Here is a 56,272-nt window from a genome sequence, read left to right as displayed (position 1 = left end):
GGCAGCGATCGGCCCTTGGCGCTCACCACGCCGGCCGTCACCGTGTTCTCGAAGCCGAAGGGCGAGCCGATGGCCAGCACCCATTCGCCGACCTTGAGGTCCGACGTCTTGCCCATGGCCACGACAGGCAGGTTCTTCGCGTTCACCTTGAGCACGGCGATGTCCGTGCGGGGGTCCATGCCCAGCACCTTGGCAGAAAGTTCCCGGCGGTCGGTGAGCTTCACCGTCACTTCCTTGGCGCCGCGCACCACGTGCGCGTTGGTCAGGATGAGGCCATCGGCCGACACGATGAAGCCCGAACCGACGCCTCGCGTCGGCAGTTCCTGCTGGGGAATCTGGCGCTGCCGGCCCGGCTGCTGTTGCTGGAAGCGGCGGAAGAATTCGAAGAACGGGTCGTTGCCGAACGGGCTGTCGTCCTGTGCCACGGCCTCGTCTTCATCGGCACGCGCCGTACCGACCACGCTGATGTTCACCACGGCGGGGCCATAGCGGTCCGTGATGACGGAGAAGTCGGGTGGCGCAAGCGGCGCCACAGGCGCTACCTGCGTGGCCGCGCTGGCGGTGATGGCCGGTGCAGCGGCGAAAGCATGGCGGTTTTGCACGAAGGACGCGCCTGCGCCGCCGATGACGCCGGACGCCACCAGCGCCAGCACGAGCCGCGAAGTCTTCAGGGATACGGTTTGCATGGAATCTCCACAGGTTGAGCAATCGATGGCTCAACTATGGGGAGCGCAGCTTAGGTGGGGCTTAGACCGGAGCCTGCAGCGACAGGCAGCGTGAGTGACGGGAAGCGGCACGTCACGCGCAGTCCGCCGAGCCGTTCCGAATGCCCGAGCGCGAGTGTTGCTCCATGCCGCTCTGCGACAGCGCGCGCGATGGCAAGACCCAGGCCGCTTCCGCTGGCCTGCGTGGCCTGTACGCCATGGCCGCGCGCGAAGCGATCGAACACGCGCTCCCGTTCTGCTTCCGGGATGCCCGGACCGCTGTCCTCCACGACGAGATGGATGCTGCCATCGGCCTGCGGCGAAAGCGACACATCGACGCGACCCGGCGCCGGTGTGTATTTCACGGCGTTGTCCAGCAGGTTGCGCAGCAGCGTGCGCAAGGACTCGGTGTCGCCGCGCACGCGCAGCCCTGCGCCTTTCGGCCTGCCGCCGTCTTCGACAAGACCCAGGTCGATGCCACTGGCCTGTGCGCGAGGCAGCACGTCGGAGACGGCAAGGCGCGCCACGTCGTGCAGTTCGGCCACATTGCCCGGTGTCTTCGCGTCCCTGGCGGGCGCGTCGGCCTCGGCGCGGGCGAGCGCCAGCAACTGCTCCACCAGATGGATGGTCCGGTCGATCCCCTGGTTGAGACGCGCGATGGCCTGCTCGCGTCCGGCTGTGTCCAGGTCGTCTTGCCGCAATGCCTGCGCCTGCAGCTTCAGCGCAGTGAGCGGCGAGCGCAGTTCATGCGCCGCGTCGGCCACGAAATTCTTCTGCGTCTCGAAAGCTGTCCGCACGCGCGCGAAGAGCAGGTTGAGCTCGTTGACCAGCGGGCGCACTTCGTCGGGCAAGCCCGTCTCCTGCAGCGGCGAGAAGTCGTTGGCGGCGCGGCTGGCCACTTGGCCCTGTGTGCGGCGCAGCGGCACGAGCGATGAACTCACCACCCACCAGACCACCAGCATCAACAGCGGCGCCATCAGCGCGGCGGGCAAGACCGCATGGGCAGCCAGCGCGCGCGCGCGTGCATTGCGCGCACTGCGGTCCTGCGCGATCTGCACGGTCTGGATGGGGGTCTGCACGGTGTAGACGCGGTAGCTCGTTCCTTCGACGTTCACGTCGGAAAAGCCGAGCACGGCACTTTGCGGCAGTTCGGAGCGCGGTGAGCGGAACAACTGCGCGCCGTCCGGCCCCCAGATCTGCACTTCGAAATCGATGTCGTCGTCGAACTGCGGGCCCGGGGGCCACATCGGCGGGGGCATGCCGGAGCGCAGCGAATGCGCCATCTGCCGGAGGTGGAAGTCGAACATCTCGTCGGCCTGGCGGATCGCGCCGCGGTACGCACCCACGGCCTGGAGCACGGCACACAGTGCGATGGCCAGCAGCAGGAACAGCAGCAGTCGGCCGCGCAACGAGTGCGTGCCTTCGGGGCCGGGGTCGAGCGGTTCCCTGCTGGTCATCCGTGCACCTATCGCGGGACGACGTAGCCGAGGCCACGCACGGTCTGGATGATGGCTGCGCCGAGTTTCTTGCGCACGCCGTGCACGTACACCTCCACCGCGTTGCTGCTGACTTCTTCCTTCCAGCTGAAGAGTTTTTCTTCGAGTTGCGCGCGTGAGAAGACGACGCCAGGCCGCGCGATCATCGGCTCGAGCACGGCCCATTCGCGCGCGGAGAGCTGCACCGGTTCGCCGTTCAGCGTGGCCTGGCGGGTGGCGGGGTCGAGCGTCACGCCGTTGTGCGAGAAGACAGGTGCGCCCTGACCGTCGCCACGGCGCAGCAGCGCGCGGACGCGGGCGAGCAATTCGTCGGTGTCATAGGGCTTGACGACGTAGTCGTCCGCGCCCGCGTCGAGTCCGGCGATGCGGTTCGCCACGGCATCCCGCGCGGTGGCCACCAGCACCGGCATCTTCTGGCCACGCTGGCGCAGGCCGCGCAGCACGGCGATGCCGTCGCGGCCGGGCAGGCCCAGGTCGAGCAGCACGAGGTCGTAGCGGCTGTCGCGCAGGGCAGCGTCGGCCAGCGTGCCGTCACGCACCCAGTCCACCGCATAGTGGGCGCGGCGCAGCACGTCCAGCACGGCTTCGCCGATCATCGGGTCGTCTTCTACGAGGAGGATGCGCATGGTGCGATTCATCATAAGCCGCATGCTGGCCGTCAGCTTAGACGTCGCTTAAGCCCATTGAAGACGACGCTGGCCACCCACATCGCAGCCTGGTGCGCTGCGCAGGGCCTGTCCGTCATGCTGGGTGATGTGGACCGCCAGCAGTCCACGCGCGGTGCCGAAGTACTCGACGCATGGTCGGAAAAGCTCGGCGTCCACCCGTGCTCGGTGAATCGGCGGCGCCCGCGCTGCCGATCCCGCACTTCCTCAAGAAGTCACGGGGCTGAGGTTCTCAGGCCACGCCGGGCGCACCCATCATCCTTGACAGTTCGTGGCCTGCGGCTTGCACCAGGGGCAGCCACTCCCTGATCGCGGCGGGACGAAAGCGCTCCGTGGGCCCCGAAATGCCTGCAGACGCAATTGCCTTTCCGTGCGCATCGAAGATGGGCACGGCGACGCCGCTAATCTCTTCGCGGAACTCCCCGCGATTGACCGCCCAGCCCTGCTGGCGGATTTTCTTCAGTTCCGTTTTCAGGGCCGCAGGATCTTCCAGCGTGTGGGGTGTGTAGCGCTGATGGCTGTCGGCAAGGAACGCGTCTGCGGCCGCCTCGTCGAACGCCAGCAGCAATTTGCCGGCGGCCGTGCCGTGCGCAGGCATGCGCGCACCGACTACCGTGTGCACCCGCAGCAGCCGGGCACTCGACTGGATTTCCACATAGGTCACGTGTTCGTTGTCCAGCAGCGCGAGGAATGCGGTCTCGCCCGTGTCATCGCGCAGGCGGCCGAGCACGGGTGCGGCCACCTGACGGAGATCCGAACCCGTTGCTACCTGCGAACCGAGACTCCACAACTTCAGCGAAGGGCGGTAGCGGCCGCTGCCTTCCACCGGTGTCGCGTAACCCGCGGCAACCAGTGTCTGCAACACCCGGTGCGCGTTGCTTTTCACGAGGCCCATCGCCTCGGCAACCTCCGTGACGCCCATCGGTTGCGGGGCCTGGGCCAGCAGGTCCAGGACCCGAAGTCCTTTCAGCAATGTCTTGTCCATGTCGCAATTGTGTGTTGACTCCGTGAAAAGTCCGGAATACAGTTGATCTGAAATATAGAACAGTATTCCAAATATTGGAACACTGTAGACAAGGTGGAGGTGTTTTTCAATCCCGTTTTTCCGGAGAAACACCATGAAGAAGATCGTTTCGTTGTTTGCTGCGGCCGCGCTGGCCGTCGGCATGTCGTCCGCGTCCGCGCAGGCGGACTACCCCACCAAGCCCATCCGCATCATTTCGCCGTTCTCGGCGGGTGGTACGAATGACTTCCTCGCCCGTCTCTCGGGCACCATCCTCGCGCCGCTGGGCCAGCCGGTGACGGTGGAAAACCGTCTCGGTGCGGGTGGCGTGATCGGCTCCAATGCCGTGGCAACCGCAGCGCCTGACGGGCACACGCTCCTGCTGGGTTCGATCTCCACGCATTCCATCGCGCCGACGGTCTACAGCAAGCTGCCCTACGACATCAAGACCGCGTTCACGCCGATCTCCATCGTGGCCGACGTGCCGCTGGTGCTGGTGGTGCATCCGTCGGTGAAGGCGCAGAACCTGAAGGAACTGCTCGCGCTGCTCAAGGCCGACCCGGGCAAATTCAACTACGCCACCTCCGGCGCGGGCACGATCCCGCACATGACGGCCGAACTGTTCAAGACGATGGCCAAGGTCGAGGCCACGCACGTGCCCTACAAGGGCGACTCGCTCGCGATGAACGACCTCGTTGCCGGCCAGGTGCAGATGATGTTCGCGAACCTGCCCTCTGCCATCGGCTTCATCCGCCAGGGCCAGCTGCGCGCACTTGCGATCGGTGGCAAGACCCGCTCGCCCGCGCTGCCCGATGTGCCCACCGTCGACGAAGCGGGCGTGCCGGGCTTTGACGTGACCGGCTGGTATGCGCTGTTCGGCCCCGGCAACATGCCGGACGCCGTCGTCAACAAGATCAACGCCGAGATTGCCAAGGCCGTGCGCCAGCCCGAGTACCAGACGAAGATCCGCAGCCAGGGCGCCGAACCGGTGGGCAACACGCCCGCCGAGTTCCGCGAGTTCCTCGTGAAGGACCAGGAGAAGTGGCGCAAGACCGCCGCGACCACCGGCATCAAACTCGACTGATTCCCCAACCCGAAAGAGACATTCCCCGTTCATGCTTCCCTCACACAATCGCTTCAAGTACTCCGGCATCCGCCAGCGCCCCGTGTTCAGCTGGCCGGGCGACAAGCGGCTGGCGGTCTACATCGCCGTCAACATCGAACATTTCCCGTATGGCGTGCAGTGCGGCGTCGACCTCGACCGCCAGACGCAACCCTGGAGCCAGCGCAGCTGGCTATGGCGCGAATACGGCAACCGCATCGGCGAATGGCGCCTGATTGAGCTGTTCGACGAACTCGGCCTCAATGTCGGGGTGATCGCCAACACGGCCAACTACGAGCACTGTCCCGAACTGATCGCGGCGCACCGTTCGCGCGGTGACGAACTGATCGCGCACGGCCGCTCCAATGCGGAACGCCAGATCGAGATGGACGAGGCGACCGAGCGGCGCATGATCGAGGAAGTCACGGCGTTCATGGAGAAGGCCGACGGCAAGAAACCCAGGGGATGGCTGAGCCCCTACCTCACGCCCAGCCTCGTGACGACCGACCTGCTCAAGGAGCAGGGCTATGACTACGTGCTCGACTGGGGCATCTGCGACGAGCAACCGTTCTGGGTGAAGAGCCGCAGCGGCCCCATCCTCTCGGTGCCGTACCCGATCGAGCTCAATGACCAGCCGGCCATCGCCTACCGCCACAACTCGGCGGACGAATACTGCAACATGATCGTGGAGAACTTCGACGAGATGCTGCGCCGCTCGGCCCATGCGCCGCTGGTGTGCACGATCTCGCTGCACTCCTTCATCATGGGCCAGCCGTTCCGCCTGGCGCGCCTGCGCAAGGCGCTGCAGCACATCATGGCGCACAAGGACAGCGTGTGGATGACGACCCCGGGCGAAGTGTCGGCGTACTACCAGACGCTGCCGCAAGAACTGCAACTGGCGCCCTGAGCATGTCCATGCAACCGGACCAGCCGTTCCCCGACCTGTGCGAAGCACGGGCTTCCATCCGCGCCGGGCAGGCCAGCGCCTCGGCATGTCTGGCGCGGTCGCGCGAGATGTCGCAATCGCCGGCCTGCGCCAACGCATTCATCAGCACGTCGTTCGAAGCGGCCGCGCAGACTGCTGCCACGCCGCAACTGCGCGGGTCCCCGCTCGCGGGGCTCGCAGTTTCGGTGAAAGACCTGTTCGATGTGGCTGGCGAAACGACGCGGGCCTGCGCCGCCGTGCTCGCAAATGAAGAGCCCGCTGAAGAAGACTGCGTCGCCATCGCCCGGCTGCGCTCGGCAGGTGCGGCGTTCGTCGGGCGCACGCACATGTCGGAGTTCGCGTTCTCGGCGGTGGGGATCAATCCGCATTTCCCGACGCCATGCAACGTGGCCGACCGGGAGGTGGCGCGCATTCCCGGCGGCTCTTCGTCCGGCGCTGCCGTGTCTGTTGCCAGCGGCGCAGCGTTCGTCGGCCTGGGCAGCGACACGGGCGGTTCGATCCGGACGCCGGCTGCGTTGAACGGCATTGTCGGTTTCAAGTCGACTGCGCGGCGCGTGCCGCTGACCGGTGTCTATCCGTTGTCGCCGACGCTCGATACCGTGAGTGCGATGACGCGCTCCGTGCGCGACGCCGTCGTCGTGCACGAGGTACTCGCTGCGCGCACCGTTGCGCGTGACAGTGCCTCGCCGAAGGAGCGCCGGCTCGCGGTGCCGCGCACGCTGATGCTGGATGCGCTCGACCCCACGGTGTCTGCGGCGTTCGAGGCAACGCTGGAGCGTTTGTCCGCGCAGGGCTTCGGGATCGAGGAGCTGGACCTGCCGGTCATCCGTGATCTCGGCTGGCTGCAATCGAAAGGTGGCATCACGGCATTCGAGGCCTACGCCGCGCACCGTGAGCGCATCGACCGCGAAGGCGAGCGGTACGACCCGCGTGTGCTGGCCCGTATCCTCAAGGGCCAGGCCATGAGCGAGCGTGACTACATCGATCTGGTGCAGGCGCGACGCGAATGGATCGAAACCGCAGAGATGCTCACCTCGGGTTTCGATGCGCTGCTGTCGCCCACGGTGCCGGTCGTCGCCCCGCCGATCGCCGATGTCGCGCCGGGCGCCGAGCGCGACGCAAAATTCTTCGAGGTGAATGCGCTCATGGTCCGCAACACCAGCGTGGTCAACCAGCTCGATGGTTGCGCCGTCACGCTGCCGTGCCATGCGCCGGACCAGTTGCCCGTCGGGCTCATGGTCTGGCACGGCTGCATGCGCGACGACGTCGTGCTGTGCACGGCAGCGCAGATCGAAACCGCGCTGCAGCCCGCCTGAGGGCAAAAGAGCAGGTTCAGGGATACAGGCCGCGCAGTTCGCGCGTGTGGAGGATGCGCGTGCACGCCACGATGAACGTGGCCGTGCGCAGTGTGACCTTGTGGTCCTGCGCCACCTGCCAGACGCCGTTGAACGCGGACTTCATGATGCGCACGAGGCGCGCGTTGATCTCGTCTTCGTCCCAGAAGAAGCTGGAGAAGTCCTGGACCCATTCGAAGTAGCTCACCGTCACGCCGCCGGCGTTGGCGATCACGTCGGGCACCACGAGCACGTTGCGCTCCTTGAGGATGTCGTCGGCCTCCGGCGTGGTCGGGCCGTTGGCGCCTTCGATGACGAGCCTGGCCTTGATGCGGCTCGCGTTGCCCTTGTTGATCTGGCCTTCCAGCGCGGCGGGGATGAGGATGTCGCTGTCCACGTCCCAGAACTGGTCGTCGGCGATCTTCTCGCCACCGTCGAAGCCAGCGACGGTACGGTGCTCGGCCACGTGCTTGAGCAGTTCGGGCACGTTCAGACCGCCTTCACGGTAGATGGTGCCACCATGGTCCTGCACGGCGACCACACGGGCGCCGGTTTCGGCGAACAGCTTGGCTGCCACGCCACCCACGTTGCCGAAGCCCTGCACGATCACGCGTGCCTGGCTGACGTCGAGGCCGATGTGTCCTGCGGCTTCCACGCCCACGGTGAACACGCCGCGGCCGGTCGCTTCCACGCGGCCGAGCGAGCCGCCCAGGTCGATCGGCTTGCCGGTGACCACGCCGGTCGCGGTGGAGCCCTGGTTCATGGAGTACGTGTCCATCATCCACGCCATGATCTGGCCGTCGGTGTTGACGTCGGGCGCGGGGATGTCCTTGTTGGGGCCGATGATGATGCCGATCTCGCTGGTGTAGCGGCGGGTGATGCGCTCGAGCTCACCACGCGAGAGCTTGCGCGGGTCGACCCGGATGCCGCCCTTCGCGCCACCATACGGCACGTTGACTGCGGCGTTCTTGATGGACATCCACGCCGAGAGGGCCATCACTTCGGACAGCGTCACGTCCTGGTGGAAGCGCACGCCGCCCTTGCCCGGGCCGCGCGAGGTGTTGTGCTGTACGCGGTAGCCCTCGAAGTGCGCCACGCTGCCGTCGTCCAGGTGGATCGGCACGTCGACGATCAGCGCACGCTTGGGGCGCTTGAGGGTTTCGACCCAGCGCGAGAGCTTGCCGAGATACGGCGTGACGCGGTCCACCTGTTGCAGGTAGATGCCCCAGGGGCCGAGATTCTCGGGGTCGAGATAAGAGGGAAGGGCGTTCGGAAAAGAGGGGGCGGCCGCATGGGCGGGCTTGCTGGCGGTGGACATGGAAAAAAGCTCCTGTGCTTCGTTGCGTATGAACGATGCGAAGCGTAGGCGGGCTGTTTCCACCTGTCCAACGCCAAACAGGTGCAGAAGTATGCAAATAATGCATGATGCGGCCCCTGTCCTTTGGAGGGGGCCTGTGCGGGCCGGCGCTCAGCCCAGGCGTTTGCGGTGGCGTTCGATCTGTGACTGCACCTGCGCCGGGGCCGTGCCGCCCAGCGTGTTGCGAGCGTTCAGCGAGCCGCGCAAGCTCAGGGCGTCATACACGTCCTTCTCGATGGACGGGTTGAACTCCTGCAGCACCGACAGCGGCAGCTCGGACAGGTCGACGTTGTGCGAGATGGCGGCCTTGACGGCATGCGCCACCGTTTCGTGCGCATCGCGGAAGGGCAGGCCCTTCTTCACCAGATAGTCGGCCAGGTCGGTCGCAGTCGCATAGCCCTTGAGTGCGGCCTGCTCCATGGCCTGCGGCTTCACGGTGATGCCCTCGACCATTTCCGCGAAGATGCGCAGCGTGTCTTTCAGGGTGTCCACCGTGTCGAACAGCGGCTCCTTGTCTTCCTGGTTGTCCTTGTTGTAGGCCAGCGGCTGGCCCTTCATCAGGGTGATCAGGCCCATCAGGTGGCCGACCACACGCCCGGTCTTGCCCCGGGCGAGTTCGGGCACATCGGGGTTCTTCTTCTGCGGCATGATCGACGAGCCGGTGGTGAAGCGGTCGGCGATCTGGATGAAGCCGAAGTTCTGGCTCATCCACAAAATCAGTTCTTCGCTGAAGCGGCTCACGTGCACCATGCACAGGCTCGCGGCAGCGGTGAACTCGATGGCGAAGTCGCGGTCGCTCACGGCGTCCAGGCTGTTCTGGCAGACCAGCGGATTGCCCTGTTCGTCCACCATGCCCAGCGTGCGCGCCACGCGTTCGCGGTCCAGCGGGTAGCTGGTGCCGGCCAGCGCGGCCGAACCCAGCGGCAGGCGGTTGGTGCGGCGGCGCACGTCCGACATGCGCTCCGCGTCACGCGAGAACATTTCCACGTAGGCCAGCATGTGGTGACCGAAGCTCACCGGCTGCGCCACCTGCAGATGGGTGAAGCCCGGCAGGATGACCTCGACATTCTTGCCGGCAATGTCCACCAGCGCTTTCTGCAGGTCGGTCAGCAGGCCGGCGATGAGGTCGATCTCGCCGCGCAGCCACAGGCGCACGTCGGTGGCGACCTGGTCGTTGCGGCTGCGGCCGGTGTGCAGGCGCTTGCCGGCGTCGCCCACCAGCTGGGTCAGGCGCGCCTCGATGTTCAGGTGCACGTCTTCGAGGTCGAGCTTCCAGTCGAAGGCGCCGGTCTCGATCTCGCTGCGGATCTGCGCCATGCCCTTCTGGATGGCGGCCAGGTCTCCGGCGGAAATGATGTTGCCGTGCGCCAGCATCTCCGCATGGGCGAGCGAGCCCTCGATGTCGGCCTGCCAGAGGCGCTTGTCGAAGAAGACGCTGGCGGTGTAGCGCTTGACCAACTCGCTCATCGGCTCGGAGAACAGCGCCGACCAGGCTTCGGATTTCTTGTCGAGTTGGTTTTGGGACATGTGAAGGCAATAATCGGGCAGTTACCCGACAGGCAGGAATGAAAGAGTCCCAAATTTTATCGGCCTTCCATGAACCGCTGCCCGCCATCGAGCCGGCCCAGCGGCCATCGGTGTTCGATGCCTGCCATATCGGCGTGGTTTTGCGCGCCGTGCTGTTCGTGGAGGCCGTGGTCGCGGTGGCGATGCTGTTTCATTCCAGCTCGGTCATGCAATGGTTGACGCTGGTGTCCCTCCTCACTGCGGCGGCACTTCCTTCCACGCTGGCCTGGCTGATCGCCGCCTGCGGACTCAAGAAATACCTGGCACACCTCCCGCTCCCTGCCCAGTATGCCGCGGGCATCGGGCTTGGTGCCTTGGCTGGTCTCTATGGCTGCGGCATGCTGTTCCTGGTCGATTTCATTGCGCCGCCACCCTGGCTGGCCAGCGCGAGTACCGGTGCGATGTTCTCAGCGGTGCTGCTGGTCGGGCTCGAGTTGCGCGCGCGGGCCCGCATGCCGGCTGACACCACGGCGCGGCTGGCCGAACTGCAGTCGCGCATCCGGCCGCACTTCCTCTTCAACACGCTCAACAGTGCCATTGCGCTGGTGCGCGCGGAGCCCGCCAAAGCCGAAGCGCTGCTGGAAGATCTCAGCGATCTGTTCCGTCATGCGCTGCAGGAAGCGGGCGGCTCGGTGACGCTGGCCGAAGAAATCGCGCTGGCCGAGCGTTACCTCGCGATCGAACAGGTGCGTTTCGGCGACAGGTTGCGGGTGCAGTGGACGATCGACCCGGACGCCGGCGCGTCGCGGCTGCCGCCGCTGCTGCTGCAGCCTCTGGTGGAAAATGCCGTCAAGCATGGCGTGGAGCCAAGCGCCACGGGTGCTGATGTGCAAGTGAGCACCGAGCGGCGGCGCAGTTCGGTGGTGATCAAGGTCACGAACACCGTACCGGCCGGGCCGGGGGCGCCCGGCAACGGCCTGGCGATGACCAACGTCCGGGACCGCCTGCGGCTGCTGCACGATCTGAAGGCGCAGTTCAGCGCCACCATGAAGGACGGCATGTACCAGGTGCGCATCGAGATTCCCGTGGGAGAAACCGTGTGATGACGAACACAATGTCCGGGTTGGCGCTGAGGGTGATGGTGGTGGACGACGAGCCGCTGGCGCGGATTCGCATGCGCACCTTGCTGGGCGACTGCAGGCAGCCGCTGACACGCGTGACCGGCGAAGCGGGGAATGCCGTGCAGGCGCTCGAGGTGCTGGGGCGCGAGCCGGTGGATGTGGCGCTGCTGGACATCCACATGCCGGGCACCGACGGGCTGCGGCTCGCGCAGGCCATCAAGGGTCTGCCCCAGGTGCCGGCTGTCATCTTCATCACTGCGCACCCAGGGCACGCATTGCAGGCATTCGACGTGGATGCCGTGGATTACCTGACCAAGCCCGTGCGACTGGAACGCCTGCAGCAGGCGTTGCAGAAGGCGGAGCGTTACCTGAGTGACCGTGTCGCTCCGGCGGCCTCCGCGACGCCCGCGCCGGCGCTGATCATCCAGGACCGTGGGCGCACCGAACGCGTGCCGCTGTCCGAAGTGCTGTATTTCAAGGCGGAACTGAAGTACGTCACCGTGCGCACCGCGTCACGAAGCTACATCCTGGACGGTTCGCTCAGCGAACTGGAAGAGCGTTATGCCGAAGGCTTCATGCGCATCCATCGCAATGCACTGGTGGCGCGAAGCGCCGTGCGTGCGCTGGAGCGCCATTACAGCCACGAGCCCGGCGAAGAAGGCGAAGGCTGGGCCGTTCGCATGAACGGCATCGACGAAGTGCTCGCGGTCTCGCGCCGCCAACTGACCGCCGTACGCGAGGCGATCGCGGCAGTCTGATCCGCCGGTTGGTCAGCCGGTGTTGCGCAGCCCGGCTGCAATGCCGTTGATCGAGATGTGAATCCCCGTCTGCACGCGCTCGCCGGTCTGTCCCGCCCGATAACGCCGCACGAGTTCCACCTGCAGGTGATGCAGCGGGTCGATGTAGGGGAAGCGATGGCGGATCGATCGTTGCAGCGCGGCATTGCCGGCCAGCCGTTGCCGTTCACCTGTAATGGTGGCCAGCGCGTCGCTGGTGCGTTGCCATTCGGCCTCGATGGCCTGGAACACTTTCTTGCGCAGTCGTGAATCCGACACGAGTTCGGAATAGCGTGACGCGAGGGCGAGGTCGCTCTTGGCCAGCACCATGTCCATGTTGGACAGCAGCGTGCGGAAGAAAGGCCACTGCCGGTACATCTTCTGCAGCAGCGCGAGGCCTTCCTTGCGGCTGCCCGATTGCGACAGGAACGATTCCACCGCCGAGCCGAAGCCGTACCAGCCCGGCAGCGTCAAACGGCACTGGCCCCAGCTGAACCCCCACGGGATGGCGCGCAGGTCTTCGATGCGCTGGCTCGCCTTGCGCGACGCCGGGCGTGAGCCGATGTTGAGTTCCGCGATCTCGCGGATCGGCGTTGCGCTGAAGAAGTAGTCGGTGAAGCCGGGTGTCTCGTACACCAGCGCGCGGTAGGCCGCCATGCTCGCCTGCGACAGTTGCGCAGCCGCTTCGTGGAACGCACGGGATGCCGGCTTGGTCGGTTGCAGCAACGTGGCTTCGAGCGTGGCCGCCACCAGCGTCTCCAGGTTGCGCCGTCCGATCTCTGGGTTGGCGTACTTCGAGTCGATCACCTCGCCCTGTTCGGTGAGCCGGATCTGCCCGCGCACCGTGCCGGGCGGCTGCGCCAGGATGGCCTGATAGCTCGGGCCGCCGCCACGCCCCACCGTGCCGCCGCGGCCGTGGAACATGCGCAGCGTGATGTTGTGGCTGTTGGCGAGTTCGTCGAACAGCTCGACCAGCGCGATCTCGGCGCGGTACAGCTCCCAGTTGCTGGTGAAGATGCCACCATCCTTGTTGCTGTCGGAATAGCCGAGCATGATGTCCTGCTCGGCGCCGCTGGCCTGCACCAGCCGCGCGATGCCCGGTAGCGCGTAGAACGCGCGCATGATGGGTGCGGCGTTGCGCAGGTCCTCGATGGTCTCGAACAGCGGCACGACGATGAGGCCGGTCGTGGCCTCGTTTGCCGATTTGCCCTGGCCGCGCTTCTTCGATGCCCCGGCTGCCGGATCGACGAGCCGCCCGCGCATCAGGCCCACTTCCTTTTGCAGCAGCAGCACCTCGAGCAGGTCGCTCACCGTTTCGGTGTGGCTGATGATGTAGTGGCGGATGGCCTGCTTGCCGAAGGCGTCGCGCAAGCGGCGGGCTGCTTCGAAGATGGCGATTTCACTCTGCGCAAGCGGCGAATATTCCGCGTCCATTACCCGAAGCGGGCGGGCGTCGGACAGCAGGCGCAGCAGCAACGTGCGACGCTCCTCTTCCGCCAGCGCCGGGTAGTCGGCTTCGATGCCGGCGACGCGCAGCAGTTCGGCGACGACTTCTTCGTGCTTGTCGGAGCTCTGCCGCAGGTCCACCGTGGCCAGATGAAAACCGAAGACCTCCACGGCGCGGATCAGCGGTCGCAGGCGCTGCGACAGGAGCGCCGCGCCGTGGTTGGCATCCAGCGACGCTTCTATGACGCGCAGATCTGCCAGGAACTCTTCCGCGCTGAGGTAAGGGTTCTGTGGCGCGACCGCATGTCGCGCGGCATCGCCGCCGGTGAGCGCCTTGAGTGTTGCGGCCAGACGCGAATACATGCCGGTGAGTGCCCGGCGATACGGTTCGTCCATGCGGTGTTCGCTGGTGTCGGGCGAGCGCGCGGCCAGCGCCTGCATGTCTTCGCTCACATCCACGAGTCGGGCCGACAGCGAGAGCTCGCCGCCCAGGTAGTGCACCTCGGTCAGGTGGTGGCGCAGCGCCATCTCGGCCTGCCGCCGCAGTGCGTATTCGAGCGTCTGCGCACTCACATTCGGATTGCCGTCACGGTCGCCGCCGATCCATTGCCCCATGCGCAGGAAGCTGTGGACCTTGTTCTGGCCGAGTGCGCCCTCGAGTTCGGCGTAGAGCTTGGGAATTTCTCGCAGGAACGTGGCTTCGTAGTAGCTGAGTGCGTTCTCGATCTCGTCGACGACGGTGAGCTTGGAGAAGCGCAGCAGGCGCGTCTGCCACAACTGCATGACGCGCGAACGGATCTGTGCCTCGTTCGCCGCGAGTTCGCGTGGTGTGAGTGCGTCGCGTGGCTGCGCGTGCGCGCGGATTTCATCACGGGCCGTCAGCAACTGGGCGATGCCGCGCTCGGCATCGAGGATGCTCTTGCGCTGCACTTCCGTCGGATGCGCCGTGAGCACGGGCGAGACGTGGCTGTTGGCCAGCGTCGTGGCGATGGCGCGCGGCGAGATGCCGGCCCATCGCAGGCGTGCCAGCGCCACCTCGATGCTTCCTTCCTGCGTATCACCCGCGCGCTCGTGCACGGCGCGGCGGCGGATGTGGTGCCTGTCTTCAGCCAGGTTGGCCAGGTGGCTGAAGTAGGTGAACGCCCGGATCACGCTCACCGTCTGGTCGTCGGTCAGGCCCTTGAGCAGTTTCTTGAGCGCCCCGTTGGCCTCCTGGTCGGCGTCGCGCCGGAATGCGACCGACAGCTTGCGGATGCGCTCGACGAGTTCATAGGCATCGACGCCCTCCTGCTCGCGGATCACGTCGCCGAGGATGCGGCCGAGCAGGCGGATGTCATCCACCAGGGGTTGCTCGTTGGTCTTGCTGCGCCGCGCGGGCGTCAGATTGCTGGTGTCCGGCGTGTTGCCTGTTTTCACGGGTCGCGTCTCCTGCCTCGGCTGTGGAAGTGGATGCCGCGCGGGCGCACACAGGACGTACCCGGGGCGCAGGTTGGTGCGGCGCAACATGCTAGCATCCCCCGCAATGTCAGCCGCTTCCCCAGCTACCTCCATCACCATTGCCACGCGCGAGAGCCGGCTTGCGCTCTGGCAGGCCGGGCACGTCAAGGCCCTGCTCGAAACGCGTGGCCATCGCGTCACCCTCCTGGGCATGACGACGCGAGGTGACCAGATCCTGGATCGCTCGCTGAGCAAGGTCGGTGGCAAAGGCCTCTTCGTCAAGGAACTCGAAGTCGCCATGTCGGAAGGACGTGCCGATCTCGCGGTGCACTCGCTCAAGGACGTGCCGATGGAGTTGCCGGAGGGCTTCGCACTGGCTTGCGTGATGGAGCGCGAAGATCCACGCGATGCTTTCGTGTCGAACAACCACGCCTCGCTGGCCGCGCTGCCCCAGGGCGCGAAAGTCGGTACATCCAGCCTGCGTCGCGTCGTGTTGTTGCGCGCCTTGCGTCCCGACCTCGTCATCGAGCCGCTGCGCGGCAACCTCGACACCCGTCTGCGCAAGCTGGACGAAGGCCAGTACGACGCCATCGTTCTTGCCGCGGCGGGCCTCAAGCGCCTGGGGCTCTCCGGACGCATCCGCGAAATATTCGAACCCGAGGTGATGCTGCCCGCTGCGGGGCAGGGTGCGCTGGCGCTGGAGGTCGGCGAGCATCGGGCCGATCTGCTCGCCGCGCTCGCGCCGCTGGCACACCAGGAATCGTGGCTGTGCGTGCACGCCGAGCGTGCGGTCAGCCGCGCCATGGGCGGCAGTTGCTCCATGCCGCTGGCCGTGCATGCGACGCTGGACGGCCAGTACATGCGGCTGCATTGCGCATGGGGCGATGCCGAAGGCGATGCGCCACTGGTTCGCGAGCAGGGCGCTGCCAACGTGACCACGCTCGACCAGGCTGCGGCGCTGGGCGCGGAAGTTGCCGCGCGCCTGCGTGCGGCGGGTGCGCATTAGCGCGGGAACGACGGTATGCGCATCGTTGTGACCCGGCCCGCACGCGAGGCCCGTGAATGGGCTGCCTTCTTCGCGTCCCACTTGCACCAGCCCGTCGCATTGCCACTGATCGACATAGCGCCTGCGCTCGATCGGCAGGCGCTGGCGAACGTCTGGAAGCTGGCGCTGGATGAAGCCATCCCCGGACAGGTTCCGTACAAAGCCGCGATGTTCGTGAGCGCCAATGCCGTGGACCATTTCTTTGCGGCACGGCCTGCGAAGGCGGCGGGATTGCCGTTTGCCCGTGCCTGGGCACCTGGGCCCGGTACCGGCAACGCGTTGCGTGCCAATGGCATGCCGCCCGCGCAGATCGACGAACCGCAGGCCGATGTCGCGCAGTTCGATTCCGAGGCGCTCTGGCCACTTGTGGCTCAGCAGATCACCAGTGGCAGCCGCGTGTTGGTGGTACGGGGCGGCGACGCCAGCGGCCAGGCACAGGGGCGGGACTGGCTTGCGGCGCAGGTACGGGAGGCGGGTGGAGAGTGCCATGATCTGGTGGCTTACGTCCGCCGGATCGCCGCCTGGACGCCGGAGCAGAAAGCGCTGGCGTCCGAGGCTGCCAGCGACGGTTCGGTCTGGCTTTTCAGCAGTTCGGAAGCGGTCGCCAACCTGGCGGCGCTCCTGCCTGCACAGGACTGGTCATCCGCACGTGCTGTCGCCACCCACGAGAGGATTTCGCAGGCGGCGCGTAACATCGGTTTCGGTCGTGTGCGTACCAGCCGACCGCAGCGGGCCGATGTGCTTGCATCGATAGAATTGCCGCAATGACCCAAGAGTCCGCTAGTCCCACGCCTGCGGGTGTCGCGCCCCCCGTCGCAACGCCTGCTGTTCCGCGCCTGTTCCTCACGGTGACAGCTGTGGTGGCTGTGGTTGCCCTGGTGGCGGGCGTCATGCTCTGGCAGAAGGTTTCCGGCATGCAGGAGCAGCTGGCGCGCCAGAGCGCCGACTCCGGTGCACTGGCTGTCGAGGCGCGCGCGCTGGCCCGTCAGGCGCAGGACGTTGCCCGCGAAGCGGCCGCCCGCGTGACCGTCGCCGAGACCCGGCTGAGTGAAGTTGCGCTGCAGCGCACGCAACTCGAGGAATTGATGCAGAGCCTGTCGCGATCGCGCGACGAGAACCTGGTGGTCGACATGGAGTCGGCCATCCGCCTGGCGCAGCAGCAAGCCCAACTCACAGGCAGTGCCGAGCCCTTGCTGGCGGCGTTGAAGACGGCCGATCAGCGGATTGCGCGTGCTGCGCAACCGCGGCTGGCGCCCTTGCAGCGTGCCATCGCACGCGACGCCGAGCGGGTACGCGCTTCCACCGTGATCGACCTGCCCGCGCTCCTGGTCAAGCTCGACGACCTGACGCGCATGGCCGATGACCTGCCGCTGCTCAATGGCGCACCGGCCTCGCAGCAGACGATGGTGCTGCGCAGCGGTATGCCGCTTGCCGACGCTCCGTGGTGGCGCCGTGCGCTGTACACGACCTGGGACGAAATCCGGGGTCTGGTGCGGGTGAGCCGCATCGAGCAGCCCGAGGCTGCATTGCTGTCGCCCGACCAGGCGTTCTTCGTGCGTGAAAACTTCAAGCTCCGCCTGCTCAACGTGCGACTTGGCCTGCTGGCGCGCCAGGGCGAATCGTCGCGTGCCGAGCTCGCCGCGGCCGTGCAGCTGGTGAACCGTTATTTCGATCCGGCGTCGCGTCGCACGCAGTCTGCTGCAGGGTTGCTGCAGCAGGTGCAGTCGCAAATCAGGACCACCGAGTTGCCCAGGCTGGAAGAAACGCTCACGGCGCTCAGTACGGCGGCTGCAGGGCGCTGAGGGAACAGCATGCGCGCGGCATTGTGGTTTCTTGCACTTTTCGGCGTCGCGGTGGCAGCGGCACTGCTGGCCGGCAACAACCAGGGCGTCGTCACCGTCTTCTGGCCGCCCTGGCGGGTGGACCTGTCGGTCAACATGGTCGTGCTCGCGTTGTTCGCGTTGTTCGCGGTGACGCACATCACGTTGCGCGCGCTCGCGGCCTTGTTCGACCTGCCCGGCAAAGCGCGCGACTGGCGCATGCAGCAGCGCGAACGCGCGATGCATGCGGCCGTGCTCGACGCCATCTCGCATCTGCTGGCGGGCCGCTTCATCCGTTCCCGCAAATCTGCACTCAATTCGCTGACACATGAGCGTGCCTTGCTGGCGATGGGCAGCAGCCTTCCGCACACCGGGCAATTGCGTGCCCTCGCGCACGTGCTGGCCGCAGAAAGCGCGCAGTCCCTGCAAGACACGGCCGCGCGTGACCAGCACCTGCATCTGGCACTGGAGCAGGCCGGCGCGCGTTCAGGTGCGACCCAGGAAACACTGGAAGGCATCCAGCTTCAGGCGGCGCGCTGGGCACTGGACGAGCGCGATCCGCAAGCAGCGCTGGACCGTCTTGCCGAGATGCCGCAGGGCGCACAACGGCGCACGCTCGCCCTGCGCCTGCGCCTCAAGGCAGCCCGGCAGACGCGCCGCACGCTCGAAGCGCTGGAAACAGCCCGGTTGCTGGCCAAGCACAAGGCATTCTCGGCTGGCGCGGCGCAAAGCATCGTGCGTGGACTTGCGACCGATCTGATCAACGGCGCCCATGACACGACCCAGCTGCAGCGCGCCTGGGAATCGCTGGACGTGGCGGAGCGTGCGATGCCCGACGTGGCCATCCACGCCGCGCAACGCCTCATCAATCTTCATGGCGACGCTACCGTGGCGCGAGGCTGGCTGTTGCCGGTCTGGGAGCGCATGGTCGCAAAGCCCGATGCGTTGAACGACCAGCAGCGCGTCCGCCTGGTGCGCGCGCTCGAGTCCGCGCGCGATCCGGACGACGCGGCCTGGCTGGCGCGCATCGAGAACGCACAGATGCGCAACCCGCGCGATGCGAACCTCCAGTACCTCGCCGGCATGGCCTGCATGAAGCGGCAGCTCTGGGGCAAGGCGCAGCAACTTCTGACGCAGGCAGCGCTGGCCCTGCAGGACCCGACATTGCACCGGAACGCCTGCAAGGCGCTTGCAGAACTGGCCGAGCAACGCGGCGACGAGCAGGCTGCGGCGCTGGCCTGGAAGCGCGCTGCGCAGGCTTGATCCGGCTGATGCAGATCGTGCGGTCCTGCTGATGAGCCGTACAAATGAAAACGGGGGCCGAGGCCCCCGTTTTTCATGGCAGTGATGCTCAGTCTGAAGTCTGCTCGAAAGGCAGCTTCATCTCACGCAGATCGCGGCGGGTCTCCACCAGCACCAGCGGACCTTCATCGATGACGACAACCGGCGGGCGCTCGCGCGGTACATGGACCGGCTTGGGCTCTGCAGCAATGGCCGCGCGTACGGCAGCCACCTTGTCGGCATCGGAGTTGACCCACTCGAGGCCCGAGCTCGTCGCCACCTCCACGAGGTCTTGCAGCGGCAGCTCGAAAGAGCCGACCTTCGGCATGACTCCGCCGGCAACCGGTGCAGCGACGGGAGCCGGGGCCGGCGCGGCGACTGGCGCAACAACGGGCGCGCTAACGGGCGCAGGTGCAGCGACAGGCTCAACATAGGCCGTTTGCACGGGATCGGCCAAGGCGACAGGCGCTGCAGGGTTCGCGTCTGCAACGGGCGCCGCAGCAGGCTGCGAGAAGTAAGAAGCGCGAGGCGTGAACTCGGGTTCATCGCCCGAGGTCGCGGCGACAGCCGGGATGCTTTCCTGGTTTTCGGCCACGGCTTCTTCAGCGCCATCGCGCGGGCCACGCTCGCGGCGGTCACGACCATAACGATCGCGCGAGCGACGGTCACGGCGCTCTTCGCCTTCGCGGCGCGGGCGTTGTTCGCCCTGCTCACCGGACTGCACGGCATCTTCAGCCGCTTCTGCGGCCTCGCCGAGGCCGGGCTGCATGTTCTGCTGCTGCAGATCTTCTACGGGAACGTTGGTCGCTTCGTCCTGGCGCGGACCACGGTCCGGACGGCGTTCGCGACGCGGTTGCTGACCGTTGTTGCCTTCTGCGCTGCGTTCGGCATTGCGTTCGCCACGGGGTTCGCGCGGCTCACGCGGTTCGCGCGGTTCGCGGCTGCTGTCGCGCTGCTCGCCACGATTGTTGTTGCGTTCGCCACGTTCACGACGCTCGCCACGTTCGCGCGGCTGGCGTTCGCCACGGGCTTCTGCGCCGGCTTCCACTGGCGTGCCGGCCTGCGTGGTGGTTTCCGTGTTTGCTTTCGTCTCAGCGTCGCGGCGTTCGCCACGTTGCTGGCCCTGGCGGCCATCACGGCGCTCACCGTCGCGTCCGCCACGACCTTCATTGCGTTCGCCACGTTCATTGCGGCGACCGTCGCGGTCGCCACGGCCTTCGCCACCGCGCTCGTTGCGGCGACCACCACGTCCGCCACGGCCTTCACCGTCTCGTCCACCGCGGCCTTCGCGCTTTTCTTCCTTGGCAGCAGGTGCCGGTGCAGCCACTGGCGCAGCGGCTGGTTTGCCGCCACCGAAGAAGCTGCGGATCATCGCGAAGAACCCGGTTTCGGCCGGCGCGGGCGCCGCGGCGGGCGTTGCCACGGGCGCGGCTGCCTTGACCGGCTCGGGGCGCGGTGCGGCAATGGGCGCGGGTGCGTCGGGCAGCACGCCCTTGATCACCGGTGTCTGGCGGTTGGTCGGCTCCTGCGAGCGGCGGGTCACCGAGGTCGGGTCCTCGATTTCATCGGCCATTGCATAGCTGGCCTGCACGTTGTCCAGGCGAGGATCGTCGTGTTTGAGGCGCTCGAGCTTGTAGTTGGGCGTTTCGAGCGTCTTGTTGGGCACCAGCAGCACGTTGATGCGCTGCTTGAGTTCGATCTTGGCGATCTCGGCGCGCTTTTCGTTGAGCAGGAAGGAAGCGACTTCCACCGGCACCTGCGCGTAGACAGCGGCGGTGTTGTCCTTCATGGACTCTTCCTGGATGATCCGCAGGATCTGCAGTGCCGAGCTTTCCGTGTCGCGGATGTGGCCGGAGCCGCCGCAACGCGGGCAGGGGATGGACGAGCCTTCGGACAGTGCGGGCTTCAGGCGCTGGCGGCTCATTTCCATGAGGCCGAACTTGCTGATGGAGCCGAACTGCACGCGGGCGCGGTCCTGGCGAAGCGCGTCGCGGAGGCGGTTTTCGACCTCGCGGCGGTTGCGCGACTCTTCCATGTCGATGAAGTCGATGACGATCAGGCCACCGAGGTCGCGCAGGCGCATCTGGCGGGCCACTTCGTCGGCGGCTTCGAGGTTGGTGCGCGTGGCGGTTTCCTCGATGTCGCCACCCTTGATGGCGCGGGCCGAGTTCACGTCCACCGACACCAGCGCTTCGGTGTGGTCGATCACGATGGCGCCGCCCGAGGGCAGTTGTACGGTGCGGGCGTAAGCCGATTCGATCTGGTGTTCGATCTGGAAGCGGCTGAACAGGGGCGCGTCGTCGCGGTAGCGCTTCACGCGGGCCGCGTGCTCGGGCATGACGTGCGCCATGAACTGCTGCGCCTGGTCGTAGATGTCGTCGGTGTCGATCAGGATGTCGCCGATGTCGTGATTGAAGTAGTCACGGATGGCGCGGATGACGAGGCTCGATTCCTGATAGATCAGGAAGGCACCCTTGCCGCCCTTGGTGGCGCCGTCGATGGCGTTCCACAGCTTGAGCAGGTAGTTCAGGTCCCACTGCAGTTCAGGTGCGCTGCGGCCGATGCCTGCCGTGCGCGCGATGATGGACATGCCGTTGGGGTACTCCAGCTGGTCCATCGCCTCCTTGAGTTCGGCGCGGTCGTCGCCCTCGATGCGGCGCGAGACACCACCGCCGCGCGGGTTGTTGGGCATCAGCACCACGTAGCGGCCGGCCAGCGAGACGAAGGTGGTCAGGGCAGCGCCCTTGTTGCCGCGCTCTTCCTTCTCGACCTGGACCAGGAGTTCCTGGCCTTCCTTGATCACGTCCTGGATCTTGGCCTGGTTGATCGGGATGTTCTGCGAGAAGTACTGCTTGGAAATTTCCTTGAACGGCAGGAAGCCGTGGCGGTCTTCGCCGTAGTCGACGAAGCAGGCTTCGAGACTGGGCTCGACCCGGGTCACGACCGCCTTGTAGATGTTGCCCTTGCGCTGTTCGCGTCCCTCGATTTCGATTTCGTAGTCAAGCAGCTTCTGCCCGTCCACGATCGCCAGGCGGCGTTCTTCGGCCTGCGTGGCGTTGATCAGCATCCGTTTCATGATGCGTTCCCCTTTTGCGTCAAAACAATGTCGTACATGCCCTTGATGGGCCAACGATGCCTGGACAGACGCCGGGAAACGAAGGGAATTGCCGGTCAGCCGCGACGCTTGCGTGCTCTTGCACGACGGTCGGGGCCAGGGCGCATGGAAGCTGCGAGAGGAATGGGAAGGTGCTGCGGTACCACGGCGTTGGCCGCGGACCAGACCCGCTTCACGGGCAACCGGTGCGCTCCATGGCTGCGCTGCGGGGGCATCAGCCACCGCAGGCAGAGTTGGATCAGTACCAGCAACACAGTTCTTTCTCGCTTCAGTCCGCCCGCAAGCGATGGCTTGCAGGCTTGATATTCCGTATCGGTGTTTCGTGGGCGTCGGCCCCTCCGTCTGTCGTGCAGGCCACCGTCGGCAATTGGCCGGCGGTTTGCGTGCACACCCAGTCAGCGGCATCGACCTCGCAGCGCGTTTTGACCGGTGCTCTAAACTTCTGATTAATCAAGCACTTACAACACGACGCTGGTGAAGAACATTATAGGGGCTAACCTAGTGCCTGCGCGCAAGAAAGCGCAGGCTGCCGCCAAGGACACGTCGCAAGACCTGTCGCGGGATGCGGTGCGCCTGATCGGGGTGGACAGCGAATCCGAAGGCCAGCGGCTGGACAACTTCCTGATCCGCCACCTGAAAGGGGTGCCAAAGACCCACGTCTACCGCATCATCCGCAGCGGCGAGGTACGGGTGAACAAGGGTCGCGCGTCTGCCGACTCGCGCGTGGTTGCCGGAGACATCGTTCGTGTGCCGCCTGTGCGTACGGCAACCCGCATGACCGACGAAGCGCCGTCCGCGCCCGCCCGGGAGTTTCCCGTGCTGCTGGAAGACGAGCATGTGCTTGCCATCGACAAACCTGCCGGTGTGGCTGTGCATGGGGGCAGCGGCGTGAGCTTCGGCGTGATCGAACAGCTTCGGCAGGCACGCCCGCAGGCCAAGCTGCTGGAACTCGTCCACCGGCTGGATCGGGAAACTTCGGGCGTGCTGCTGGTGGCCAAGAAGCGCAGCGCGCTGACGGCGTTGCAGGACCAGTTCCGCGAGCGGGAAACCGGCAAGACCTACCTGGCGCTGGTGAGCGGCGCCTGGCCGGCAAACAGGAAAGTCATCGATCAGCCCCTGCACAAATATCTGCTGCCTCCGGGCGCAGGCGCGGCAGCGGGTGAGCGCCGCGTCAAGGTGGTGAGTCGCGACGATCCGGACGGCATGCGCTCCATCACCCTGGTGAAAGTGGCGAAGAAGCTGCGCGATTTCACGCTGCTCGAAGTGACCATCAAGACGGGCCGTACGCACCAGATCCGCGTGCATCTGGCGTCGGCTGGACACCCCATCGTGGGGGACGACAAGTACGGCGACTTCGCGCTGAACAAGGCCTTGGCCAGGCCAGGTGCCGGTCCGGGATTGCGCCGGATGTTCCTGCACGCATGGCGCTTGCAGTTCAACCATCCGGCGGATGGCCGGCGCGTCGAACTGATCTCCGATCTGCCTGAAGAACTGCGACAATTCGTGGACCATGCCGCGCCAGTTTGACCTCATTGCCTTCGATTGGGACGGCACACTCTTCGACTCCACCAAGATCATCGTCCGTTGTATCCAGGCAGCGGTTCGGGATGTGGGGGGCACCGTGCCGACCGATCGCGAAGCGGCCTACGTCATCGGCATGGGCCTGATGCAGGCGCTGGCGCATGCAGCTCCCGACGTTCCGGTCGAGAGATACCCCCAACTGGGTGAGCGCTACAAATTTCACTATGTCGCGCACCAGAATGACATCAGCCTGTTCGATGGCGTGCTGGAGTTGCTGGCCGATCTGAAGGCACGCAATCATCTGCTGGCGGTTGCCACCGGTAAATCGCGCGCAGGCCTGGACGAAGCCCTCCATGCAGTCGAGTTGCGCGGCGTGTTCGACGGTTCGCGCACCGCGGACGAGACCGCCGGAAAGCCACACCCGCGCATGCTGCACGAACTGATGCGTGAATTCGGTGTCGACCCGGCGCGCACGCTGATGATCGGTGACACCACGCATGATCTGCAGATGGCGGTGAACGCCGGTTGCGCGAGTGTCGGCGTGAGTTACGGTGCGCACGAACCGGACGCCTTCCACGTGCTCAATCCGCGCGTCGTCGCGCATTCGGTGCGCGAGCTGCATGACTGGCTGCTGACCAACGGCTAGGCGGCATGAACGAGCAGATCGCTCTTTGCAATGCCTCCGATCTGCCGGAGGGCGGCAACGCCGTTCCTTTCGATGTGAATTTCGCCGGACAGACCTGCCGCGCATTTGCCATCCGCTACCAAGGTCAGCCGCATGCTTACCTGAACCGTTGCACCCACGTCGCCATGGAAATGGATTACCAGCCCAACCGTTTCTTCGACGACACCGGCCAGTGGCTGCTGTGTGCGACGCACGGCGCGGCTTACCGGCCGGATACCGGACAGTGCAGCGGCGGCCCTTGCCGTGGCGGCCTCGTCAAGATCGCGCTGAGCGAACGTGACGGCGTGGTGCACTGGCATACTGACTACAACCTCAAGCCTGTCGAGTTCTGAACATGAGTGACCCTTTCGATAACGATGTCCACGGCGCTGCTCCTTCCGGCGCGCGCGAGCCCGGCTGGGAACGCGCCACGCTCGAGAAGCTGGCCTATGCGGCGCTGAACGAGCAGCGCTCTGCCCGCCGCTGGAAGATCTTCTTCCGGCTGGCGTGGTTGAGTGTTTTTGTCCTGCTGATCTGGGCGCTGCTCCATCGCAGCACGACGACAGTGGACAAGACCACGGCGCACACCGCCGTGGTGGAGATCAAGGGCGAGATTGCTTCCGGTGCCGATGCGAGCGCCGAATTCGTCGTCGCCGCCATGCGCAGTGCCTTCGAGGACGAAGGCGCGCAGGCCGTGGTGCTGCTGATCAACTCGCCAGGCGGCAGCCCGGTGCAGGCCGGCATCATCAGCGACGAGATCCTGCGCCTGAAAGCCAGGCACAAGAAGCCGATCTATGCAGTGGTCGAGGAATCGTGCGCTTCGGCGGCGTACTACATCGCCGCATCGACCGACAAGATCTTCGTGGACAAGGCGAGCATCGTCGGCAGCATCGGCGTGCTGATGGACGGTTTCGGTTTCACCGGTCTCATGGACAAGCTGGGGGTCGAACGCCGATTGATGACGGCGGGCGAGAACAAGGGCTTCCTCGATCCGTTCAGCCCGCAGACGGAGTCGCAGAAGGCGTATGCGCAGGCCATGCTCAACCAGATCCACCAGCAGTTCATCGGTGTGGTGAAGGCGGGGCGGGGTCAGCGGCTGAAGGAATCGCCCGAACTGTTCAGCGGCCTGTTCTGGACGGGGCAGCAATCCATCGAACTCGGCCTGGCCGATCAGATCGGCAGCCTCGACTACGTGGCACGCGAAGTGGTCAAGGCTGAAGAGCTGATCGACTACACGCGCCGCGAGAATGTCGCCGAGCGCTTGGCCAAGCGATTCGGCGCCGCGATTGGTGAAGGCGCGGTGCGTGCCGTGCGATCGCTGCCGGCGATCCGCTGATAGCCCACTACCTGCCGATCGCGAACACGGCGGGCGTGTCGTTGTCCGGTACGCGCGCGTCACCCTGAAGCTGCCACTGCTTCCATGATTTTGCCGTCGCACTGCACGTCCGTGCGGACGGCAGCGTGAGCCCGCTGCTGATCGCCAGGCGGGTGTTCTGCTGCAGCGTCTGGAGCAACGCCTTGTGCAGCGCTGCGTTGCGGTATGGCGTCTCGATGAACATCTGCGTCTGACCCGACCGCAAGGCCAGTGATTCCAGTTCCTGGATGCGCCTGGTGCGCTGCGCTGCGTCCTGCGGCAGGTAACCGACGAATGCGAAGTTCTGGCCGTTGAGGCCGCTTGCCGCGAGGCCCAGCAGCAGTGAGACTGGCCCGGTCAGCGGACGGACGTCGATGCCGGCGTCATGCGCTGCGCGCACGATCGACGAGCCGGGATCGGCGATGGCGGGCATTCCGGCCTCACTGATCAGGCCCATGTCGAAGCCTGCCAAAGCGGGGCTCAGCAGTTTCGAGGCGTCAAACTCCGCGCCGCCACCACCTGCATGGTCGCCTTTCTTGTGTGCTTCACGTGGCAGTTCCGTCAAGTGCTGGTTTTGGATGGGTTCGGCCAGCGGCACGATCTCTCCCACCCGCTTGAGATAGGCACGCGTGGACTTCGCGTTCTCGCAGACCCAGTGCGTCAGCCGCGCTGCAATCCGCAATGTCTCCATGGGCATCTGCGCCGTCAGCAGACCTTGCCCTGCACAACCGAAGTCCAGTGGCGCGGGAACAAGGTAGAGCGCTCCGCGCTTCGATTCACCTCCGGTCGTCATGCCAGTACCTGAACGCCTGCGGCCTGGATCATCGAGATGGTCCGTATCAGCGGCAGGCCCACCAACGCCGTGGGGTCGTCGCTTTCGATGCGGGACAGCAGCGCGATACCCAATGCTTCGCTTTTGGCGCTGCCGGCGCAGTCATATGGCTCCTCGGCACGCAGGTAGGCTTCGATCTGCGCATCTGTCAGCAGTCTGAAGGTGACCCGCACGGGGGCCAGGTCGAGTTGCTGGAATCCACTGTCCAGGCAAACCACGGCCACTGCTGTCTGGAATACCACTGTCTGCCCGCGCATCTGCCGCAGTTGCGCCGTGGCGCGCTCATGGGTACCCGGCTTGCCGATCGGCTGGCCGGCGAAATCCGCAACCTGATCCGAGCCGATGACGACCGCTTCCGGGTGCCGGGCCGCAACCGCGTGTGCCTTCGCCAGCGCAAGACGACAGGCCAGGTCATGCGGCTTTTCACCCGGCAGGGGGGTCTCATCGACTTCGGGCGAGTCGACCTCGAACGCAATCCGCAAGCGGGAAAGCAGTTCGCGGCGGTAGCGGGATGTGGAGCCCAGCACCAGGGTGCGGCTCGCCTCGGCTGGAGCGCTAGTCATGGGGCGATTCTCTTACACTCGGCGCATGCAAAGAGAGTTCAGTCCCCGGCCGCTGGATGTCCGCGCGCTCGCGCAGGCGGGGGCGTCGTTGTCGGGCGTCAGCGAGCTGGCCCGGTTCGCGCGTTTGCTGGCGGAAGTGCCGTCTGGCATGGCCGCTGAAGCGGCTGGCAAGCAGGTCAGATGGACCGCACGTGGCGAGTCGCTTGCGCAGCGCACGGGTGCTGCGCAGGTCTGGCTGCATGTCGAAGCCGGTACGAATTTGCCCATGATCTGCCAGCGCTGCATGGCGCCTGTGGAGATCGGGCTGTCGGTGAAACGCGCTTTCCGCTTCGTTGCAGATGAGAAAACGGCGGCGACCGAAGACGAAGAGGCAGAAGAAGATGTCCTGGTCTTCAGCCGGGATTTCGATTTGCTGGCCCTGATCGAGGACGAGCTGATCATGGAAATGCCACTGGTCCCGCGTCACGACGTCTGTCCGGCCGATGTGAAGCTGGCGTTTCCTGATGAGGAATCTGCGGTGGTGGCGCCTGCGCCCAGCCCGTTCGCCGCACTTGCCGGGCTCAAAGGCAGGAAATCCAGCTAAATCAACAAGTTGGGCTATAATCGCGGGCTTGGCGCAATTTGGCTTGCGCACGATCCCACTCCTTTACCACCCATTTTTGACCAGGAGCCGACCATGGCTGTCCAGCAAAACAAGAAATCTCCTTCCAAGCGCGGCATGCACCGTTCGCACAATGCGCTGAACGTGCCGGGTCTGGCTGTCGAGCCGACCACGGGCGAAGCGCATCTGCGTCACCACATCAGCCCCAACGGTTTTTACCGTGGCCGCAAGGTCGTCAAGAGCAAATCCGAAGCTTGATCGCCTTTCAGGCAATGGGCCCGGCGCTACGTTCAAAGGTAGCAACGGGCCTTTGTTTTGATGGCCGCGCCTGATATCCGGCTGCGCTGATCAACCCATGATCACCCTTGCCGTCGATTGCATGGGGGGCGACTTTGGCCCCCGCGTCACGCTGCCTGCGTGCCGTCATTTTCTGGACAGGCATCCAGACGCACGTGTCCTGCTCGTGGGCCTGCCTGATAGCCTGAAGTCCTTTTCACACGAACGTGCCTCTGTGGTTGCTGCCTCTGAAGTGGTGGCCATGGACGACCCTGTCGAGGTGGCTTTGCGCCGCAAGAAGGATTCGTCGATGCGCGTCGCGATCCAGCAGGTGAAGAGCGGGGCCGCCGCCGCAGCGGTTTCCGCAGGCAACACCGGCGCGCTCATGGCCATTGCGCGCTATCTGCTCAAGACGATGGACGGCATCGATCGCCCCGCCATCGCAACGCAGATGCCGAACGCAGCGGGCAAGGCGACCACGGTTCTTGATCTCGGTGCCAATGTCGATTGCACGGCCGAACATCTGTTCCAGTTCGCCGTGATGGGCTCCGCCCTCGTGTCCGTGCTCAATGATGACGACAGTCCAACGGTGGGCTTGCTGAACATCGGCGAAGAGTTGATCAAAGGCAGCGAAGTCATCAAGAAAACGGGTGAACTGCTGCGATCTGCCGGTAAAACGGGCGATTTGAATTTTTATGGAAATGTCGAAGGCAACGATATTTTCAAGGGGACGGTGGACATCGTGGTCTGTGACGGCTTTGTCGGCAACGTTGCATTGAAAGCCAGTGAGGGCCTGGCTTCCATGATCCTGAATTTCTTGCGCGCAGAGTTTTCCCGCAATATCTTGACAAAAGTCGCGGCGATCGTTGCCTATCCGGTCCTATCTGCACTCAAAGGCAGGATGGACTACCGGCGATACAACGGCGCGGCTCTGCTGGGCTTGCGTGGCCTGGTGTTCAAGAGCCATGGTTCGGCCGATGAGCTTGCCTTCGAGCACGCACTCAACCGCGCGTATGATTCAGCGCGCAATCAACTGCTGGACAGGGTGCAGGCCCGGATTGCCCATGCAGCACCCTTGTTGGCGGCTCCGCAGGCAACCACCGGGCCCGTACCGGTTCTGACTGAATAAATGAGACGTTATTCCCGCATTACCGGCACCGGCAGTTTCCTGCCGCCGCGCCGGGTGACGAACGCTGAACTCGCCGAAGAATTGGCTGGTCGAGGCGTTGAGACCTCCGATCAGTGGATCGTGGAGCGGACGGGCATCCGCGCACGCCACTTTGCCGCGCCCGAGGTGACAAGCAGTGATCTGGGCGCTGAAGCCGCCCGCCGCGCTCTTGAGGCTGCAGGTCGCGCGCCAGCGGATATCGACCTGATCATCGTCGCGACGTCGACGCCTGACATGGTGTTCCCTTCGGCGGCCTGCATCCTGCAGCACAAGCTGGGCATCTCGGGCTGTCCGGCCTTTGATGTGCAGGCGGTCTGCTCTGGCTTCGTCTACGCCTTGACGGTTGCCGATGCGATGATCCAGAACGGCACGGCCAGCCGAGCGCTCGTGATCGGTGCGGAAGTCTTCAGTCGCATCCTCGACTTCAACGACCGCACGACCTGCGTCCTGTTCGGCGACGGGGCCGGTGCCGTCGTGCTCGAAGCGTCAGAAGTGCCGGGCATTCTTGCGACCGACCTTCATGCCGATGGACGCCACGTCGGAATTCTTTGCGTACCGGGTACGGTGTCGGGCGGCAACGTCCTCGGTGACCCGTTGCTCAAGATGGACGGCCAGGCCGTTTTCAAACTCGCTGTCGGCGTGCTGGAAGACGCGGCGCGCGCCACGCTGGCCAAAGCCGACCTGACGGACGCAGACATCGACTGGCTGATTCCGCACCAGGCCAACATCCGCATCATGCAAAGCACGGCGAAGAAGCTGAAGCTGCCGTTGGAAAAGCTGGTCGTCACGGTCGACCAGCATGGCAACACATCGGCAGCGTCGATTCCGCTCGCACTCGACGATGCAGTGCGCAGCGGGCGCATCAAGCAGGGCGACACGCTCATGCTCGAAGGGGTGGGTGGTGGCTTCACCTGGGGCGCCGTTCTGATGAACTTCTGAACAAGACAAGAGACATGAAGCCATTCGCATTTGTATTCCCGGGGCAGGGCTCACAGTCGGTCGGCATGCTCGACGGCTGGGGTGGACATCCCGTGGTGACGGAAGTGCTGCGCGAGGCGTCCGACGCCCTTGGCCAGGACGTCGGGCTGCTCATCAAGGAAGGCCCGAAGGAAATACTGGCGCTGACTACCAATACCCAGCCGGTGATGCTGGTTGCGGGTGTGGCCGCCTATCGTGTCTGGATGGCCGAGACGGGCGAGGCACCGTCGGTGGTCGCCGGGCACTCGCTTGGCGAATATTCGGCGCTGGTTGCAGCCGGTGTGCTGACGCTGAGCCAGGCTGCTCCGCTCGTGCGTGCCCGTGCCCAGGCCATGCAGGAAGCCGTGCCCGTGGGTACCGGCGCGATGGCGGCGATTCTGGGCATGGATGCCAAGGCCGTGATCGAGGGTTGCCAGCAGGTGCAGGCATCCTTCGATGCTGGCAGCGCGGAAGTGGTGGAGGCGGTGAATTTCAACGACCCGGCACAGACTGTCATTGCGGGCAGCAAGGCCGCCGTGGAAAAGGCCTGTGAGGCGCTCAAGGCGGCAGGTGCGAAGCGCGCGTTGCCGTTGCCGGTGTCTGCCCCGTTCCATTCGAGCCTGATGAAGCCTGCCGCAGAGAAACTTCTGCAGCGCCTCGACGCCCTGGATCTTGCGTCGCCGCAGATTCCGGTCGTGAACAACATCGATGTGGCCGTGGAGGTCGACGCAGAGCGGATCCGCGATGCGTTGTACCGTCAGGCCTTCGGCCCCGTGCGCTGGGTGGAGTGTGTCGCTGCCATCAAGGCGCGCGGTGTGACGAACGTCATCGAATGCGGCCCTGGCAAGGTTCTCGCCGGTCTGACGCGGCGCATCGACACGGAACTCGTGGGTGGGGCGGTGTTCGACCCGGCCTCCCTTGCTGAAGTGAAAGGCCTGTTGGCATGAGTGAAAGCACCACACAGGTTGCTCTGGTCACCGGCGCGTCGCGCGGTATCGGCGCTGCCATTGCTGCCGAGCTGGCGGCGCGCGGTTTCAAGGTGATCGGCACCGCCACGACCGGAGAGGGCGCCGCAAGGATCAGCACCGCGCTGGCGGGCTTTGACGGCAGCAAGGGCGCGAGCCTGGACGTCAACGACGCCACATCCGCGGAGGCGTTGATCGACAGCATCGTCAAGGAGCACGGCGCGCTGCATGTCCTCGTGAACAATGCCGGCATCACGCGTGACATGCTTGCCATGCGCCTGAAGGACGACGATTGGGATGCGGTGCTGGACACCAACCTCAAGGCAGTCTTCCGCCTGTCGCGTGCGGTCATCCGGCCGATGATGAAGCAGCGTTACGGTCGCATCATCAACATCACCTCGGTGGTGGGGGCTTCCGGCAACCCGGGGCAGGCCAACTACGCGGCCGCCAAGGCTGGCGTTGCCGGCATGACGCGCGCATTGGCACGCGAACTCGGCAGCCGTAACATCACGGTCAATTGCGTGGCGCCCGGTTTCATCGAGACAGACATGACGGCGAGCCTGCCTGAAGAGCAGCAAAAAGCACTGCTGGGGCAGATTCCGCTGGGTCATCTGGGCAAGCCCGCCGACGTGGCGCACGCGGTGGCGTATCTGGCATCGGCGCAGGCCGGTTACGTGACGGGGCAGGAGCTGCACGTCAACGGCGGCATGTACATGTAATTTCCGGGAGCGGGCCGAAGAGCCCGGGCCGCATCAGTCCGCGCGGCCACCCAGGCTGGGGCATGTACCCCAGCCGGGTAAAATCGCGGATTCTTTTAAACCCTTTGAGGGAACCATGAGCGATATCGAAGCACGCGTCAAGAAAATCATTGCCGAACAACTGGGAGTCGAGGAATCTCAAGTGACCAACGAGAAGGCTTTCGTGGCCGATCTGGGCGCTGACTCGCTGGACACGGTTGAACTGGTGATGGCCCTGGAAGACGAGTTCGGCATCGAGATTCCGGACGAAGACGCCGAGAAGATCACCACAGTGCAGAACGCCATCGACTACGCCAACAGCCACCAGAAGGCCTGATTCCAGGAGATCCGAACGAATGAGCCGCCGACGTGTCGTCGTGACCGGCCTGGGTTGTGTCAGCCCCGTGGGAAACACGGTTGCTGATTCCTGGGCCAATCTTCTTGCCGGTACGCCCGGCATCGACTTCATCACCAGCTTCGACGCAAGCAACTTCGCTTGCAAATTCGCTGGCGAGGTCAAGGGTTTCAACATCGTGGATTACATCCCCGAGAAGGAAGCCCGGCACATGGACCGGTTCATCCATCTGGGTCTTGCTGCTGCCTGTCAGGCTGTGGCCGACAGCGGCCTGCCGACAGGCGAGGCACTCGATGACGAGTTGGCCACGCGCATCGGTTGCAACATCGGTGCAGGGATCGGGGGCTTGCCGCTGATCGAGGAAATGCACGGCGAGCTCGTGAACCGTGGTCCGCGGCGCGTGTCGCCGTTCTTCGTGCCGGCGTCGATCATCAACATGATCTCGGGTCACGTCTCCATCAAGTTCGGCTTCAAGGGCCCCAACATCGCGGTGGTGACGGCCTGCACGACGGGGCTGCATGCCATCGGCCTGTCGGCCCGCATGATCGAGTACGGCGATGCCGACGTGATGATCGCCGGTGGCGCGGAATCCACCGTATCGCCGCTGGGCATCGGCGGCTTCACGGCCCCGCGTGCGCTCAGCACGCGCAATGACGATCCCAAGACGGCATCGCGCCCCTGGGACAAGGATCGTGACGGCTTCGTGCTGGGCGAGGGTGGTGGTGTGCTGGTGCTCGAGGAGTACGAGCATGCCAAGGCGCGCGGCGCGAAGATCTATGCCGAACTGTCCGGCTTTGGCTTCAGCGGCGACGCGTATCACATGACCGCGCCGAACGTCGACGGACCCAAGCGTTCCATGCAGATGGCGCTGAAGAACGCGGGCGTCAATCCCGATCAGGTCGACTACGTGAATGCACATGGCACGTCCACGCAACTGGGCGACCTGAACGAATCCAATGCCATCAAGCTGGCCCTGGGTGACCATGCCCGCAAGGTGGTGGTGAATTCCACCAAGTCCATGACCGGCCATCTGCTGGGCGGCGCGGGCGGCATCGAATCCGTTTTCACGGTGCTGGCCGTGCATCATCAGAAGAGCCCGCCGACCATCAACATTTTCAACCAGGATCCAGAATGCGACCTGGACTACTGCGCCAACACGGCGCGCGATCTGAAGATCGATGTGGCCGTGAAGAACAATTTCGGTTTCGGCGGCACCAACGGTACGCTGGTTTTCAAGCGCATCTGAACTGGCTGACGCCTCATGCATAGCGCCCCATCGGTGAATTACCCGGTGGGGCGTTCCCGTTTTTGCGCAGCCGCGCTCGCATCGCTCTGGGTGCTGGGGCTATGCGCTGTCGCCGCGTTCTGGCGGGACGGCCAGCAGGATTGGCGGACCATCACCGTGCTTGTGGTTTCCCTGCTTGCCGGCGGGATGGGTGTGAAGAACTGGTGGTGTACGCCTTCCGGGCGATTGAGGTGGGACGGCGAAGATTGGACGCTGCTGGGCTTCACGGTTGCTGCCAAAGCGAATGCACTCGGGCGTGTATCGGTCATCCTGGATTTCCAGCACAACTTGCTGCTCCAGCTCGATCTGGCAGGCGGGCGCAGCGGCTGGTGCAGTCGACCCCGACTGGTCTGGCTGGAGCGCCGTCTGGCACCCCCGGACTGGGATGATTTGCGCCGTGCTGTATATTCGCGCGCCAGAATTGATGCACTGCGGGAGCCAGACGAACGGCTTCGCGGCGACAACCCCCTTCCATGACGCCTCCCAGCTCCCCGCCCGCCCCGCCATCTGCCGACAGCGACGTGCTGCTGGTCGAGCGCGCCGTGGCGGGCGATGCCCGTGCGTTCGAACTGCTGGTCATCAAGTACCAGCGCCGGATCGAGCGGCTGATCGGCCGCATGGTGCGCGACACCGACCTGGTGGAAGACATCGCGCAGGAGACCTTCATCCGCGCCTATCGTGCGCTGCACCAATTCCGCGGCGAAGCGCAGTTCTACACCTGGCTGTACCGGATCGCGGTCAATACGGCCAAGAAAGCGCTCATGGACATGAAGCGCAATCCGGTGATTTCCGAAGGGGCTTTACGTCCGGCCGATGACGATGATGAAACTTACCGGCCCGGTAACGAACTAACGACGGATGAGACCCCGGATACCGTCCTCGCGGCCAAGGAAATCGCTGCCACGGTGAACGCTGCCATGGAGGCCTTGCCCGAAGAGCTTCGGCAGGCGGTGACCCTGCGCGAGATCGAAGGGCTCAGTTACGAAGAGATTGCCGAAGTGATGAATTGCCCGATCGGCACGGTGCGCTCGCGGATATTCCGGGCCCGCGAGGCGATTTCGGCGAAGGTGAAGCCTTTGCTCGAAAACCAGACCGGCAAGCGCTGGTAGAAGTGAAGTGGTGAAGATGATGGACAAAATAGTTGATCCCTGCGAACGGATTTCCGCCTTGGCCGATGGCGAGTTGCGTGGCGAAATGTTCGCGCTCGCCGTCGAGCAGCTGACCGACGATCCACGCGCCCGTGCAACCTGGAATACCTACCACGTCGTGGGTGAGGTGCTGCGTACCGGCGAACGTGCGGCGCATGGCGCAGACATGGCCTTCGTCGAGCGCCTGCGTGTGCGTTTGGGCGAAGTGGACCGCCGGGCACCGGCAGCATTGCAGTCTGTCGAACCGGTTGAGGTTTCCAGGCATGAGGCGGCAAATTCCCCGGCCTGGAAATGGGTGGCGGGCTTTGCTTCTGTCGCGGCCGTGGCTGCCGTCGGCTGGAGCGTGATGGGCACGCAGGCGCCCGCAGACTCCGGCGCCCGGCTCGCGCTCACGCCTGTTCCGCAGGTTGGCGTGGTGCGCGCTTCGGTGTCCCCGGAGCCCGTGCAACTGGCGAGTGGCGAGCCGCCCCAGGTCATGATCCGCGACCCGCGGCTTGACGAACTGCTGTCCGCGCACAAGCAGGCCGGTGGTGCTTCCGCGCTGCAGATGCCGGCAGGGTTCCTGCGAAACGCGACTTTCGAGGCGCCCGGCCGCTGAACCGATCCATGACCTGGCATCAAGTTGTATCCCCGTTCAATGCGGCAACCCTGGCGGCTGCTGCATGGTTCGCTGTCGTGCCGCCTGTGCATGCACAGGCCGCCACGGTCGAGCCTCTCGTGCAGGAGCGTACGGTGGGCGACTGGTTGCTGCGCATGCACGAGGCCTCACGCAAGCGCGCCTATGTCGGGACATTCGTCGTCTCTTCGGCCTCGGGGGGCATGTCCAGCTCGCGGATCTGGCACGTCTGCGACGGCGAGCAGCAGATGGAGCGCGTCGAGTCGCTGACCGGTACGCCGCGCTCCACATTCCGCCGCAACGACGAGGTGGTGACGTTCCTGCCCGAAAGCCGCATCGCGCGGACCGAGAAGCGCGAAAGCCTCGGACTCTTCCCCAACGTCATCCGGCCGGGCGACCCGTCGATCGGCGAGTTCTATTCCGCACGCCAGATCGGCAGCGACCGCGTGGCCGGCTTCGACGCAGATGTGGTGCAGATGGCACCCAAGGACAACCTGCGCTTCGGCTACCGCGTATGGAGTGAAAAGCGCAGCGGCCTCGTCGTCAAGCTGCAGACGCTGGATGGCGACAGCCGTGTCCTGGAGCAGGCCGCCTTCTCGGAACTGCAACTCGATGCGCCGGTGAAGATGGAAAAGCTCAGCCAGATGATGTCCAACACATCGGGCTACCGCGTCGAGAAGTCCGAGCTGGTGAAGACGACTGCGCTGGCGGAAGGGTGGGTGCTGCGCCAGCCGGTGGCGGGTTTCAAGCCCATGAGTTGTTACAAGCGTCCGGTGTCCACCGTGCCAGCCGACAGCACCATGCAGTGGATCTTTTCCGATGGCCTGGCCTCGGTATCCCTGTTCGTGGAGCCCTATGACCGCCAGCGTCACGCGCAGGAAACCATGGTGGCCATGGGCGCGACACACGCCTTGACCCGCAAGATCGGTGACAAGGCTGACAAGACCGAATGGTGGTTGACGGTGGTGGGCGAAGTGCCGCCACCGACGCTGAAGGCGTTTGCGCAGGCACTCGAGCGCCGCAAGTGAAATTTCCGGATGTGCCCCCATGTGGGCTTGAGAAATCGATTCCCTGCTGATTGATTGGAAAGGCCAATGATGTTCTTCCGTACCGACAGACTGTCAGTCCGATCCCTTGCCATGGCGGCCGTGCTGGGCACGGCTGCCATGGTCAGCCTGCTGCCCATCGAATCGGCGCAGGCGCAGTCCGTGCGCAACCTGCCGGATTTCACCGATCTGGTCGAGCAGGTCGGGCCCTCGGTGATCAACATCCGCACGCTCGAGAAGGCGTCGCAGCGCTCGCTGCCCGGCAACATGGACGAGGAGATGCAGGAGTTCTTCCGCCGCTTCTTCGGCCAGCCAATTCCCGGCATGCCGCGCCAGGCGCCCCGCCCGAACCGTCCCCAGGATGAAGAGCCGCAGCCGCGTGGCGTGGGGTCCGGCTTCATCCTTACCCCCGACGGCTTCATCATGACCAATGCGCACGTGGTCGACGGCGCGGACGAGGTGATCGTTACGCTGACCGACAAGCGCGAGTTCAAGGCAAAGATCATTGGCGCCGACAAGCGCACCGACGTGGCCGTGGTAAAGATCGAGGCGACCGGCCTGCCGGCTGTGAAGCTGGGCGACGTGAACAAGCTGCGCGTGGGCGAATGGGTGATGGCCATCGGTTCGCCGTTCGGCCTGGAAAACACCGTCACCGCCGGCATCGTGAGCGCCAAGCAGCGCGACACGGGCGACTACATACCGTTCATCCAGACGGACGTGGCCATCAATCCCGGCAACTCCGGCGGCCCGCTGATCAACATGCGCGGTGAAGTCATCGGCATCAACAGCCAGATCTACTCGCGTTCGGGTGGCTTCATGGGCATTTCCTTTGCGATCCCGATCGACGAGGCCACGCGCGTCAGCGAACAGCTGCGCATGTCCGGGCGCGTCTCACGGGGGCGCATCGGCGTGCAGATCGGCCCCGTCACCAAGGACGTGGCCGAGTCCATCGGCCTGGGCAAGCCGCAGGGCGCGCTGGTCAGCAGCGTGGAAGCCGGATCACCCGGCGAGAAGGCGGGTGTCGAGCCGGGCGACATCATCACCAGGTTCGATGGCAAGGCGATCGAGAAGTCTGCGGACCTGCCGCGCATGGTCGGCAACACCAAGCCGGGCACGAAGAGCACGCTGACCGTGTTCCGCCGCGGCAGCGCCAAGGATCTGAACGTGGTGATCGGCGAGTTCGAGGCAGAGAAGCCACCTGTGGCGCGCAAGGCACCGGAACCCGAGAAGCCGAAGGCCTCGGCTGCAGGCCAGTCGCTGGGCCTTGCGGTCAGCGATCTGACCGAAGCGCAGAAGAAGGAGTTGAAGCTGCGTGGCGGTGTGCGCGTGGACGCTTCGACGGAAGGCGCTGCGCGCGCAGGCTTGCGTGAGGGAGACATCATCGTGGCCATCGCCAACACGGAGGTTTCGACGGTGAAGGAGTTCGAGTCGGCGATTGCGAAGGTCGACAAGTCCAAGCCGGTGAACGTCCTGTATCGCCGGGGAGAGTGGGCCCAGTACGCGATCATCCGTCCGGCGCGCTGAAATCCCCGACCGCGGCAACAAGGTCAAGTAGCCCCTGCCCGGAGTCGGGTTTGGGGCTTCTTTTTTGAGTGCCGCCGCCTAAAAGCGACGACCGAGAAATTTATTTTGGCCACCTGAATATCAATCGAAATGTTTGTGACTACTAACTTTCTGGCCCGCTAATGACAATTTTGGATAGAATCCCGCCTCAGGAGATGTCTGTCAGGCATATGGAAGTCCGAAAAATCCACGATACGGGACGGACTTCGACCATCCACTGCTGCTCCACAGATCGCCCACAAGTTGTCCAGAACATACCCGCGTCAAATTGTTGATAAGTTGTGCATAAAAGTCATGTTGCTGCACTGCAACGGGCTGGTTCGACGCTTTTCCGGCCTGTACGCGCCCGCCTTTTTGCCTACAATGAAGTTCCAACTAATCGCAGTTGCCATAGATTGTTGGTTCAGGGCGCGTCGCAAAGAGACGCGCCCTTTTTTCTTGCCTCTTCGTTTTGCGCTCTGCTAATTCAAGTACTTAAAGCTTCTCGTTGATGAATCACATCAGAAATTTCTCGATCATTGCGCACATCGATCATGGCAAGTCCACGCTTGCAGACCGTTTGATCCAGCGTTGTGGCGGCTTGTCGGACCGCGAGATGGAAGAGCAGGTGCTCGACTCGATGGATCTCGAAAAGGAGCGTGGGATAACCATCAAGGCGCAGACCGCTGCGCTGCGCTACAAGGCCAGGGACGGACAGGTCTACAACCTCAACCTGATCGACACGCCGGGTCACGTTGATTTCTCTTACGAAGTGTCGCGTTCGCTTTCAGCGTGTGAAGGTGCGTTGCTCGTTGTCGATGCGAGCCAGGGTGTTGAAGCGCAGACAGTGGCCAACTGCTACACCGCACTCGACCTCGGTGTCGAAGTCGTGCCGGTGCTCAACAAGATGGATCTGCCTCAAGCCGATCCGGACAACGCGAAGTCCGAGATCGAGGACGTGATCGGCATCGATGCGTCGGATGCGATTCCGTGCTCGGCCAAGACCGGCATGGGCATCGACGAGATTCTCGAAGCAGTCATCGCACGCATCCCGCCGCCCAAGGGCCAACCGCAGGCCGCCTTGCGCGCCATGATCATCGACAGCTGGTTCGACAGCTACGTCGGCGTGGTGATGCTGGTGCGCGTGGTGGACGGGCGTCTTGCGAAAGGCGAGCGCATCAAGCTCATGGCGACTGGTGCGACCTACAACGCGGACAACCTGGGCGTGTTCACGCCGGCGAACGAACCGCGCGAATCGCTCGAAGCGGGTGAGGTGGGTTACATCATCGCCGGCATCAAGGAGCTCACCGCCGCCAAGGTGGGCGACACGGTCACGTTGCTCAAGGCCGGCAGCGGCGGCGCGGCGTTCACGGCGAGCGAACCGCTGCCGGGCTTCAAGGAAATCCAGCCTCAGGTTTTCGCGGGTCTGTACCCGACCGAGGCCAACCAGTACGACGCGCTGCGCGACAGCCTGGAAAAGCTCAAGCTCAACGATGCTTCGCTTCATTACGAGCCGGAAGTGTCACAGGCGCTTGGCTTCGGCTTCCGCTGCGGCTTCCTGGGCCTGCTGCACATGGAGATCGTGCAGGAGCGGCTGGAGCGCGAGTTCGACCAGGACCTCATCACCACCGCACCCAGCGTGGTGTATCAGGTCGTCCACGGCGATGGCGAAGTCGTGATGGTGGAAAACCCGTCCAAGATGCCTGATCAGGCGCGGCTGCAGGAAATCCGTGAGCCGATCGTCACGGTGCATCTGTACATGCCGCAGGAATACGTCGGCCCGGTGATGACGCTGGCCAACCAGAAGCGCGGCGTGCAGATCAACATGGCCTATCACGGGCGGCAGGTCATGTTGACGTACGAACTGCCGCTGGGCGAGATCGTGCTGGACTTCTTCGACAAGCTCAAGTCGGTCAGCCGCGGCTACGCGTCCATGGACTACGAATTCAAGGAGTACCGCGCATCCGATGTGGTGAAAGTCGACATCCTGCTCAACGGCGAGAAGGTCGACGCGCTGTCCATCATCGTGCACCGCACGCAGGCGCAGTACCGTGGCCGCGCCGTGGTTGCCAAGATGCGCGAGATCATCAGCCGGCAGATGTTCGACGTGGCCATCCAGGCGGCGATCGGCGCCAACATCATTGCGCGCGAAACCATCAAGGCGCTGCGCAAGAACGTGCTGGCAAAATGCTATGGCGGTGACATCACCCGCAAGCGCAAGCTCCTCGAGAAGCAGAAGGCAGGCAAGAAACGCATGAAACAGATCGGTTCGGTGGAAGTCCCGCAGGAAGCATTCCTCGCCATCCTGCAGGTGGAGGAATGATGCCAATACTGACCGCGTTCATCCTTGCCGCGTTTGTCGGCTACGGCGGTGCCTGGTATCTGGGCTTGCTGGAGGGCAACTTTGCGTTGCTGCTGTTCCTTGCCACTGTCGTGACCGGCATCTACTGGTTGGCCGAGCGCTTTTATTTCCTGCCGCAACGTGCCCGCGCGGCACAGCAGCTCGAAGCCGAAGCCCAGGCGCGCCGCGAGGCGCACGCCAAGCAAGGTCTGGCGTCCGACAACGTCGACGTCACGCATGCGAAGGAGCGCTTGCTGATGCAGCCCTGGTGGCTGGATTGGACGGCAGGATTATTCCCGGTGATCCTGGTGGTGTTCCTGCTTCGCTCGTTCCTGTTCGAGCCGTTCAAGATTCCTTCGGCTTCCATGGTGCCGACGCTGCTGGTCGGCGACCTGATCCTCGTGAACAAGTTCACCTATGGCGTCCGCCTGCCGGTGATCAACACCAAGCTCACCGAGGGCAACCCGCTGCAGCGGGGCGACGTGGTGGTGTTCCGCTATCCGCCCAAGCCCAGCCTGGACTACATCAAACGCGTGGTGGGCGTGCCGGGCGACGAGGTGGCATACCGCAACAAGCAGCTCACCATCAACGGCCAGCCCGTGAGCAAGACGCCCATTGCGCCGTTCTTTGACGACGAATCGATGGCCTATGCCAGCCAGTTCGAGGAAAAGCTGGGCGAGAAATCGCACCGGCTGCTCAACAACGACAAGGTTCCCGCCTTCGTCCAGGGCGCAGATGACTTCCCTTACAGGCAGAATTGCAATTACAGTGTCGAGGGCGTGGTGTGCAAGGTGCCGGAAGGCCATTACTTCATGATGGGCGATAACCGCGACAATTCGCTGGACTCGCGTTACTGGGGTTTTGTGCCTGACAAGAACATCGTGGGCAAGGCTTTCTTCGTCTGGATGAATTTCGGCAACTTCAACCGCATCGGATCTTTCAACTGAGTGCAGGACAAGAGGGCGAGAGGGTATGAACGGTCATTTCAAGTCTGGGCAGCGCGGCATTTCGTTTTTCGGGTTGCTGTTTGTCGGGGGCGTGCTCGCGTGCGTGGTGCTGGTTGGTCTGCAGGTTTTTCCGACATACATGGAATACCTCGCCGTCGAAAAAGCAGTCAGGAAGGCAGCCAACGAAGGGACGACCGTCGCGGAGATCCGTTCGAGCTTCGACCGCACTGCAGCCATCGACAATATCGAAACGATCAAGGGCACGGATCTGGACATCTCCAAGCAAGGTGAAAAGGTCGTGGTGACTTTTGCCTACACCCGCGAGATCGAACTCGTCGGCCCTGCCTTCCTGCTGATGAAATACAGCGGGTCATCCCGATAGTCGTGAACGGGGCACTGGCTACGCTGCAGCAACGGCTGCAGCATCCGTTTCGCGACGGCCGGTTGCTCGAGCTGGCGGTGACGCACCGCAGCTTTTCTGCCCAGCACAACGAACGTCTGGAGTTCCTGGGTGATTCGGTCCTCAATCTGTCTGTTTCGAGTCTTCTGTATGAGCGGTTGAAAGATCTGCCCGAAGGGGATCTTTCACGCGTGCGGGCCAACCTCGTGCGCCAGGAAACCTTGCACCAGCTGGCGCTGGAACTCGATCTGCCCAAGGTGTTGCGCCTGGGCGAGGGCGAGGTCAAATCCGGTGGCCACAAGCGCCCATCGATCCTTGCAGATGCGCTGGAGGCGTTGATCGGCGCCGTCTATCTCGACGGCGGCTACGAGCCGGCCAGCGCATTGGTATTCCGGTTGTTCGAGAAGCTGGACATCAATGCCGGCATGCAGGCTGCCGCCAAAGACCCGAAGACGGAACTGCAGGAGTGGCTGCAGGGACGCAAGATGAAGTTGCCCGTTTACCGCGTCGCAGGCACGCTGGGGGCTGCGCACAAACAGACGTTTGACGTCGAGTGCGAGGTTCCCGAGCCCGGACTCACCGAACGCGGCATCGGCGGATCCCGCCGTGCCGGCGAACAGGCTGCCGCAGCCGCCATGCTGATCACTTTGAAGACTCGCTATCCATGACCATCGAAACTCCCGCCATGCCCGAGCCGCCGCCCTCTGCCGAAGGGCAGCGCTGCGGCCTCGTGGCCATCGTGGGCAAACCCAACGTCGGCAAATCGACGCTCCTGAACGCCCTGGTCGGCCAGAAGATCAGCATCACCTCGCGCAAGGCGCAGACCACGCGCCACCGCATCACGGGCATCCGCACCGTGGGACAGAGCCAGTTCGTTTTCGTCGATACGCCTGGCTTCCAGACCCGGCACACAAGCGCGCTGAACAAGTCGCTCAACAAGACGGTGATGGGCGCGCTCGGTGATGTGGATCTCGTGCTGTTCGTGGTGGAGGCCGGCAGCTTCACGCTGGGAGATGCCAAGGTCCTTTCGGTGCTGAACGACAGGGTGCCGGTGATGCTGGTTGCCAACAAGCTCGACCATGTCCATCGCCGCTCTGAAGTGGCGCCGTGGCTCAAGTCCATGCAGGAGCGGCACCCCTTCGTGGAGTTCTTCCCGATGTCGGCGAAGAACCCCAAGGATGTGGAGCGACTGCTGACGGTGTGTGAAAAGTACCTCTCCGGGCAGCCGTGGTGGTATGCCGAGGACGAGCTCACCGACCGCAGCGAGAAGTTCCTGGCCAGCGAGACGGTGCGCGAGAAACTGTTCCGCCTGACGGGCGATGAACTGCCCTACACCTCGACCGTCGTCATCGACAAGTTCGAAGAAGAGCCTGGCAAGACGGCGAGCCGCATGGTGCGCATATCGGCCACCATCATCGTGGAGCGCGACGGCCACAAGGCCATGGTCATCGGCGAAAAAGGCGAGCGGCTCAAGCGCATCGGTACCGAAGCGCGCACGGAGCTCGAGAAGCTGATGGACGCCAAGGTGTTCCTGGAACTCTGGGTCAAAGTCCGTTCGGGCTGGGCCGACGACGAAGCGCGCGTCCGTTCTTTCGGCTATGAGTGACGGCAAGGGGATGGGCCGGTGAAGCGCACCATCACCCATGAGCCTGCCTATGTGCTGCACCGCTACGACTGGAGCGAGTCGAGCCTGATCCTTGAAGTCTTCACGCGCAACCACGGCAGGCTGGCGGTGGTTGCCAAGGGCGCGAAGCGACCGAGCTCCAACTTCCGCCCGGTACTGTTGCCACTGCAGCCGCTTCAACTTGCGTGGGGTGGCGACGCGGAAATCCGCACCCTCAAGGCGGCCGAGTGGGTCGGTGGTCATGTGATGCCGACAGGCGAGTCGCTCCTGTCAGGCTACTACCTCAACGAATTGCTGATCCGGCTCCTGGCGCGCGACGACCCGCACGCGACGCTTTTCGACGTTTATGCAGCGGTTGTCCAGGTCCTTGCCAGCGCGCATGGCGAGGCACAGGCGGCGACCCAGTCGGCCGCCTTGCGTGCATTCGAATTGCTGTTGTTGCGCGAAATCGGCCTGCTGCCTGTCCTGGATATCGAGACGCTGACGCTGGCCCCCGTCCAGGCACAGGAAGCCTACAGCCTCACAGCCGAAAGCGGGCTGGGGCGTGCGCGCGCGGATTCGGTGGCGACTTTGTCCGGCGACCAATGGCGGGCGTTGCAACAGGCACTGGACGACCTCGCTCCCTTCACCGCGACGCTTCGCGTCTGCGCCGGCTTGGGCAGTGCGTTGCGCACGCAATTGCGGACCTTGCTGCACTACCATTGCAATGTGCCCGTGCTGCGCACGCGGCAAATGATGACGGACCTGCAGTCCTTATGACAAAGACCCCTCAGACTTCGCTTTCGGTGAACCTCAACAAGGTCGCGCTGGTGCGCAACACGCGCCACCTCGGCATACCCAGCGTCACGCGTGCGGCGACCCTGTGCCTGGAAGCAGGCGCTGCCGGCATCACGGTCCACCCCCGCCCGGATGCGCGGCACATCCGGTCTGACGACGTTCACGCGCTGGCTCGCCTGCTCAAGGACTGGCCGGACCGGGAATTCAACATCGAGGGCAATCCATTCCACAACCTGATGGATTTCGTTCGCGAGTTGCGCCCCCATCAGGCCACCTTCGTGCCCGATGGCGAAGGCCAGTTCACCAGCGACCATGGCTGGAGCTTTCCGCAGGATGCCGAACGCCTGAAGCCACTCATTGCCGAGGCAAAGGCGCTTGGCGTTCGCGTGAGCCTCTTCATGGACCCGGTGCCCGAAGCGATGGCCGCTGCGCGCGCAGCCGGTGCCGATCGCGTGGAGCTGTACACCGAAACCTGGGCCAGTGCCTGGGGCACGCCACGCCAACACGAGGTGCTGCAGGCCTTCGAAGCCACCGCGCAAGCCGCGCTGGATGCCGGCATGGGTGTCAACGCAGGGCACGACCTGAGCCGCGACAACCTCACGCCGTTCCTGCGTGCAGTGCCCGGCGTGGCGGAAGTGTCCATTGGCCACGCACTCATCGCCGATTCGCTGGAGCTGGGCTACACCGCAACCATCAAGGACTACCTGCGCTGCATCCGCGAGGCGTACGAGTGATCTACGGCATCGGCACCGACATCTGTGACGTGCGGCGCATCCAGGCCTCGCTCGACCGCCACGGTGAACGCTTTGCCGCAAAAATCCTGAGCGAGGCCGAAATGGCGACGTGGAAGGCCCGCACCGCGCGCTGGCCGGAACGCGGCGTGCGTTACCTCGCCACGCGCTTTTCCGCGAAGGAGGCCTTCAGCAAGGCGGTCGGCATGGGCATGCGCATGCCGATGACCTGGCGGCTGTGCGAGATCGGCAAACTGCCCAGCGGCAAGCCCGCCATCGTGCTTCATGGCGGCCTCAAGGAATGGTTCGACGCGCAGGGTCTCACGGCCCACGTGAGCGTGACTGACGAGACAGACTACGCCGCCAGCTTCGTGGTGGTGGAAAAGAAAGAACGCGATTCATGACATCCAGCCTTCACGCACCCCTGATCATCGACGTCGCAGGCCAGGGCCTGAGCGATGACGACCGCCGGCGGCTGGCGCATCCGCTCGTCGGCGGCGTGATCCATTTCGCCCGCAACTGGAAAGACCGCGCCCAGCTCGAAGCGCTGAATGCGGAGATCAAGGCGGTGAGGCCCGACTTGCTCATCTGCGTGGACCACGAAGGCGGACGCGTGCAGCGCTTCCGTACCGACGGCTTCACCCACCTGCCGCCGATGCGCGCGCTGGGTGAGTCATGGATGAAAGACGGCAAGGGCCCGGCAGGCTCGGGGGCTTTGCGCGCGATGGACGCAGCAACTGCCTGTGGCTACGTCCTTGGCGCGGAACTGCGCGCGGCGGGCGTCGACTTCAGCTTCACCCCCGTGCTTGACCTGGACTGGGGGGAGAGCGGCGTCATCGGCGACCGTGCGTTCCACGGCGACGCGCGTGTCGTCTCTGCACTGGCGCGCAGCCTGATGCTCGGGTTGCTGCAGGCCGGCGTGGCCAATTGCGGCAAGCATTTTCCCGGACACGGCTTCGTGAGGGCTGATTCGCACACCGAAATCCCGGTCGACAAGCGATCGCTCAAGGCGATCCTGGCTGAAGATGCCGCACCGTATGGCTGGCTCGGCACCGTGCTCACCAGCGTCATGCCGGCGCACGTGATCTATCCCAAGGTCGACAGTCTTCCCGCTGGCTTTTCGCCGCGATGGCTCCAGGACATCCTGCGCGCGAAGCTCGGGTTCCAGGGTGCGGTGTTCAGTGACGACCTGTCGATGGAAGGTGCGCGCCGCATCAACGGAAAACTGGTGAGCTACACGGAGGCCGCTGTGGCCGCATTGAACGCCGGCTGCGATCTGGTGCTTCTGTGCAACCAGAGCGTGAACGGCGGCGCGCCGGTGGACGAACTCATCGATGGCCTTGCCGCTGCGCAAAAGGCAGGCGCGTGGCGCGCCAGTGAGGCAAGCGAACTGCGTCGCCAGGCGTTGCTGCCCGCGACGGCACCGCTGTCATGGGATGACCTGATGCATCAGCCGCAGTACCAGCACGCGCTGGGCCTGCTGCCGTGATCGCGTCGTCGTGACCTGATCAGGATTCCCGTCGAAGTGCCGGGAAAAGGATGACATCGCGGATGCTGGGGCTGTCGGTCAGCAGCATCATCAGGCGGTCGATGCCGATGCCGCAGCCGCCGGTGGGCGGCATGCCGTATTCGAGCGCACGCACGAAGTCGTGGTCGAAGTACATGGCCTCGTCGTCACCCGCGTCCTTGGCGTTGACTTGTGCGTTGAAACGCGCGGCCTGATCTTCGGCATCGTTCAGCTCCGAGAAGCCATTGCCGAATTCACGACCGGTGATGTACAGCTCGAAACGCTCGGTCACTTCAGGGCGTTGGTCGTTGGCCCGGGCAAGCGGCGAAATTTCCGTCGGGTGCTCCATGATGAACGTGGGCTGCCAGAGCTTCTCTTCCACCGTTTCCTCGAAGTAGAGCACCTGCAGCGACGCGAGTGAACGGGCGGACAGCTTGTCCTTTTCCTCATTCATGCCCAGCTTGCGCAGCGCGTTGATCAGCCATGCCGTGTCGTCCACGTTTTCGCCTGCGTCGGTGTGCTTCACGATGGCTTCGCGTATCGTGAGGCGTTCAAAAGGCGCGGCCAGGTCGACCGGCTTGCCGCCGTAGGACAGGGCCAGGCTGCCGGTGGCCTTCAGTGCCACATCGCGGATCAGGGACTCGGTGAAGCCCATCAGGTCCTGGTAGTTCCAGTACGCGGCATAGAACTCCATCATCGTGAACTCGGGGTTGTGACGGACCGAGATGCCTTCGTTGCGGAAGTTGCGGTTGATCTCGAACACGCGCTCGAAGCCGCCGACGATCAGCCGCTTCAGGTACAGCTCGGGCGCGATGCGCAGGAACATCTCCTGGTCGAGTGCGTTGTGGTGCGTGACGAACGGCTTGGCATTCGCGCCACCGGGAATCGGGTGAAGCATCGGGGTTTCGACTTCGAGGAAGTCGTTGGCCACCATGAATTCGCGGATCGAGCTCACGGCCTTGCTGCGTGCGACGAACCGCTTGCGCGCGGCTTCGTCCGTCATCAGATCGATGTAGCGCTGGCGGTACTTCACTTCCTGGTCGGCCACGCCGTGGAACTTGTCGGGCATGGGGCGCAGGCTCTTGGTGAGCAGGCGCACGCGGGTCACATGCACCGACAGTTCACCGGTGCGCGTCTTGAAGAGCTTGCCCTCGGCTGCCACGATGTCGCCCAGGTCCCAGTGCTTGAAGGAGGCGTAGACGTCCTCGCCCACCGCGTCACGTGTGACGTAGATCTGGAGGCGGCCGCTCGCGTCCTGCAGTGTGGCGAAGCTGGCCTTGCCCATCACGCGTTTGAGCATCATGCGGCCGGCGACCTTGACCACGGCTCCTTCCGCTTCCAGCTGCTCTGCAGTCTTCTCGCCGTGCGCTGCCAGCAGATCGACCGCGTGCGAGTCGGGCTTGAAGTCGTTGGGGAAGGCGACGCCGGCCGAGCGGATGTTCCTGAGCTTCTCGCGACGTTCGGCGATCAGCTGGTTCTCATCCTGGGCGGGAGCGGCGTTGGGCGTGTTGTGGTCGGACATGAATGATGGCGATGGATGTGCGGATGCGCAGAAAAGGCGCAGGCTCGACGCCAGGCGGCGAGCCAAGCCCGCTATTTTAGTTTTATTGGCTCGCGATGCCGGTGCGCGCGAGGATATCGCCCACCAGCTCCAGCCGGACCAGCGGATTGTCCAGCACCATCAGGCGCTGCTTGAGCTCCGCAGGCAGCGGCAGCAACTCGCACCAGCGGTTGGCGACCCAGCCGCAGTCGTCAAGCTTCATTTCGGTTGGCAGGGGCGGCGTGGCGTCCTGCGGGGCGCGTTCGCGCAGCTTGCGGATGACTTCCGCCAGCGATTGCGCAATGGGCACGAGGTCTTCAGGCACGCTCACCACGGGGTCGTCGTCGACACGCTGGACATCGGCCACCCACAGGCCATGCTTGAGGCGCTCACTCGACATCACGCGGAAACGCTGCGTACCGGCGCAGCGGATCGACAGCAGCCCGGGCTGCGGCTGCGACAGCTCTTCGATTGCCGCCAACGTGCCGATGTCGACAAAGCTCTCGGTCACGCCCGGCAGGCGGACTTCGTGCCCCTGCGTGAGGGACACCACCCCGAAGGGCGCACCTGCCTTGTGGCACCGGGTGATCATGTCCAGGTAGCGCACTTCGAAAATGCGCAGCGGCAACTGCCCGCCGGGGAACAGCACGGTGCCCAGCGGAAAGAGTGGCAGCGAATGGAGTGTCAGGGCTTCGGACATGGGGTCACGCAACGTCGCTATCATCCCATGGCCTGAAATCGCCTGCCCGATGCTTTATCAAATCGTCTCTTTCCTGCTGGATGTCGCCATTGGCCTGTTGGGTGGCGCCTGCCTCCTGCGCCTGTACATGCAGCACCAGCGTATCTCGTTCAGCAATCCCATCGGGCGACTCGTATTTGCCTTGAGCAACTGGCTCGTGCTCCCGTTGCGCCGCGTCCTGCCACCGGTCGGCCGCTGGGACACGGCCAGCCTCGTGGGTGTGTTCCTGCTGGTCCTGGTGCAGTACAGCCTCCTGTGGCTGCTGACGGGGGGCCTGTCGGGCCTCGGGAAGCTGCCCGTCCTGGCGATCTTCGGGGTGGTGCGTCTGGCCATCTCGGGGATGACCGTGCTGCTCATCGGCTACGCCATCCTGTCCTGGGTACAGAACAACTCGCTGATCCATGACGTGGTGGACCGGCTTTGCGCCCCCTGGCTGCGCCCGGTGCGCAAGCTCATTCCTCTGGTGGGGGGCGTGGACCTCTCTCCGCTCGTGCTGCTGGTGGGCCTGCAGGTCCTGCAGATCATGCTGAACCACCTGCAGGCGGCCCTGCTTCTGGGCTGAATTCCCGGTGGAACGGACGGGCTGGGCCGGCCGTTTTCCTGCGACTCAGGCGACGGCGTCGGCCGGCTGGCGCAGCAGCATGGCCAGCGAGGTGGACACGGTCTTGCGCAGTTCGCGGCGGTCGCAGATGAAGTCGATCGCACCCTTTTGCTGCAGGAACTCGGCGCGCTGGAAGCCTTCCGGCAGCGTCACGCGGACGGTGGATTCGATCACGCGCGGGCCGGCAAAGCCGATCAGCGCCTTGGGCTCGGCGATCACGATGTCGCCCACGAACGCGAAGCCTGCGCTCACGCCGCCCATGGTCGGGTCGGTCAGCACGCTGATGTAGGGCAGGCCCTTCTTGGCCAGGCGCGTGAGCGCGGCATTGGTCTTGGCCATCTGCATGAGCGAAAGCAGGCCTTCCTGCATGCGTGCGCCGCCGGTGGCGGTGAAGCATATGAACGGGACTTTCTGGTCGATGGCCGCCTGCACGCCGCGCACGAAGCGCTCGCCGACCACGCTGCCCATGCTGCCGCCCATGAAGTCGAACTCGAAGCACGCGACCACGACGTTGATGCTTTGCACCGAGCCGCCCATGACGATCAGGGCATCGGTCTCCGACGTGTTTTCCAGGGCCTCCTTCAGGCGCTCCGGGTACTTGCGGCTGTCCTTGAACTTCAGCGAGTCGACCGGCAGGACTTCCTGCCCGATCTCGTAGCGGCCTTCGGCATCGAGGAATGCATCCAGACGGGCTCGGGCGCCGATGCGGTGGTGGTGGCTGCAGGTCGGGCAGACATTCTGGTTGTGCTCCAGATCGGTCTTGTAGAGCACGGTTTCGCAGCTGGGGCACTTGATCCACAGGCCTTCGGGCACGCTGCGGCGCTCGGTCGGGTCGGTGGGCTGGATTTTTGGGGGGAGAAGCTTTTCGAGCCAGGACATGCGGATACCTCGTCTGGTGACCGGTCCCCACCGCCCTGCAAGGGGGACGGGGCCGGAAAAGGAGATTATGCGTCAGGCCGGGGCGTCGAGCGCCGCGCGGATTTCCCGCAGGAAGGCCCCCGCCGCAGGCAGCACCTTGTCACGCGGCTCGTTTTCGATCAGCTGGATGATCCGGCTGCCGATGACCACGGCGTCGGCCGCGCGACCCACGGCCTGGGCCGTCGCCGCGTCACGGATGCCGAAGCCCACGCCCACAGGCACGCTCACGTGCTGGCGGATGCGGGGAATGGCCTGCTCGACCGCGGTCGTGTCCAGGTTGCCCGCGCCCGTGACGCCCTTGAGCGACACGTAGTACACATAGCCGCCGGCCAGTCGGCCGACCTGCGCCATGCGCTGCCCGGTGCTGGTGGGGGCCAGCAGGAAGATCAAGTCCATGCCCTCGGCCTTGAGCGCGGCGGCGAAGTCCGCGCATTCCTCCGGCGGGTAGTCCACGATCAGCACGCCGTCCACACCGGCTTTCGCGGCGTCGCGCACGAAGGCATTGGCGCCGTGGTTCAGGTCGTACCGCTCGACGGGGTTGGCGTAGCCCATCAGCACCACGGGCGTCTTGCCGTCGCGCTGGCGGAAGTCGGCCACCATCTGCAGCACCTGCTTCATGCCGATGCCGGCCGCCAGCGCGCGTTCGCCGGCCTTCTGGATGACAGGCCCGTCGGCCATCGGATCAGAGAACGGAACGCCGAGTTCGATGATGTCGGCGCCCGCGTCCACCATGCCGTGCATCAGTTCCGGCGTGATGTCGGCAAACGGGAAGCCGGCGGTCACGTAAGGGATGAGCGCCTTGCGGCCTTGCGCCTTGAGCGCGGCGAGGGTCGTGTCGATGCGGCTCATTGCGCTCCTCCCTTGACCGTGTGGCCGCGCATCGAGGGGCGGTCGTAGTAGTCAACGCCCGACAGATCCGCGACGGTGCCGATGTCCTTGTCGCCGCGACCCGAAAGGTTCACGAGCACCGACTGGTCTGGCCGCATCGTCGCGGCCAGCTTCATGCCGTAGGCCACGGCGTGGCTCGATTCGAGCGCGGGAATGATGCCTTCGGTCCGGCACAGGTAATGGAAAGCGTCCAGCGCTTCCTTGTCGGTGACGCCGACGTACTCCGCGCGGCCGATGTCCTTGAGCAGCGCGTGCTCCGGGCCGACGCCCGGATAGTCCAGGCCGGCGCTGATGCTGTGCGTCTCGGTGATCTGCCCGTTCTCGTCCTGCAGGATGTAGGTGCGGTTGCCGTGCAGTACGCCGGGACTTCCGCGCTGGAGCGAAGCTGCGTGCTTGCCGCTGTCCAGGCCGTCGCCTGCGGCTTCGACGCCGATGAGGCGCGTGTTCTCGTACGGGATGTACGGATGGAAGATGCCGATGGCGTTGCTGCCACCTCCCACGCAGGCGACGACCGCATCGGGTTGTCTGCCGCCTGTGAATTCAGGCATCTGCTGGATGCATTCCTCGCCGATCACGCGCTGGAAGTCGCGCACCATCATCGGGTAGGGGTGCGGGCCCGCCACGGTGCCGATGATGTAGAACGTGTTCTCCACATTCGTCACCCAGTCACGCATCGCTTCGTTGAGCGCGTCTTTCAGCGTGCGGCTGCCGGACTCGACCGGCACCACCTTCGCGCCCAGCAGGTGCATGCGGTAGACATTCGGGCTCTGGCGCTTCACGTCTTCGCTGCCCATGTAAACCACGCACTCCAGCCCATAGCGCGCGCAGATGGTGGCGGTGGCCACGCCGTGCTGGCCCGCGCCGGTTTCGGCGATCACGCGCGGCTTGCCCATGCGGCGCGCAAGCATGGCCTGGCCGATGGTGTTGTTCACCTTGTGCGCGCCGGTGTGGTTGAGGTCTTCGCGCTTGAGGTAGATCTGCGCGCCACCTTGCTCACGGCTCATGCGCGCGGCATGGTAGATGGGCGAGGGACGTCCCACGAAGTGGGCAAGTTCGCTGTGGAATTCGGCGAGGAATTCCGGGTCCTGGCGGTATTTGTCGTAAGCCTGGCGCAGCTCTTCGATCGCGTGGGTGAGTGTTTCGCTGACGAAGCTGCCGCCGTATTTCCCGAAGTGGCCTGTCGGGTCAGGTTGTTGATACTGGTACATGGATGGCCTGTGCAAGCTGGCTGTCGGCCGCGCGGACGGCGGCGACGAACCGGTGGATCTTGTCGGCGTCCTTGATCCCCTTGGAGACCTCGACGCCGGAACTCACATCAACGGCCAGCGTTCTGCAACGCGGCCGCACTTGCGCGATGCCATCTGTCACGTTGGCAGCGTCGAGCCCACCACTCAAGACGAGGTGAGCGTTGACGTTTGCTGGAAGCCGTGACCAATCGAAAACCTTTCCACCACCGCCATACCCTTCGACGTGCGCGTCGAGCAGGATGGCCTGGGCATTGCTGAAATCGTGGGCGAATTTTAGCAAGTCGAAATGCGTCCCCGCATCCAGCGGAATGCGGGCGGCGCGCAGGTACGCGCGGCGGCCGTTTCCGGTTGCCGCGTCGCAGTCAGAGGGCGTTTCGTCGCCGTGGAACTGGATCAATGCGTGCGGCATGAGTTCGAAGACCTGCTGCAGGAAATCGGTTGCTGCATTCACCACCAGGACGACCGGCGTCACGAAAGCGGGCAGTCGTCGGGCGAGCTCCGCCGCGCGTTGCGGCGTCACGAACCGGGGGCTCTTGTCGTAGAGCACGAAACCCGCCGCATCCGCGCCGGCGGCCACAACGGCGTCCACGTCCTGCTCACGCGTCAGGCCGCAGATCTTGATGCGCGTGCGTTCGGCATTGGCGGGCTCGAGGCTCATGGCAGCCAATCATACGCAGCGGTGCGCTCCGGCAGGCCCCAGTGCGCGTCGTAGACCGGGCCGAGGAAGTAAAGACCGTCCGGGGAGAAGGTCGGTGCTGCGGCGTCGCGGTCACGCGCGGCCAGCACGTCTCGCATCCAGCCGGGCGGCTGAGCGCCCTGGCCGACCTGGATCAGGCAGCCCATGAGGTTGCGGATCATGTGATGCAGGAATGCGCTGGCTTCGAACTCGAAGCGCCAGTAGCAGGTGTCGCCGTCGCCCTTGCGCGTGATCCGGATGCTGTTCATGGTCTTGACTGGCGTGCGTGCCTGGCAGCTCGATGCGCGGAACGACGTGAAGTCATGTTCGCCGAGCAGGTGAGCGGCGGCGGCCTGGATGGCGTCGCCATCCATCGGCCGGAAAACCCAGCCGACACGACCGGCATCCACGCTAGGTCGCACGGGTGACTGGAGAAGCACGTAGGCGTAGCGGCGAGCCACTGCGCTGAAGCGTGAATGGAACTCGTCCGGCACCAACTGGGCCCACTGGATGGCGATGTCCGGTGGAAGGTAGCGGTTGGTTCCCCGCACCCAGGACGACGGCTCCCGGACAAGGTCGGTGTCGAAGTGCACGACCTGCATCAGGCCATGCACGCCAGCATCGGTACGCCCGGCGCAGACTGTGGGAACGGGGGTGGTGGTGAACTGGGCGAGCGCAGCCTCCAGCTGGTCCTGGACGGTTCGACCCGAAGGCTGGCTTTGCCAGCCTTCATAAGCTTGGCCGTTGTAGCTGATGCCGAGGGCCAGGCGCACAGTGTTCCTGTCGGGGAGAGCGGGGTGCCGGAACGGGCATGGACCGCAGGCGGCGCGGACGCCGCCCGGGATCAGAGTTCGCCGAGCAGTTTCTGCGCGCGGGCCTTGAGGTCGCCCGAGGCTTCGGCCACGACTTCCTCGATCAGTGCGCGGGCACCGTCAGTGTCACCGATGGCCTGGAATTCTTCAGCCAGCGCGAGCTTGGTGGCCAGCGGGCCGTCGGCGTCTGCGCCACCCAGCGGAGCCATGGCCGTGTTGGCCGTGGCACCAGCGGGTGAACTGTCACCCAGATCGAGGGACAGGGAGCCGAGGTCGAATTCAATCAGGCCGGAGTCCATCGCCGGTGCGGGGGCAGCAGCCTGCGGCGCAGGCGCGGCAACCGGTGCCGGAGGATCTTCAGGCAGCATCGGCAGCGACGGGACGGGCGCTTCCGCAACCGGTACGTCAATACGCAGGGGCGCGGGCTCGGTATTGGCTGTCGGCTTCACGCCCATGGTTTCGATGTTGAAATCCATGTCCAGCGAAGCTGGCTTGGAATTCGAGAAGCTGGGCACGGCGACGGTGGGTTCCGGAGCCGTCGGGAATGCCGAATTGCGGAAGCCCGAATTGCGGAAGCCCGAATTGCGACCTTCGTCAGACGAGAAGTCCAGATCGAGGTCCAGATCCACTGCCGGTGCGGCGGCCAGTTCGGGTTGCGCGGACTGCGGCACGGTGCTCGCTGCAGCGCCGGCCATGATGGTCGTGGCCGAGGCGGACTGGCTGTCCGACGGCTGACCGCCAGGCTGGTACAGGCTGTTGTCGGGGTCGAGTTCACGGCCGAGTTCGCAGGCCTTCGCCCACTCGTCGCCATGGCCCGAAGTCAGGCGATAGGCTTCCACGGCCACCTGTTCGAACGCCTTCGCGTCGCGACGCTTGGCGTAGATTTCCAGCATCTTGACGTGGATGGCAACGCGCGACGGGTTGCTGCGCATCGCTTCCTTGAGGATTTCCTCGGCTTGCAGGTCACGGCCGTAGGCAAGGTACACGTCGGCTTCGGCCACGGGATCCACATCGCCGGCGGCATCGAGCTGGCTGGGCGAATAAACCATCGACGAAGCGGACGGGGCAGCTTCGTTCGTGTCCACGCGCTGGCCACCGCTTGCTCCGAAGAACGAGTCGGGTTGCAGACGGCTTTCCAGGAAGGAGCTGTCGACTTGGGCTGTCTTGCGGCGACGCAGGAAGCGGTAGACGCCGAAGCCGATCAGCAGCGCAAGCAGCGCACCGACGGCGACGGGAATCATCGGATTTTCGAGCAGTTCGTCGAGCAGGCTGGGTTCCGGAACCGGTGCGGGCGCGGGCACAGGCGCCTTCTTGGGCGGTGCGGGTGGCGCAACGACGGGTGCGGGAGCCGGTGCAGGCGTCGCGACAGGCGCAGACGGTGCTTCCGGCGCGCTGGTGGCTGGTGCAGGCACTGCGGCGGACGGAGCCGACACAGTCGCCGGTACGGACGCCGCAGGAGCCGGCGCCGGAACCACGGCCGGTGCGGTAACGGCTGGCGCAGCGGGGGCCGGGGCTGCTGCGGCCGGAGCTGGCGCTGCCGCCGCCGGGGCCGCAGGCGTCGCGGCAGGAGCCTTCGCAGGCGCACCCGGTGCGCCGGCTGCACCTTGCAGCTTGGCAAGGTCGCTGATGTTCTTGGACAGTTCGGCGACGCGCGTCTTCTCGTCCTGGGCCTGGCGGGCCTTGGCGGCCTGATCTTCGACTCCCGGGCGGCCCGAAGCGGCACCCTTGGAGAGCGTCAGCTTGTCAGGCGATGCCGCGGCAGGGCGTTGTTCCTCGGTCCGCACCGAGCCGCCGGATTGGCGGTCTGCCGCGGCAACCTGGGTGGCCGGGGCATTCTCTGCGAGGCGACGGCGGAATTCGTTGAAATCGCGGCTTTGGGCCACCAATGTCTGGCGTGCCTCACCGGCGGGCACGGCCGCAGCCTGCTCTGCCGTGGGCAGGTCGAGCACGGCACCGGACTTCAACCGGTTGATGTTGCCGTTGATGAATGCGTCAGGATTGGCCTGGAGCAAGGCCACGAGCATCTGGTCCAGCGAGATGCTGGCCGGCTTGTTGGCTGCGGCGATCTTGCCGGCGGTGTCCCCTGTACGCACGGTGACCTGCTGGTCACCGCTGGTGGCGGCGCGGCCCTGCACTGCGGGTGCCTGCGGCGCGGCGGCCGGTGCAGGTGGACGAGGTGTTGCGGCGGGCGTAGCGGGCGCACGCGAGGGCGACGGCGTGGCGGTTGCGCCGCGCGGCAGGGCGGGCTGCGAGGGCAGCGGGGTGACTTGCGGAGCCATCACCTGCGGCGCTGCAGGCTGGCGCAGGCTCGGCGGGTCGAACAGCATCGTGTAGTCACGCACGATGCGCCCGCTGGTCCAGTTGGCCTGGAGCACGATGTCGACAAACGGATCGTTGACGGTACGGTCACCCACAAGGCGTGCGAAATAACGCCCGTCGGGACGACGCTGCAGCGTCACCTGGACGCCGGAAACCACCGGGTTGTATTCGAAGCCGGAAGTACGGAAGGTGGCAGCCGGTGCCACTTCGATGCGGAGGCTGGCCGCTTCTTCGCCATTGATTTCGGGGATGTCGATCTCGGCGCGCAGCGGTTCGCCGAGCGCGGACTGCACGGACAGGCGGCCCAGCGCAAGAGCGTTTGCGTCAGCGCTGAAAAGGCAAAGCACGGACGCTGCGACGGCCGTAAGGACAGGCGTCTGCCAGGTCGGTAACTTCTTCGCCAATTTGTGAGCCATCGCTT

At 64.9% G+C, this 56,272-nt stretch carries 54 protein-coding genes (1 of these 54 only partly in view); 36 read left to right on the top strand and 18 right to left on the bottom strand.

Features of this window, described 5'->3' with window-relative positions; all coding sequences use genetic code 11:
- From ACO2Q9_RS17755 to ACO2Q9_RS17740, 4 genes are all read right to left on the bottom strand, one after another.
- On the bottom strand, positions 1 to 686 hold the beginning of the coding sequence (locus tag ACO2Q9_RS17755; protein WP_423313198.1) for a Do family serine endopeptidase. It extends 814 nt beyond the left edge of the window; only the first 686 of its 1,500 coding nucleotides appear in the window; the start codon lies at positions 684 to 686; its stop codon lies off the left edge, out of view.
- Positions 687 to 736: 50 nt separating this feature from the next.
- The gene (locus ACO2Q9_RS17750; protein ID WP_423313197.1) at positions 737 to 2,161 is read right to left on the bottom strand and encodes an ATP-binding protein; all 1,425 of its coding nucleotides are present in this window, start codon (positions 2,159 to 2,161) and stop codon (positions 737 to 739) included.
- An 8-nt stretch (positions 2,162 to 2,169) separates the two neighbouring features.
- Positions 2,170 to 2,826, bottom strand: a complete 657-nt coding sequence (locus ACO2Q9_RS17745) for a response regulator transcription factor (protein ID WP_423313196.1) — start codon at positions 2,824 to 2,826, stop codon at positions 2,170 to 2,172.
- 271 nt (positions 2,827 to 3,097) lie between these two features.
- Positions 3,098 to 4,033, bottom strand: coding sequence for an IclR family transcriptional regulator (locus ACO2Q9_RS17740; protein ID WP_423313194.1), 936 nt, complete (start codon positions 4,031 to 4,033; stop codon positions 3,098 to 3,100).
- On the opposite strand from ACO2Q9_RS17740, the gene ACO2Q9_RS17735 reads away from it, so the two are divergent.
- The 3 genes from ACO2Q9_RS17735 to ACO2Q9_RS17725 are packed head-to-tail and all read left to right on the top strand — an operon-like array spanning position 3,984 to position 7,232.
- On the top strand, positions 3,984 to 4,952 hold the full coding sequence (locus ACO2Q9_RS17735; protein ID WP_423313193.1) for a Bug family tripartite tricarboxylate transporter substrate binding protein: 969 nt from the start codon (positions 3,984 to 3,986) through the stop codon (positions 4,950 to 4,952). The two genes, ACO2Q9_RS17740 and ACO2Q9_RS17735, sit on opposite strands and share 50 nt — an antisense overlap.
- A 31-nt stretch (positions 4,953 to 4,983) precedes the next feature.
- Positions 4,984 to 5,877, top strand: coding sequence for a polysaccharide deacetylase family protein (locus ACO2Q9_RS17730; RefSeq protein WP_423313191.1), 894 nt, complete (start codon positions 4,984 to 4,986; stop codon positions 5,875 to 5,877).
- A gap of 2 nt (positions 5,878 to 5,879) precedes the next feature.
- A complete protein-coding gene (locus tag ACO2Q9_RS17725; RefSeq protein WP_423313190.1) occupies positions 5,880 to 7,232 on the top strand; it encodes an amidase in 1,353 nt (450 codons plus the stop codon).
- A 16-nt stretch (positions 7,233 to 7,248) separates the two neighbouring features.
- On the opposite strand, the gene ACO2Q9_RS17720 is transcribed toward ACO2Q9_RS17725, so the two are convergent.
- Both ACO2Q9_RS17720 and argH read right to left on the bottom strand, forming a co-directional pair.
- Positions 7,249 to 8,568: a Glu/Leu/Phe/Val family dehydrogenase gene (locus tag ACO2Q9_RS17720; RefSeq protein ID WP_423313188.1), complete on the bottom strand. Its 1,320-nt coding sequence runs from the start codon at positions 8,566 to 8,568 to the stop codon at positions 7,249 to 7,251.
- Positions 8,569 to 8,718: 150 nt separating this feature from the next.
- Entirely contained in the window at positions 8,719 to 10,134 is a 1,416-nt protein-coding gene (gene argH, locus ACO2Q9_RS17715; RefSeq protein ID WP_423313186.1) for an argininosuccinate lyase, read from the bottom strand.
- Between the two features lie 38 nt (positions 10,135 to 10,172).
- Here argH and ACO2Q9_RS17710 point away from each other — a divergent pair, with 38 nt between their 5' ends.
- Complete coding sequence (locus tag ACO2Q9_RS17710) at positions 10,173 to 11,216, top strand: sensor histidine kinase (RefSeq protein ID WP_423313184.1); 1,044 nt, start codon at positions 10,173 to 10,175, stop codon at positions 11,214 to 11,216.
- A gap of 20 nt (positions 11,217 to 11,236) precedes the next feature.
- Entirely contained in the window at positions 11,237 to 11,992 is a 756-nt protein-coding gene (locus ACO2Q9_RS17705; protein WP_423313256.1) for a LytR/AlgR family response regulator transcription factor, read from the top strand.
- Positions 11,993 to 12,004: 12 nt separating this feature from the next.
- On the opposite strand, the gene ppc is transcribed toward ACO2Q9_RS17705, so the two are convergent.
- Complete coding sequence (gene ppc, locus ACO2Q9_RS17700) at positions 12,005 to 14,962, bottom strand: phosphoenolpyruvate carboxylase (protein WP_423313182.1); 2,958 nt, start codon at positions 14,960 to 14,962, stop codon at positions 12,005 to 12,007.
- A gap of 16 nt (positions 14,963 to 14,978) precedes the next feature.
- Here ppc and hemC point away from each other — a divergent pair, with 16 nt between their 5' ends.
- From hemC to ACO2Q9_RS17680, 4 genes are read left to right on the top strand one after another with little or no spacing between them, the layout of a single operon-like run.
- On the top strand, positions 14,979 to 15,899 hold the full coding sequence (hemC, locus tag ACO2Q9_RS17695) for a hydroxymethylbilane synthase (RefSeq protein ID WP_423313181.1): 921 nt from the start codon (positions 14,979 to 14,981) through the stop codon (positions 15,897 to 15,899).
- Between the two features lie 15 nt (positions 15,900 to 15,914).
- Positions 15,915 to 16,706: a uroporphyrinogen-III synthase gene (locus ACO2Q9_RS17690; protein WP_423313179.1), complete on the top strand. Its 792-nt coding sequence runs from the start codon at positions 15,915 to 15,917 to the stop codon at positions 16,704 to 16,706.
- Positions 16,703 to 17,740, top strand: coding sequence for a uroporphyrinogen-III C-methyltransferase (locus ACO2Q9_RS17685; RefSeq protein ID WP_423313177.1), 1,038 nt, complete (start codon positions 16,703 to 16,705; stop codon positions 17,738 to 17,740). The genes ACO2Q9_RS17690 and ACO2Q9_RS17685 overlap by 4 nt, the downstream gene beginning before the upstream one ends.
- 9 nt (positions 17,741 to 17,749) lie before the next feature.
- Positions 17,750 to 19,021, top strand: a complete 1,272-nt coding sequence (locus ACO2Q9_RS17680) for a heme biosynthesis HemY N-terminal domain-containing protein (RefSeq protein WP_423313175.1) — start codon at positions 17,750 to 17,752, stop codon at positions 19,019 to 19,021.
- A gap of 88 nt (positions 19,022 to 19,109) precedes the next feature.
- Here the strand turns inward: ACO2Q9_RS17680 and ACO2Q9_RS17675 are convergent, their stop codons facing one another.
- Entirely contained in the window at positions 19,110 to 22,115 is a 3,006-nt protein-coding gene (locus ACO2Q9_RS17675; RefSeq protein WP_423313173.1) for an Rne/Rng family ribonuclease, read from the bottom strand.
- Between the two features lie 513 nt (positions 22,116 to 22,628).
- On the opposite strand from ACO2Q9_RS17675, the gene ACO2Q9_RS17670 reads away from it, so the two are divergent.
- Genes ACO2Q9_RS17670 through ACO2Q9_RS17655 form a run of 4 tightly spaced genes read left to right on the top strand, consistent with a single transcriptional unit; the run spans position 22,629 to position 25,675 of the window.
- Positions 22,629 to 23,681, top strand: coding sequence for an RluA family pseudouridine synthase (locus tag ACO2Q9_RS17670; RefSeq protein ID WP_423313171.1), 1,053 nt, complete (start codon positions 22,629 to 22,631; stop codon positions 23,679 to 23,681).
- Positions 23,665 to 24,321, top strand: coding sequence for an HAD family hydrolase (locus ACO2Q9_RS17665; protein WP_423313169.1), 657 nt, complete (start codon positions 23,665 to 23,667; stop codon positions 24,319 to 24,321). The genes ACO2Q9_RS17670 and ACO2Q9_RS17665 overlap by 17 nt, the downstream gene beginning before the upstream one ends.
- A gap of 5 nt (positions 24,322 to 24,326) precedes the next feature.
- Positions 24,327 to 24,692, top strand: a complete 366-nt coding sequence (locus ACO2Q9_RS17660; protein WP_423313167.1) for a Rieske (2Fe-2S) protein — start codon at positions 24,327 to 24,329, stop codon at positions 24,690 to 24,692.
- 2 nt (positions 24,693 to 24,694) lie between these two features.
- A complete protein-coding gene (locus ACO2Q9_RS17655) occupies positions 24,695 to 25,675 on the top strand; it encodes a S49 family peptidase (RefSeq protein WP_423313165.1) in 981 nt (326 codons plus the stop codon).
- A 7-nt stretch (positions 25,676 to 25,682) separates the two neighbouring features.
- Here the strand turns inward: ACO2Q9_RS17655 and ACO2Q9_RS17650 are convergent, their stop codons facing one another.
- On the bottom strand, positions 25,683 to 26,486 hold the full coding sequence (locus tag ACO2Q9_RS17650) for an SAM-dependent methyltransferase (protein ID WP_423313163.1): 804 nt from the start codon (positions 26,484 to 26,486) through the stop codon (positions 25,683 to 25,685).
- Positions 26,483 to 27,088, bottom strand: a complete 606-nt coding sequence (locus tag ACO2Q9_RS17645) for a Maf family nucleotide pyrophosphatase (protein ID WP_423313161.1) — start codon at positions 27,086 to 27,088, stop codon at positions 26,483 to 26,485. Before ACO2Q9_RS17645 ends, ACO2Q9_RS17650 begins: the two co-directional genes overlap by 4 nt.
- 25 nt (positions 27,089 to 27,113) lie before the next feature.
- On the opposite strand from ACO2Q9_RS17645, the gene ACO2Q9_RS17640 reads away from it, so the two are divergent.
- The 22 genes from ACO2Q9_RS17640 to nagZ all read left to right on the top strand — a co-directional run bounded on the left by ACO2Q9_RS17640 (position 27,114) and on the right by nagZ (position 46,093).
- A complete protein-coding gene (locus tag ACO2Q9_RS17640; RefSeq protein WP_423313159.1) occupies positions 27,114 to 27,671 on the top strand; it encodes a YceD family protein in 558 nt (185 codons plus the stop codon).
- A gap of 93 nt (positions 27,672 to 27,764) precedes the next feature.
- On the top strand, positions 27,765 to 27,947 hold the full coding sequence (rpmF, locus tag ACO2Q9_RS17635; protein WP_423313157.1) for a 50S ribosomal protein L32: 183 nt from the start codon (positions 27,765 to 27,767) through the stop codon (positions 27,945 to 27,947).
- 97 nt (positions 27,948 to 28,044) lie between these two features.
- A complete protein-coding gene (plsX, locus tag ACO2Q9_RS17630) occupies positions 28,045 to 29,094 on the top strand; it encodes a phosphate acyltransferase PlsX (protein ID WP_423313155.1) in 1,050 nt (349 codons plus the stop codon).
- Complete coding sequence (locus ACO2Q9_RS17625; protein ID WP_423313153.1) at positions 29,095 to 30,072, top strand: beta-ketoacyl-ACP synthase III; 978 nt, start codon at positions 29,095 to 29,097, stop codon at positions 30,070 to 30,072.
- Between the two features lie 14 nt (positions 30,073 to 30,086).
- Positions 30,087 to 31,037 (top strand): ACP S-malonyltransferase, encoded by a 951-nt coding sequence (gene fabD / locus ACO2Q9_RS17620; RefSeq protein ID WP_423313151.1) that lies wholly within the window; start codon positions 30,087 to 30,089, stop codon positions 31,035 to 31,037.
- A complete protein-coding gene (gene fabG, locus ACO2Q9_RS17615) occupies positions 31,034 to 31,774 on the top strand; it encodes a 3-oxoacyl-ACP reductase FabG (RefSeq protein WP_423313149.1) in 741 nt (246 codons plus the stop codon). Before fabD ends, fabG begins: the two co-directional genes overlap by 4 nt.
- A 115-nt stretch (positions 31,775 to 31,889) precedes the next feature.
- Complete coding sequence (acpP, locus tag ACO2Q9_RS17610; RefSeq protein ID WP_243306900.1) at positions 31,890 to 32,129, top strand: acyl carrier protein; 240 nt, start codon at positions 31,890 to 31,892, stop codon at positions 32,127 to 32,129.
- 19 nt (positions 32,130 to 32,148) lie between these two features.
- Positions 32,149 to 33,393: a beta-ketoacyl-ACP synthase II gene (gene fabF, locus ACO2Q9_RS17605; protein WP_423313147.1), complete on the top strand. Its 1,245-nt coding sequence runs from the start codon at positions 32,149 to 32,151 to the stop codon at positions 33,391 to 33,393.
- A gap of 45 nt (positions 33,394 to 33,438) precedes the next feature.
- Positions 33,439 to 33,909 (top strand): hypothetical protein, encoded by a 471-nt coding sequence (locus ACO2Q9_RS17600; protein WP_423313145.1) that lies wholly within the window; start codon positions 33,439 to 33,441, stop codon positions 33,907 to 33,909.
- A complete protein-coding gene (gene rpoE, locus ACO2Q9_RS17595; protein WP_423313143.1) occupies positions 33,906 to 34,541 on the top strand; it encodes an RNA polymerase sigma factor RpoE in 636 nt (211 codons plus the stop codon). Before ACO2Q9_RS17600 ends, rpoE begins: the two co-directional genes overlap by 4 nt.
- A gap of 16 nt (positions 34,542 to 34,557) precedes the next feature.
- Entirely contained in the window at positions 34,558 to 35,178 is a 621-nt protein-coding gene (locus ACO2Q9_RS17590; protein WP_423313141.1) for a sigma-E factor negative regulatory protein, read from the top strand.
- An 8-nt stretch (positions 35,179 to 35,186) separates the two neighbouring features.
- Positions 35,187 to 36,224 carry a MucB/RseB C-terminal domain-containing protein gene (locus ACO2Q9_RS17585; RefSeq protein WP_423313139.1) on the top strand — a complete coding sequence of 346 codons (1,038 nt, stop codon included), beginning with the start codon at positions 35,187 to 35,189 and terminating at the stop codon, positions 36,222 to 36,224.
- Positions 36,225 to 36,335: 111 nt separating this feature from the next.
- Entirely contained in the window at positions 36,336 to 37,766 is a 1,431-nt protein-coding gene (locus ACO2Q9_RS17580) for a DegQ family serine endoprotease (protein ID WP_423313137.1), read from the top strand.
- Between the two features lie 529 nt (positions 37,767 to 38,295).
- On the top strand, positions 38,296 to 40,107 hold the full coding sequence (gene lepA, locus ACO2Q9_RS17575) for a translation elongation factor 4 (protein ID WP_423313135.1): 1,812 nt from the start codon (positions 38,296 to 38,298) through the stop codon (positions 40,105 to 40,107).
- Entirely contained in the window at positions 40,107 to 41,072 is a 966-nt protein-coding gene (gene lepB, locus ACO2Q9_RS17570) for a signal peptidase I (RefSeq protein ID WP_423313254.1), read from the top strand. The genes lepA and lepB overlap by 1 nt, the downstream gene beginning before the upstream one ends.
- 25 nt (positions 41,073 to 41,097) lie before the next feature.
- Positions 41,098 to 41,454: a DUF4845 domain-containing protein gene (locus ACO2Q9_RS17565; protein WP_423313133.1), complete on the top strand. Its 357-nt coding sequence runs from the start codon at positions 41,098 to 41,100 to the stop codon at positions 41,452 to 41,454.
- Between the two features lie 2 nt (positions 41,455 to 41,456).
- Complete coding sequence (gene rnc, locus ACO2Q9_RS17560) at positions 41,457 to 42,140, top strand: ribonuclease III (protein ID WP_423313131.1); 684 nt, start codon at positions 41,457 to 41,459, stop codon at positions 42,138 to 42,140.
- A complete protein-coding gene (era, locus tag ACO2Q9_RS17555) occupies positions 42,137 to 43,078 on the top strand; it encodes a GTPase Era (RefSeq protein ID WP_423313130.1) in 942 nt (313 codons plus the stop codon). Before rnc ends, era begins: the two co-directional genes overlap by 4 nt.
- 18 nt (positions 43,079 to 43,096) lie before the next feature.
- Positions 43,097 to 43,855 (top strand): DNA repair protein RecO, encoded by a 759-nt coding sequence (gene recO, locus ACO2Q9_RS17550; protein WP_423313128.1) that lies wholly within the window; start codon positions 43,097 to 43,099, stop codon positions 43,853 to 43,855.
- Positions 43,852 to 44,607 carry a pyridoxine 5'-phosphate synthase gene (locus ACO2Q9_RS17545; RefSeq protein WP_423313126.1) on the top strand — a complete coding sequence of 252 codons (756 nt, stop codon included), beginning with the start codon at positions 43,852 to 43,854 and terminating at the stop codon, positions 44,605 to 44,607. Before recO ends, ACO2Q9_RS17545 begins: the two co-directional genes overlap by 4 nt.
- Positions 44,604 to 45,008, top strand: a complete 405-nt coding sequence (gene acpS / locus ACO2Q9_RS17540) for a holo-ACP synthase (RefSeq protein ID WP_423313125.1) — start codon at positions 44,604 to 44,606, stop codon at positions 45,006 to 45,008. Before ACO2Q9_RS17545 ends, acpS begins: the two co-directional genes overlap by 4 nt.
- Positions 45,005 to 46,093: a beta-N-acetylhexosaminidase gene (nagZ, locus tag ACO2Q9_RS17535; protein ID WP_423313123.1), complete on the top strand. Its 1,089-nt coding sequence runs from the start codon at positions 45,005 to 45,007 to the stop codon at positions 46,091 to 46,093. The genes acpS and nagZ overlap by 4 nt, the downstream gene beginning before the upstream one ends.
- Positions 46,094 to 46,112: 19 nt before the next feature.
- On the opposite strand, the gene lysS is transcribed toward nagZ, so the two are convergent.
- Entirely contained in the window at positions 46,113 to 47,633 is a 1,521-nt protein-coding gene (gene lysS, locus ACO2Q9_RS17530; protein ID WP_423313121.1) for a lysine--tRNA ligase, read from the bottom strand.
- A gap of 82 nt (positions 47,634 to 47,715) precedes the next feature.
- The gene (locus tag ACO2Q9_RS17525; RefSeq protein WP_423313119.1) at positions 47,716 to 48,351 is read right to left on the bottom strand and encodes an LON peptidase substrate-binding domain-containing protein; all 636 of its coding nucleotides are present in this window, start codon (positions 48,349 to 48,351) and stop codon (positions 47,716 to 47,718) included.
- Between the two features lie 49 nt (positions 48,352 to 48,400).
- Between ACO2Q9_RS17525 and ACO2Q9_RS17520 the strand changes: the two genes are divergently transcribed.
- On the top strand, positions 48,401 to 48,952 hold the full coding sequence (locus ACO2Q9_RS17520; protein ID WP_423313117.1) for a YggT family protein: 552 nt from the start codon (positions 48,401 to 48,403) through the stop codon (positions 48,950 to 48,952).
- A gap of 45 nt (positions 48,953 to 48,997) precedes the next feature.
- On the opposite strand, the gene accD is transcribed toward ACO2Q9_RS17520, so the two are convergent.
- From accD to ACO2Q9_RS17490, 6 genes are all read right to left on the bottom strand, one after another.
- On the bottom strand, positions 48,998 to 49,870 hold the full coding sequence (accD, locus tag ACO2Q9_RS17515) for an acetyl-CoA carboxylase, carboxyltransferase subunit beta (RefSeq protein ID WP_423313115.1): 873 nt from the start codon (positions 49,868 to 49,870) through the stop codon (positions 48,998 to 49,000).
- A gap of 72 nt (positions 49,871 to 49,942) precedes the next feature.
- On the bottom strand, positions 49,943 to 50,758 hold the full coding sequence (gene trpA, locus ACO2Q9_RS17510) for a tryptophan synthase subunit alpha (protein WP_423313114.1): 816 nt from the start codon (positions 50,756 to 50,758) through the stop codon (positions 49,943 to 49,945).
- Positions 50,755 to 52,005 carry a tryptophan synthase subunit beta gene (gene trpB / locus ACO2Q9_RS17505; RefSeq protein ID WP_423313112.1) on the bottom strand — a complete coding sequence of 417 codons (1,251 nt, stop codon included), beginning with the start codon at positions 52,003 to 52,005 and terminating at the stop codon, positions 50,755 to 50,757. The genes trpA and trpB overlap by 4 nt, the downstream gene beginning before the upstream one ends.
- Entirely contained in the window at positions 51,983 to 52,702 is a 720-nt protein-coding gene (locus ACO2Q9_RS17500) for a phosphoribosylanthranilate isomerase (RefSeq protein ID WP_423313110.1), read from the bottom strand. Before ACO2Q9_RS17500 ends, trpB begins: the two co-directional genes overlap by 23 nt.
- A complete protein-coding gene (truA, locus tag ACO2Q9_RS17495) occupies positions 52,699 to 53,493 on the bottom strand; it encodes a tRNA pseudouridine(38-40) synthase TruA (protein ID WP_423313108.1) in 795 nt (264 codons plus the stop codon). Before truA ends, ACO2Q9_RS17500 begins: the two co-directional genes overlap by 4 nt.
- A gap of 71 nt (positions 53,494 to 53,564) precedes the next feature.
- Entirely contained in the window at positions 53,565 to 56,267 is a 2,703-nt protein-coding gene (locus ACO2Q9_RS17490; RefSeq protein ID WP_423313106.1) for a FimV/HubP family polar landmark protein, read from the bottom strand.
- Positions 56,268 to 56,272: the final 5 nt, after the last annotated feature.

Source organism: Variovorax sp. VNK109, from assembly GCF_049445855.1.
Taxonomy (GTDB): domain Bacteria; phylum Pseudomonadota; class Gammaproteobacteria; order Burkholderiales; family Burkholderiaceae_C; genus JAGOCV01.
Note: the sequence above shows the minus strand (reverse complement) of the source record. Positions and strands in the feature narration are given on the sequence as shown.

Coding starts and splice junctions, on each gene's coding strand:
- ACO2Q9_RS17750 (WP_423313197.1), bottom strand. CDS start 2,161: ATGACCAGCAGGGAACCGCTCGACCCCGGCCCCGAAGGCACGCACTCG.
- ACO2Q9_RS17745 (WP_423313196.1), bottom strand. CDS start 2,826: ATGCGCATCCTCCTCGTAGAAGACGACCCGATGATCGGCGAAGCCGTG.
- ACO2Q9_RS17735 (WP_423313193.1), top strand. CDS start 3,984: ATGAAGAAGATCGTTTCGTTGTTTGCTGCGGCCGCGCTGGCCGTCGGC.
- ACO2Q9_RS17740 (WP_423313194.1), bottom strand. CDS start 4,033: ATGCCGACGGCCAGCGCGGCCGCAGCAAACAACGAAACGATCTTCTTC.
- ACO2Q9_RS17730 (WP_423313191.1), top strand. CDS start 4,984: ATGCTTCCCTCACACAATCGCTTCAAGTACTCCGGCATCCGCCAGCGC.
- ACO2Q9_RS17725 (WP_423313190.1), top strand. CDS start 5,880: ATGTCCATGCAACCGGACCAGCCGTTCCCCGACCTGTGCGAAGCACGG.
- ACO2Q9_RS17720 (WP_423313188.1), bottom strand. CDS start 8,568: ATGTCCACCGCCAGCAAGCCCGCCCATGCGGCCGCCCCCTCTTTTCCG.
- argH (WP_423313186.1), bottom strand. CDS start 10,134: ATGTCCCAAAACCAACTCGACAAGAAATCCGAAGCCTGGTCGGCGCTG.
- ACO2Q9_RS17710 (WP_423313184.1), top strand. CDS start 10,173: ATGAAAGAGTCCCAAATTTTATCGGCCTTCCATGAACCGCTGCCCGCC.
- ppc (WP_423313182.1), bottom strand. CDS start 14,962: ATGTTGCGCCGCACCAACCTGCGCCCCGGGTACGTCCTGTGTGCGCCC.
- hemC (WP_423313181.1), top strand. CDS start 14,979: ATGTCAGCCGCTTCCCCAGCTACCTCCATCACCATTGCCACGCGCGAG.
- ACO2Q9_RS17690 (WP_423313179.1), top strand. CDS start 15,915: ATGCGCATCGTTGTGACCCGGCCCGCACGCGAGGCCCGTGAATGGGCT.
- ACO2Q9_RS17685 (WP_423313177.1), top strand. CDS start 16,703: ATGACCCAAGAGTCCGCTAGTCCCACGCCTGCGGGTGTCGCGCCCCCC.
- ACO2Q9_RS17680 (WP_423313175.1), top strand. CDS start 17,750: ATGCGCGCGGCATTGTGGTTTCTTGCACTTTTCGGCGTCGCGGTGGCA.
- ACO2Q9_RS17675 (WP_423313173.1), bottom strand. CDS start 22,115: ATGAAACGGATGCTGATCAACGCCACGCAGGCCGAAGAACGCCGCCTG.
- ACO2Q9_RS17665 (WP_423313169.1), top strand. CDS start 23,665: ATGCCGCGCCAGTTTGACCTCATTGCCTTCGATTGGGACGGCACACTC.
- ACO2Q9_RS17660 (WP_423313167.1), top strand. CDS start 24,327: ATGAACGAGCAGATCGCTCTTTGCAATGCCTCCGATCTGCCGGAGGGC.
- ACO2Q9_RS17655 (WP_423313165.1), top strand. CDS start 24,695: ATGAGTGACCCTTTCGATAACGATGTCCACGGCGCTGCTCCTTCCGGC.
- ACO2Q9_RS17650 (WP_423313163.1), bottom strand. CDS start 26,486: ATGACGACCGGAGGTGAATCGAAGCGCGGAGCGCTCTACCTTGTTCCC.
- ACO2Q9_RS17645 (WP_423313161.1), bottom strand. CDS start 27,088: ATGACTAGCGCTCCAGCCGAGGCGAGCCGCACCCTGGTGCTGGGCTCC.
- ACO2Q9_RS17640 (WP_423313159.1), top strand. CDS start 27,114: ATGCAAAGAGAGTTCAGTCCCCGGCCGCTGGATGTCCGCGCGCTCGCG.
- rpmF (WP_423313157.1), top strand. CDS start 27,765: ATGGCTGTCCAGCAAAACAAGAAATCTCCTTCCAAGCGCGGCATGCAC.
- plsX (WP_423313155.1), top strand. CDS start 28,045: ATGATCACCCTTGCCGTCGATTGCATGGGGGGCGACTTTGGCCCCCGC.
- ACO2Q9_RS17625 (WP_423313153.1), top strand. CDS start 29,095: ATGAGACGTTATTCCCGCATTACCGGCACCGGCAGTTTCCTGCCGCCG.
- fabD (WP_423313151.1), top strand. CDS start 30,087: ATGAAGCCATTCGCATTTGTATTCCCGGGGCAGGGCTCACAGTCGGTC.
- fabG (WP_423313149.1), top strand. CDS start 31,034: ATGAGTGAAAGCACCACACAGGTTGCTCTGGTCACCGGCGCGTCGCGC.
- acpP (WP_243306900.1), top strand. CDS start 31,890: ATGAGCGATATCGAAGCACGCGTCAAGAAAATCATTGCCGAACAACTG.
- fabF (WP_423313147.1), top strand. CDS start 32,149: ATGAGCCGCCGACGTGTCGTCGTGACCGGCCTGGGTTGTGTCAGCCCC.
- rpoE (WP_423313143.1), top strand. CDS start 33,906: ATGACGCCTCCCAGCTCCCCGCCCGCCCCGCCATCTGCCGACAGCGAC.
- ACO2Q9_RS17590 (WP_423313141.1), top strand. CDS start 34,558: ATGATGGACAAAATAGTTGATCCCTGCGAACGGATTTCCGCCTTGGCC.
- ACO2Q9_RS17585 (WP_423313139.1), top strand. CDS start 35,187: ATGACCTGGCATCAAGTTGTATCCCCGTTCAATGCGGCAACCCTGGCG.
- ACO2Q9_RS17580 (WP_423313137.1), top strand. CDS start 36,336: ATGGCGGCCGTGCTGGGCACGGCTGCCATGGTCAGCCTGCTGCCCATC.
- lepA (WP_423313135.1), top strand. CDS start 38,296: ATGAATCACATCAGAAATTTCTCGATCATTGCGCACATCGATCATGGC.
- lepB (WP_423313254.1), top strand. CDS start 40,107: ATGCCAATACTGACCGCGTTCATCCTTGCCGCGTTTGTCGGCTACGGC.
- ACO2Q9_RS17565 (WP_423313133.1), top strand. CDS start 41,098: ATGAACGGTCATTTCAAGTCTGGGCAGCGCGGCATTTCGTTTTTCGGG.
- era (WP_423313130.1), top strand. CDS start 42,137: ATGACCATCGAAACTCCCGCCATGCCCGAGCCGCCGCCCTCTGCCGAA.
- ACO2Q9_RS17545 (WP_423313126.1), top strand. CDS start 43,852: ATGACAAAGACCCCTCAGACTTCGCTTTCGGTGAACCTCAACAAGGTC.
- nagZ (WP_423313123.1), top strand. CDS start 45,005: ATGACATCCAGCCTTCACGCACCCCTGATCATCGACGTCGCAGGCCAG.
- lysS (WP_423313121.1), bottom strand. CDS start 47,633: ATGTCCGACCACAACACGCCCAACGCCGCTCCCGCCCAGGATGAGAAC.
- ACO2Q9_RS17525 (WP_423313119.1), bottom strand. CDS start 48,351: ATGTCCGAAGCCCTGACACTCCATTCGCTGCCACTCTTTCCGCTGGGC.
- ACO2Q9_RS17520 (WP_423313117.1), top strand. CDS start 48,401: ATGCTTTATCAAATCGTCTCTTTCCTGCTGGATGTCGCCATTGGCCTG.
- accD (WP_423313115.1), bottom strand. CDS start 49,870: ATGTCCTGGCTCGAAAAGCTTCTCCCCCCAAAAATCCAGCCCACCGAC.
- trpA (WP_423313114.1), bottom strand. CDS start 50,758: ATGAGCCGCATCGACACGACCCTCGCCGCGCTCAAGGCGCAAGGCCGC.
- trpB (WP_423313112.1), bottom strand. CDS start 52,005: ATGTACCAGTATCAACAACCTGACCCGACAGGCCACTTCGGGAAATAC.
- ACO2Q9_RS17500 (WP_423313110.1), bottom strand. CDS start 52,702: ATGAGCCTCGAGCCCGCCAATGCCGAACGCACGCGCATCAAGATCTGC.
- ACO2Q9_RS17490 (WP_423313106.1), bottom strand. CDS start 56,267: ATGGCTCACAAATTGGCGAAGAAGTTACCGACCTGGCAGACGCCTGTC.